This window comes from Kitasatospora sp. NPDC001539, assembly GCF_040298565.1.
Classification (GTDB): domain Bacteria; phylum Actinomycetota; class Actinomycetes; order Streptomycetales; family Streptomycetaceae; genus Kitasatospora.
The window spans coordinates 1-56,364 of record NZ_JBEPAK010000009.1 but is presented as its reverse complement, the minus strand read 5'-3'; the positions used below and the strand labels follow the sequence as shown (position 1 = coordinate 56,364).

Annotated in this window: 54 protein-coding genes and 1 pseudogene (1 of these 55 only partly in view); 16 read left to right on the top strand and 39 right to left on the bottom strand. The window is 72.7% G+C overall.

Features of this window, described 5'->3' with window-relative positions:
- The 4 genes from folB to ABT247_RS03800 form a co-directional block, all read right to left on the bottom strand.
- A protein-coding gene (gene folB, locus ABT247_RS03815) for a dihydroneopterin aldolase (RefSeq protein ID WP_350737429.1) crosses the window boundary here: on the bottom strand, positions 1 to 232 show its 5' portion. 128 nt of this gene lie to the left of the window's left edge; only the first 232 of its 360 coding nucleotides appear in the window; the start codon lies at positions 230 to 232; its stop codon lies beyond the left edge, outside the window.
- A gap of 245 nt (positions 233 to 477) precedes the next feature.
- On the bottom strand, positions 478 to 957 hold the full coding sequence (locus ABT247_RS03810; RefSeq protein ID WP_350737389.1) for a nuclear transport factor 2 family protein: 480 nt from the start codon (positions 955 to 957) through the stop codon (positions 478 to 480).
- 28 nt (positions 958 to 985) lie between these two features.
- Positions 986 to 1,867, bottom strand: a complete 882-nt coding sequence (folP, locus tag ABT247_RS03805; protein ID WP_392902686.1) for a dihydropteroate synthase — start codon at positions 1,865 to 1,867, stop codon at positions 986 to 988.
- Positions 1,868 to 1,927: 60 nt separating this feature from the next.
- A complete protein-coding gene (locus tag ABT247_RS03800; protein ID WP_350737383.1) occupies positions 1,928 to 3,769 on the bottom strand; it encodes a phosphatidylglycerol lysyltransferase domain-containing protein in 1,842 nt (613 codons plus the stop codon).
- 377 nt (positions 3,770 to 4,146) lie between these two features.
- On the opposite strand from ABT247_RS03800, the gene ABT247_RS03795 reads away from it, so the two are divergent.
- Positions 4,147 to 5,301, top strand: coding sequence for an alpha/beta hydrolase (locus ABT247_RS03795; RefSeq protein WP_350737380.1), 1,155 nt, complete (start codon positions 4,147 to 4,149; stop codon positions 5,299 to 5,301).
- A 116-nt stretch (positions 5,302 to 5,417) separates the two neighbouring features.
- On the top strand, positions 5,418 to 6,206 hold the full coding sequence (locus ABT247_RS03790) for a ferritin-like domain-containing protein (protein ID WP_350737377.1): 789 nt from the start codon (positions 5,418 to 5,420) through the stop codon (positions 6,204 to 6,206).
- 79 nt (positions 6,207 to 6,285) lie between these two features.
- Here ABT247_RS03790 and folE read toward each other — a convergent pair whose 3' ends face one another.
- The 6 genes from folE to dacB all read right to left on the bottom strand — a co-directional run bounded on the left by folE (position 6,286) and on the right by dacB (position 14,386).
- A complete protein-coding gene (gene folE / locus ABT247_RS03785) occupies positions 6,286 to 6,891 on the bottom strand; it encodes a GTP cyclohydrolase I FolE (protein WP_350737374.1) in 606 nt (201 codons plus the stop codon).
- Between the two features lie 121 nt (positions 6,892 to 7,012).
- Positions 7,013 to 9,067 (bottom strand): ATP-dependent zinc metalloprotease FtsH, encoded by a 2,055-nt coding sequence (ftsH, locus tag ABT247_RS03780; RefSeq protein WP_350737371.1) that lies wholly within the window; start codon positions 9,065 to 9,067, stop codon positions 7,013 to 7,015.
- Between the two features lie 225 nt (positions 9,068 to 9,292).
- Complete coding sequence (gene hpt, locus ABT247_RS03775) at positions 9,293 to 9,847, bottom strand: hypoxanthine phosphoribosyltransferase (RefSeq protein WP_030059589.1); 555 nt, start codon at positions 9,845 to 9,847, stop codon at positions 9,293 to 9,295.
- A 70-nt stretch (positions 9,848 to 9,917) separates the two neighbouring features.
- Complete coding sequence (gene tilS, locus ABT247_RS03770) at positions 9,918 to 11,045, bottom strand: tRNA lysidine(34) synthetase TilS (RefSeq protein WP_350737368.1); 1,128 nt, start codon at positions 11,043 to 11,045, stop codon at positions 9,918 to 9,920.
- A 266-nt stretch (positions 11,046 to 11,311) separates the two neighbouring features.
- The gene (locus ABT247_RS03765; protein ID WP_350737365.1) at positions 11,312 to 12,493 is read right to left on the bottom strand and encodes an Rv3626c family coenzyme F420 biosynthesis-associated protein; all 1,182 of its coding nucleotides are present in this window, start codon (positions 12,491 to 12,493) and stop codon (positions 11,312 to 11,314) included.
- Between the two features lie 261 nt (positions 12,494 to 12,754).
- A complete protein-coding gene (gene dacB / locus ABT247_RS03760) occupies positions 12,755 to 14,386 on the bottom strand; it encodes a D-alanyl-D-alanine carboxypeptidase/D-alanyl-D-alanine endopeptidase (RefSeq protein ID WP_350737362.1) in 1,632 nt (543 codons plus the stop codon).
- Between the two features lie 76 nt (positions 14,387 to 14,462).
- Here dacB and ABT247_RS03755 point away from each other — a divergent pair, with 76 nt between their 5' ends.
- A complete protein-coding gene (locus ABT247_RS03755; RefSeq protein ID WP_030059594.1) occupies positions 14,463 to 14,954 on the top strand; it encodes an inorganic diphosphatase in 492 nt (163 codons plus the stop codon).
- A 135-nt stretch (positions 14,955 to 15,089) separates the two neighbouring features.
- Here the strand turns inward: ABT247_RS03755 and ABT247_RS03750 are convergent, their stop codons facing one another.
- The 3 genes from ABT247_RS03750 to ABT247_RS03740 all read right to left on the bottom strand — a co-directional run bounded on the left by ABT247_RS03750 (position 15,090) and on the right by ABT247_RS03740 (position 17,047).
- Entirely contained in the window at positions 15,090 to 15,299 is a 210-nt protein-coding gene (locus ABT247_RS03750; RefSeq protein WP_224285507.1) for a dodecin, read from the bottom strand.
- A gap of 103 nt (positions 15,300 to 15,402) precedes the next feature.
- Positions 15,403 to 16,362, bottom strand: coding sequence for an asparaginase (locus ABT247_RS03745; RefSeq protein ID WP_350737359.1), 960 nt, complete (start codon positions 16,360 to 16,362; stop codon positions 15,403 to 15,405).
- Between the two features lie 70 nt (positions 16,363 to 16,432).
- A complete protein-coding gene (locus ABT247_RS03740) occupies positions 16,433 to 17,047 on the bottom strand; it encodes an RsiG family protein (protein ID WP_350737356.1) in 615 nt (204 codons plus the stop codon).
- 471 nt (positions 17,048 to 17,518) lie between these two features.
- On the opposite strand from ABT247_RS03740, the gene dtd reads away from it, so the two are divergent.
- Positions 17,519 to 17,959 carry a D-aminoacyl-tRNA deacylase gene (gene dtd / locus ABT247_RS03735; RefSeq protein ID WP_350737353.1) on the top strand — a complete coding sequence of 147 codons (441 nt, stop codon included), beginning with the start codon at positions 17,519 to 17,521 and terminating at the stop codon, positions 17,957 to 17,959.
- A gap of 80 nt (positions 17,960 to 18,039) precedes the next feature.
- On the opposite strand, the gene ygfZ is transcribed toward dtd, so the two are convergent.
- The 3 genes from ygfZ to ABT247_RS03720 form a co-directional block, all read right to left on the bottom strand.
- Complete coding sequence (ygfZ, locus tag ABT247_RS03730) at positions 18,040 to 19,002, bottom strand: CAF17-like 4Fe-4S cluster assembly/insertion protein YgfZ (protein ID WP_350737426.1); 963 nt, start codon at positions 19,000 to 19,002, stop codon at positions 18,040 to 18,042.
- Between the two features lie 19 nt (positions 19,003 to 19,021).
- Positions 19,022 to 19,504, bottom strand: a complete 483-nt coding sequence (locus ABT247_RS03725) for a Fur family transcriptional regulator (protein WP_350737351.1) — start codon at positions 19,502 to 19,504, stop codon at positions 19,022 to 19,024.
- Positions 19,505 to 19,586: 82 nt separating this feature from the next.
- The gene (locus ABT247_RS03720; RefSeq protein WP_350737348.1) at positions 19,587 to 20,171 is read right to left on the bottom strand and encodes a heme-binding beta-barrel domain-containing protein; all 585 of its coding nucleotides are present in this window, start codon (positions 20,169 to 20,171) and stop codon (positions 19,587 to 19,589) included.
- Positions 20,172 to 20,521: 350 nt separating this feature from the next.
- Here ABT247_RS03720 and ABT247_RS03715 point away from each other — a divergent pair, with 350 nt between their 5' ends.
- The gene (locus ABT247_RS03715; protein WP_350737346.1) at positions 20,522 to 20,884 is read left to right on the top strand and encodes a DsrE family protein; all 363 of its coding nucleotides are present in this window, start codon (positions 20,522 to 20,524) and stop codon (positions 20,882 to 20,884) included.
- 37 nt (positions 20,885 to 20,921) lie between these two features.
- Here ABT247_RS03715 and ABT247_RS03710 read toward each other — a convergent pair whose 3' ends face one another.
- From ABT247_RS03710 to ABT247_RS03680, 7 genes are all read right to left on the bottom strand, one after another.
- The gene (locus ABT247_RS03710; protein WP_350737343.1) at positions 20,922 to 21,212 is read right to left on the bottom strand and encodes a DUF3099 domain-containing protein; all 291 of its coding nucleotides are present in this window, start codon (positions 21,210 to 21,212) and stop codon (positions 20,922 to 20,924) included.
- Positions 21,213 to 21,299: 87 nt separating this feature from the next.
- A complete protein-coding gene (locus ABT247_RS03705) occupies positions 21,300 to 21,590 on the bottom strand; it encodes a DUF1416 domain-containing protein (protein ID WP_030059605.1) in 291 nt (96 codons plus the stop codon).
- 39 nt (positions 21,591 to 21,629) lie between these two features.
- Positions 21,630 to 22,466 carry a sulfurtransferase gene (locus tag ABT247_RS03700; protein WP_350737340.1) on the bottom strand — a complete coding sequence of 279 codons (837 nt, stop codon included), beginning with the start codon at positions 22,464 to 22,466 and terminating at the stop codon, positions 21,630 to 21,632.
- 230 nt (positions 22,467 to 22,696) lie between these two features.
- Positions 22,697 to 22,777, bottom strand: a complete 81-nt coding sequence (locus ABT247_RS03695; RefSeq protein WP_350517234.1) for an Ms5788A family Cys-rich leader peptide — start codon at positions 22,775 to 22,777, stop codon at positions 22,697 to 22,699.
- Between the two features lie 321 nt (positions 22,778 to 23,098).
- Entirely contained in the window at positions 23,099 to 23,821 is a 723-nt protein-coding gene (locus tag ABT247_RS03690) for an LmeA family phospholipid-binding protein (RefSeq protein WP_350737338.1), read from the bottom strand.
- Between the two features lie 99 nt (positions 23,822 to 23,920).
- Positions 23,921 to 25,366, bottom strand: a complete 1,446-nt coding sequence (locus ABT247_RS03685) for a hypothetical protein (protein ID WP_350737335.1) — start codon at positions 25,364 to 25,366, stop codon at positions 23,921 to 23,923.
- A 5-nt stretch (positions 25,367 to 25,371) separates the two neighbouring features.
- Positions 25,372 to 25,665 carry a MoaD/ThiS family protein gene (locus ABT247_RS03680; protein ID WP_350737333.1) on the bottom strand — a complete coding sequence of 98 codons (294 nt, stop codon included), beginning with the start codon at positions 25,663 to 25,665 and terminating at the stop codon, positions 25,372 to 25,374.
- 733 nt (positions 25,666 to 26,398) lie between these two features.
- Between ABT247_RS03680 and ABT247_RS03675 the strand changes: the two genes are divergently transcribed.
- From ABT247_RS03675 to ABT247_RS03655, 5 genes are all read left to right on the top strand, one after another.
- Positions 26,399 to 27,130 carry a response regulator transcription factor gene (locus ABT247_RS03675; RefSeq protein WP_350737330.1) on the top strand — a complete coding sequence of 244 codons (732 nt, stop codon included), beginning with the start codon at positions 26,399 to 26,401 and terminating at the stop codon, positions 27,128 to 27,130.
- 112 nt (positions 27,131 to 27,242) lie between these two features.
- Positions 27,243 to 28,301, top strand: coding sequence for a LacI family DNA-binding transcriptional regulator (locus tag ABT247_RS03670; protein WP_350737327.1), 1,059 nt, complete (start codon positions 27,243 to 27,245; stop codon positions 28,299 to 28,301).
- A gap of 137 nt (positions 28,302 to 28,438) precedes the next feature.
- Positions 28,439 to 29,635, top strand: a complete 1,197-nt coding sequence (locus ABT247_RS03665) for a S1C family serine protease (protein ID WP_350737324.1) — start codon at positions 28,439 to 28,441, stop codon at positions 29,633 to 29,635.
- 88 nt (positions 29,636 to 29,723) lie between these two features.
- The gene (locus ABT247_RS03660) at positions 29,724 to 30,494 is read left to right on the top strand and encodes a response regulator transcription factor (protein ID WP_350737321.1); all 771 of its coding nucleotides are present in this window, start codon (positions 29,724 to 29,726) and stop codon (positions 30,492 to 30,494) included.
- Positions 30,491 to 31,984 carry a HAMP domain-containing sensor histidine kinase gene (locus tag ABT247_RS03655; protein ID WP_350737318.1) on the top strand — a complete coding sequence of 498 codons (1,494 nt, stop codon included), beginning with the start codon at positions 30,491 to 30,493 and terminating at the stop codon, positions 31,982 to 31,984. The genes ABT247_RS03660 and ABT247_RS03655 overlap by 4 nt, the downstream gene beginning before the upstream one ends.
- A 104-nt stretch (positions 31,985 to 32,088) precedes the next feature.
- On the opposite strand, the gene ABT247_RS03650 is transcribed toward ABT247_RS03655, so the two are convergent.
- The 6 genes from ABT247_RS03650 to ABT247_RS03625 form a co-directional block, all read right to left on the bottom strand.
- A complete protein-coding gene (locus ABT247_RS03650) occupies positions 32,089 to 33,888 on the bottom strand; it encodes a bifunctional metallophosphatase/5'-nucleotidase (protein ID WP_350737315.1) in 1,800 nt (599 codons plus the stop codon).
- Positions 33,889 to 34,162: 274 nt separating this feature from the next.
- A complete protein-coding gene (locus ABT247_RS03645; protein ID WP_350737312.1) occupies positions 34,163 to 35,512 on the bottom strand; it encodes an ATP-binding protein in 1,350 nt (449 codons plus the stop codon).
- Positions 35,513 to 35,645: 133 nt separating this feature from the next.
- Entirely contained in the window at positions 35,646 to 37,232 is a 1,587-nt protein-coding gene (locus tag ABT247_RS03640; protein ID WP_350737309.1) for an SCO6880 family protein, read from the bottom strand.
- 7 nt (positions 37,233 to 37,239) lie between these two features.
- The gene (locus tag ABT247_RS03635; RefSeq protein WP_350737307.1) at positions 37,240 to 38,514 is read right to left on the bottom strand and encodes a hypothetical protein; all 1,275 of its coding nucleotides are present in this window, start codon (positions 38,512 to 38,514) and stop codon (positions 37,240 to 37,242) included.
- Positions 38,504 to 39,319 (bottom strand): DUF8175 domain-containg protein, encoded by an 816-nt coding sequence (locus ABT247_RS03630; protein ID WP_350737304.1) that lies wholly within the window; start codon positions 39,317 to 39,319, stop codon positions 38,504 to 38,506. The genes ABT247_RS03635 and ABT247_RS03630 overlap by 11 nt, the downstream gene beginning before the upstream one ends.
- Positions 39,320 to 39,485: 166 nt before the next feature.
- Positions 39,486 to 39,836, bottom strand: a complete 351-nt coding sequence (locus tag ABT247_RS03625) for a DUF8827 family protein (protein ID WP_392902644.1) — start codon at positions 39,834 to 39,836, stop codon at positions 39,486 to 39,488.
- Between the two features lie 248 nt (positions 39,837 to 40,084).
- Here ABT247_RS03625 and ABT247_RS03620 point away from each other — a divergent pair, with 248 nt between their 5' ends.
- Positions 40,085 to 41,260, top strand: coding sequence for a C40 family peptidase (locus ABT247_RS03620; protein WP_350737422.1), 1,176 nt, complete (start codon positions 40,085 to 40,087; stop codon positions 41,258 to 41,260).
- 177 nt (positions 41,261 to 41,437) lie between these two features.
- Positions 41,438 to 42,157 (top strand): phosphatase PAP2 family protein, encoded by a 720-nt coding sequence (locus ABT247_RS03615; RefSeq protein WP_350737297.1) that lies wholly within the window; start codon positions 41,438 to 41,440, stop codon positions 42,155 to 42,157.
- Between the two features lie 105 nt (positions 42,158 to 42,262).
- On the opposite strand, the gene ABT247_RS03610 is transcribed toward ABT247_RS03615, so the two are convergent.
- The gene (locus tag ABT247_RS03610; protein ID WP_350737295.1) at positions 42,263 to 42,457 is read right to left on the bottom strand and encodes a hypothetical protein; all 195 of its coding nucleotides are present in this window, start codon (positions 42,455 to 42,457) and stop codon (positions 42,263 to 42,265) included.
- 163 nt (positions 42,458 to 42,620) lie between these two features.
- Here ABT247_RS03610 and ABT247_RS03605 point away from each other — a divergent pair, with 163 nt between their 5' ends.
- Positions 42,621 to 43,520: an SCO4651 family lipoprotein gene (locus ABT247_RS03605; RefSeq protein WP_350737292.1), complete on the top strand. Its 900-nt coding sequence runs from the start codon at positions 42,621 to 42,623 to the stop codon at positions 43,518 to 43,520.
- Between the two features lie 182 nt (positions 43,521 to 43,702).
- A complete protein-coding gene (locus ABT247_RS03600) occupies positions 43,703 to 43,885 on the top strand; it encodes a hypothetical protein (protein ID WP_350737290.1) in 183 nt (60 codons plus the stop codon).
- A gap of 57 nt (positions 43,886 to 43,942) precedes the next feature.
- Here the strand turns inward: ABT247_RS03600 and ABT247_RS03595 are convergent, their stop codons facing one another.
- Positions 43,943 to 44,353, bottom strand: a complete 411-nt coding sequence (locus tag ABT247_RS03595) for a metal-sensitive transcriptional regulator (RefSeq protein WP_350737284.1) — start codon at positions 44,351 to 44,353, stop codon at positions 43,943 to 43,945.
- Between the two features lie 360 nt (positions 44,354 to 44,713).
- Between ABT247_RS03595 and ABT247_RS03590 the strand changes: the two genes are divergently transcribed.
- Together ABT247_RS03590 and ABT247_RS03585 are read left to right on the top strand one after the other, a co-directional pair.
- Positions 44,714 to 45,334 carry a DUF47 domain-containing protein gene (locus ABT247_RS03590; RefSeq protein WP_329489086.1) on the top strand — a complete coding sequence of 207 codons (621 nt, stop codon included), beginning with the start codon at positions 44,714 to 44,716 and terminating at the stop codon, positions 45,332 to 45,334.
- Positions 45,335 to 45,339: 5 nt separating this feature from the next.
- Positions 45,340 to 46,335 (top strand): inorganic phosphate transporter, encoded by a 996-nt coding sequence (locus ABT247_RS03585; RefSeq protein ID WP_350737281.1) that lies wholly within the window; start codon positions 45,340 to 45,342, stop codon positions 46,333 to 46,335.
- A gap of 120 nt (positions 46,336 to 46,455) precedes the next feature.
- Here the strand turns inward: ABT247_RS03585 and pstB are convergent, their stop codons facing one another.
- From pstB to mshD, 8 genes and pseudogenes are all read right to left on the bottom strand, one after another.
- Positions 46,456 to 47,232, bottom strand: coding sequence for a phosphate ABC transporter ATP-binding protein PstB (gene pstB, locus ABT247_RS03580; RefSeq protein WP_350737278.1), 777 nt, complete (start codon positions 47,230 to 47,232; stop codon positions 46,456 to 46,458).
- Between the two features lie 42 nt (positions 47,233 to 47,274).
- Entirely contained in the window at positions 47,275 to 48,348 is a 1,074-nt protein-coding gene (pstA, locus tag ABT247_RS03575) for a phosphate ABC transporter permease PstA (protein WP_350737275.1), read from the bottom strand.
- Complete coding sequence (gene pstC, locus ABT247_RS03570) at positions 48,345 to 49,322, bottom strand: phosphate ABC transporter permease subunit PstC (RefSeq protein WP_350737272.1); 978 nt, start codon at positions 49,320 to 49,322, stop codon at positions 48,345 to 48,347. The genes pstA and pstC overlap by 4 nt, the downstream gene beginning before the upstream one ends.
- Before the next feature lie 152 nt (positions 49,323 to 49,474).
- Positions 49,475 to 50,608 (bottom strand): phosphate ABC transporter substrate-binding protein PstS, encoded by a 1,134-nt coding sequence (pstS, locus tag ABT247_RS03565; protein WP_350737270.1) that lies wholly within the window; start codon positions 50,606 to 50,608, stop codon positions 49,475 to 49,477.
- Between the two features lie 203 nt (positions 50,609 to 50,811).
- The gene (locus tag ABT247_RS03560; RefSeq protein ID WP_502892375.1) at positions 50,812 to 51,462 is read right to left on the bottom strand and encodes an NUDIX hydrolase; all 651 of its coding nucleotides are present in this window, start codon (positions 51,460 to 51,462) and stop codon (positions 50,812 to 50,814) included.
- Between the two features lies 1 nt (position 51,463).
- Positions 51,464 to 52,585, bottom strand: coding sequence for a CHAD domain-containing protein (locus ABT247_RS03555; RefSeq protein ID WP_350737267.1), 1,122 nt, complete (start codon positions 52,583 to 52,585; stop codon positions 51,464 to 51,466).
- 122 nt (positions 52,586 to 52,707) lie between these two features.
- Positions 52,708 to 54,786: pseudogene (locus ABT247_RS03550) on the bottom strand (RNA degradosome polyphosphate kinase); the annotation flags it as partial.
- 483 nt (positions 54,787 to 55,269) lie between these two features.
- Complete coding sequence (mshD, locus tag ABT247_RS03545; protein WP_350737261.1) at positions 55,270 to 56,244, bottom strand: mycothiol synthase; 975 nt, start codon at positions 56,242 to 56,244, stop codon at positions 55,270 to 55,272.
- Between the last annotated feature and the right edge of the window lie 120 nt (positions 56,245 to 56,364).

Here is a 56,364-nt window from a genome sequence, read left to right as displayed (position 1 = left end):
GCTGGGCCAGGGTCTCGATCAGGTCGACCGGCTCCCCGGCGATGATCGCGGTGACCTCCTCGGCCACGATGCCGTAGTGCGCGGTGCGGGTGAGGTCGTCTCCGGACGCGGCGGGGCGGGTGTCCAGGTACAGCACGAGGTCGACCACGAAGGTCTGGCCCTCGACGCGCTCGCGCTCGAAGACGCCGTGGTGGCCCCGGGCTCGCAGCCCCCGCAGGGTGACGCGGTCCAGCAAACGAATCACTGCTCCCAGTCGGACGGGCCCCGCCCTGGAAGGCACGGACGGGCAGGGCGAAGGCGGGCAGCACGCCCGCCACTCCGTTTCGAATCTACCCGCGAGCGCGGACAACGCCTGACCGTCCTACCCGGCACGAACCGTCGCCACGCACGCCGATCCGGCGATTGACGTGAACGTCGGACGCCCACTCGGGAATTCCCCGGTGACGGTTCGGCGCCGCTATCGCGCGACCGCCGCCGTCATTCCTCGTCGTCCTCGTCGCCGCTGGTCAGAACGGGTGAACCGTGGTGCGACCAGAGCTTCCACCCGGCCGGGGTACGGCGGAACAGATTGCTGGAGACGACCTTTCCGCCGACCAGCGGACCGAGTTCCCCCTCCTCCTCCGCCTCACCGCCGGAGAGGATGTTCTCGGTGCACGTGACAAGGGCCACATCGCCGTGGACCTCGGCCTCGACATCGGTCAGGAAGAACTGGATGTACTCCGTGTTCATCATGATCAACATGTAGGAGCGGGTCACCTGCGCCCGCCCGCGCAGCACCGGCCAGCCGGGGTGCACGCACACCACGCCGCCCTTGTCGTCGGCGTGCTCGGGCCCCAGCCAGGCCTCCTCGACCGCCTCGACGTCCCCCCGCTCCAGCGCCTCGTAGAACGCCCGGTTCGCCGCGAGCACCGCCTCCAGGTCCACCTCGTGGGCCTTTCCGGCCGTACCGCCGCTCAACCTGCCGTCACCTGTCACAGACCCTCCCTCACCCCAGCCGCGCCGCGCGCTGCCAGGCCGCGACCACGCGGACGGCGTCCGCCGTACCCGACACGTCGTGCACCCGCACCGCCCAGGCTCCGGCCTGGGCGGACAGCACCGAGACCGCGGCGGTCGCGTCGTCCCGCTCACGGGCCGGGCGCAGCTCCCCGGTTTCCGGGTCGGCGAGCAGCGTACCCAGGAACCGCTTGCGCGAAGCGGCGACGAGCACGGGACGGCCGAGCGCGGTGAGCGCGTCCAGCCGGCCGAGCAGCGCCCAGTTGTGCTCGGGGGTCTTGGCGAAGCCGAGCCCCGGGTCGAGGATCAGCTGGTCCTCCTTGACCCCGGCGGCCAGCAGCGCGTCGATCCGGTCGGTCAGCTCGGCGACCACGTCCCGCACCACGTCGTCGTAGACGGCGAGCCGGTCCATGTCGGCGGACTGCCCGCGCCAGTGCATCACCACGAAGGGCACGCCGGTCCCGGCGACCACCCGGCCCATCGCCGGGTCGGCGAGGCCGCCGGAGACGTCGTTGACGATCGCCGCGCCGGCCTCGACGGCCCGCTCGGCGACCGAGGCCCGCATGGTGTCGACGGACACCACCACCCCGGCGGCGGAGAGCTCGCGCACCACGGGCAGCACCCGGCGCAGCTCCTCCTCCTCGGGCACCCGCTGCGAGCCGGGCCTAGTCGACTCGCCGCCGACGTCCACCAGGTCCGCGCCGCGGGCGCGCAGCGCGAGTCCGTGCGCGATCGCCTTCGCGGGGTCGAACCAGAGCCCGCCGTCCGAGAAGGAGTCGGGCGTGACGTTGACCACGCCCATCACGGCACAGCGGCCGAGCCGCGGCAGACCGGGCGGCAACGGGAAGGACGGCGCATCGCTCATGCTCCCCATTATCGAACGGGGCCCCCGCCGAGCGTTCTCGGCGGGGGCCCCGGGCGGTGCCGAGCGGCCTCAGGCGGCCTCGGTCACCTCGCGGCTCGACGGGACGGGCATCAGGCCCTCGCGCTGGCGCTTGCGGCCGAAGCGCGGCATGCCCAGGGTGATGAAGGCCTCCGCCTGCATCGCGGCGAAGCCGATCCGCGGCAGGTCCCGGGTGTTCGGGAAGACCAGGAAGCGCGGCTCCCACTCCGGCTGGAACTTGGCGTTGAACTTGTACAGCGACTCGATCTGGAACCAGCGGGACAGGAAGACCAGCAGTCCGCGCCAGGCGCGCAGCACCGGGCCGGCGCCGATCCGCTCACCGCGGGCCAGTGCCGAGCGGAACATCGCGAAGTTGAGCGACACCCGGCGCACGCCCATGTCGGGCACCGCCTGGAGGGCCGCGACGATCAGCAGCTCGTTCAGGCCCGGGTCGGCGGCGCGGTCGCGGCGCATCAGCTCCAGCGAGATGCCGTCCGGGCCCCAGGGCACGAAGTGCAGCACGGCCTTCAGGTCGTCGCCGCCCTCGCCCTCCTCCGGCGCCTTGTGCGCGGTGACCACCACGCAGTCGTCGTCCAGCGGGTCGCCGAAGCGGCCCAGGGCCATCGAGAAGCCGCGCTCGGTGTCGGTGCCGCGCCAGCGGGCGGCGGCGTCGGCGATCCGGTACTTCTCGTCCGGGGTGAGCTCGGAGACCCGGCGCACCTTGCAGGAGTAGCCGTTGCGCTCGATCCGCTTGACCATCTGGCGGACGTTGCGCATGGCGCGGCCGGACAGCGAGAAGGTCGAGGTGTCGACGATCGCCTCGTCGCCCAGCTCCAGTGCGTCCAGGCCCGCCTCGCGGGTCCACACCTCGCCGCCGACCTCGCTGCAGCCCATCACCGCCGGCACCCAGGCGTGCTCGCGGGCCTCGGCCATGAACACCTTGATCGCGCCCGGCCAGGCCTCGACGTCGCCCACCGGGTCCCCGGAGGCGAGCATCACGCCGGAGACCACCCGGTAGGAGATCGCGGCCTTGCCGGTGGGCGAGAACAGCACGCTCTTGTCGCGGCGCAGCGCGAAGTAGCCGAGCGAGTCGCGTTCGCCGTGGCGCTTGAGCAGCTCGCGGACCTTCTCCTCGTCCTCGGCGCTGAGCTCCGGCTTCGGCTTGCCGGGGCGCAGCGCCAGGTAGGCGGTGGTGAAGGCGGTCAGCAGCCCGAGGCCGCCGAGCAGGTAGGCGACCAGGTCGGACATCCGCACGTTGGTGTAGCGGATCGGGCCCTCGAAGCCGAACAGCCCGTACCCGACGTGCTCCAGGCGCTCGGTGAGGCCGGGGTGGCCGACCTCGTACTTGGTCCGGGTGCTCACGATCAGCAGGCCGAGCAGCACGCTGAGGGTGCCCATCACGACCAGGTTGACCAGCGCGCGCCAGCGGGTGCGCGGGTCGGCCTTGGCGTAGAACTCGCGCTGGTGCAGCAGCATCACGACCCAGACCGCCAGCGAGACGACCGCCGGGCCGACCTGGTGCCAGCGCACGATGTGCAGCGCCGCGCCGACCGGCAGCAGCACGCAGACCGCGCGCCAGGCCCGCCGCTTGCGGCGGCGCAGCGCGTGGGCCAGCGGCACCAGCAGGATGCCGACCATCAGGGTGCCGACCGCGGCCAGGCTGGTGGTGCCGCCCGGCAGCTGCCCGGCGAAGGTGTGCATCTTGGTGTGCCGGAGCTTGGGGAACACCGCGCTGGCGATGTCCACCAGCCCGATCAGCAGGCAGGCGTAGCCGACCGCGCCCGGGAGCCAGGCCCTCGGGACGGCGGCCGCCTGGTTGCGCAGCGTCTGCAGACCACGCCGACGGCGCGGCGGCTGCTCGGGGCTCGGCTCAACGGACACGGGAACGCTCATGGAAGCTCAGGGTAGAGGCTGCGGGGCGGTGTCCGGTCACTCCGGGGGAGCACGTGTGATGGACCTTCATGCCTATTCCTTCATCAGGCCATGCGCATACCAAGGATCCGGAAACGGTAGGTAAACCGGGTGCCCTGGATGCGCTGCGGTTGAGCCGGGGGTGGGAGCCGGGACCCGCCGCCGCGTGGCGGGTCGGGGCCCTCCGGTGCGCGTTACGTACGGTGGACGCCGCATTCTAGGGTGCCGGTTGCCCCCGGTCTCCGCCCGCCCTCCCGGCCCACCCGGGCGCCCGGTCGGCCTAGCAGCGGTGGCCCGGCCTGACGGGCCGCCAGACGATGAAGCCTGCTCCGACAGTGTCCCACCGGAAGGCCGACGGCATGGAACTGACCAGCGACGCGCTGGTGAACTCGCTGCTCGCACTCGGTGCCGCGGCTCTCGTCACCACCCTGTGGATCTGGCCCCGGCTGGCCAAGCAGCGCCCGCTGCCGGTGCTCGGCCGGATCGGCCTGCTGACCGTCGTTCAGGTGTCGATCCTCGCCGTGCTGGCGCTCTCGGTGAACAACTCCTTCGGGTTCTACACCTCCTGGGACGACCTGCTCAGTCCCGGCGGCGCCAAGCTCGCGCTGGCGAGCAACGAGAACCACAAGGGCGGCACCCCGGTCTCCGACGACCTGATCCAGCCGACCACCGAGGGCGGGCTGGAGACCGTCACCAACCTGCCGAAGGGCGCGCCGGAGGAGGTCGGCAAGGTCGAGTCGGTGCGGGTCAACGGCAAGGAGACCGGCTTCTCCGACCAGATGTTCGTCTACCTGCCGCCCGAGTACTTCGACCCGAAGTTCGCCCTGGTCCGCTTCCCCGTCCTGGTGGCACTGGCCGGCTACCCGGGCACCACCCTGAACCTGCTCAAGGAACTGCCGCTGGTGCAGACGGCGGCCGAGCTGCAGCGTTCCGGCAAGATGCCGCCGACCGTCCTGGTGATGGCCCGCCCGGCGGTGGTCCCGTCCCGGGACACCGAGTGCGTGGACGTCCCGGGCGGCCCGAAGACGGAGAGCTGGTTCGTCAAGGACCTGCCCCAGGCCCTGCACAGCACCTACCGGCTCGGCCGCTCGGCCGGATCCTGGGGCCTGTTCGGCTACTCCACCGGCGGCAGCTGCGCGATGCGGCTGGCGATGCGCTTCCCGAACGTCTACGGCAACGCCGCCGGCCTGCACGGCGACTTCGCGGTGCGCCAGGACAACTACACCGGCGGCGACCTCTTCAACGGCGACAAGGCGCTGACCCAGCAGCACGACCTCGGCTGGCGGCTGCAGAACCTCCCGGTGCCGCCGCTGAACCTGCTGGTGGTCTCCACCCGCAAGGAGGGCGACTACCCGCAGACCGTCCAGTTCGTCGACCAGGCCACCCAGGCGGCCGCCGCCAACCCGCAGTTCAAGGTCGAGTCGCTCTACCTGGACGACGGCGGCCACAACTTCGACAGCTGGACCCGGGAGCTGCCCGCCTCGCTCGAATGGCTGGGCACCCACCTCGGCTGAGGCGTGCGGGTGATTACCCGCCGGTCGGCCCGACCGTCCGGCGGTTCGGGGGAACGTATCGCGGCCGCCCGCCGGACACCCGGCGGGCGCCGCCCCGGATGCGCGCAGGAGGCGCCGTGCTGAGCACCCGCTCGCTCTTCGACGAGATCTACCGGAACGACCAGGCGTACCAGCTGTTCTGCAGCATCGCGGCCGGCGGCGAGGACCAGGGCGGGTGGGAGAACGAGCGGATCACCGCCCTCACCCAGGACCCGGTCCTCGCGCCGAAGGTCGCCCGGCACGGCGCGGACGAACGCAAGCACGGCCGGATCTTCGCCCAGCTGCTGAACAAGCGCGGCCTGCCCAAGGTGCCCGTCCCTGAGGAGGCCGACTACTGCATGCTGCTGGAGCGCCAGGGCGTCGGCCTCTCCCACGAGCGGCTGAAGAGCGACGTCCCGCTGAGCGACCGGGAGATCATCGTCTACCTCGCGCACAGCCGGGTCACCGAGCAGCGCGCCGCCGAGCAGATGCGCCAGCTGGTCAAGGTGTACGGGGACAACCCGGACCTCGGCCGGGCGATGCGGATGATCTCCGCCGACGAGGACAACCACCTCGCATACTGCCACGAGGAGCTGCTGCGGCTGAAGGACGCGGGCCACGGCCCGTACATCCGGCACACCCTGGAGGCCACCGCCCGGGGCGAGATCCGCACCCACCGGGACGTCGGTCTCGCGGTCACCGCCCGGATGGCGCGGATCCTGGGCTGGCCGCGCTGGCAGCTCGCCCTGGTCACCCTGGGGGTGCACGCGCTGTACCTGTACGACCGCGTCCTCGGCTGGCGCCGGATGGTCACCCTGCGGATGCCCGAGCGCCGCAACGCGCTGGGCACCCCGGCCCCGCCGCACGCGGAGCACGAGGTGCTCTGAGCCGCCGCACCGGCGGCCGCGCCCACGGGCCGCCCGGCTACCGGCTACCGGCTACCGGCTACCGGCTACCGGCTACCGGCTACCGGCCGATGATCAGGCTCATCGCCTCGGCCCGGCTCGCCGGGTCGCGCAGCTGGCCGCGCACGCAGGAGGTGATGGTCTTGGCGCCGGGCTTGCGGATGCCGCGCATCGACATGCACATGTGTTCGCACTCGACCACGACGATCGCCCCGCGCGGCTCCAGGATCCGCATCAGCGCGTCGGCGACCTGGCTGGTCAGCCGCTCCTGCACCTGCGGGCGGCGGGCGTAGACGTCGACCAGCCGGGCCAGCTTGGACAGGCCGGTGATCTTGCCGCTGGCGGACGGGATGTACCCGACGTGCGCCACCCCGCGGAACGGCACCAGGTGGTGCTCGCAGACCGAGGTCAGCTCGATGTCCTTGACCAGCACCATCTCGTCGTGGCCGAGGTCGAAGGTGGTGGTCAGGACGTCCTCGGGCTCCTGCCACAGGCCCGCGAATATCTCCTTGTAGGCCCGCGCCACCCGGGCCGGGGTCTCCAGCAGGCCCTCGCGGTCCGGGTCCTCCCCCACGGCGAGCAGCAGCTCGCGGATGGCGTTCTCGGCCCGCTTCTGGTCGAAGGTGCCGACGGCGACAGGGCCGTCGAGCGTCACCGGGTCGATCATGCGGGCCTCGCTTACGTGTGGGAAGACTCTGGCTGAACAGCACGGATGCCGCGCCTCCAGGGTACAAACCCTGGTGACGCGGCATCCATTCCCCCGGGGAACCGGGCCCGGCTCCGGGCGGTCAGCCCTCGGTCGGCGGCTCGGCGGCCGGCAGCGGCGGGAGCTTCACGACGTCCACCGGAGCGGTGTCGGTCGCGGCGGCGCCGTTGGTGAGCGCCAGCTCCTTCGGCGACTGGACCGGCGGCCGGGTGGACGGCGTGCGACGGGTGGAACCCGTCCAGGCCGGCCGGGCCGGGCGCTTGACCACGGGGGCGAAGATCTCGGCGATCTGCTCCTTGTTCAGGGTCTCCTTCTCCAGGAGTTCCAGAACCAGGTTGTCGAGCACGTCGCGGTTCTCGACCAGGATCTCCCAGGCCTCGTTGTGCGCGCTCTCGATGAGCTTCTTCACCTCTTCGTCGACCAGCGCGGCGACCTCTTCCGAGTAGTCGCGCTGGTGACCCATCTCGCGGCCCAGGAACGGCTCCGAGTTGTCGGTGCCGAACTTGATCGCACCCAGGCGCTCGGTCATGCCGTACTGGGTGACCATGGCCCGCGCGGTGGCGGTGGCCTTCTCGATGTCGTTCGAGGCGCCGGTGGTCGGGTCGTGGAAGACCAGCTCCTCCGCCGCGCGCCCGCCCAGCATGTACGCCAGCTGGTCGAGCATCTCGTTGCGGGTGGTGGAGTACTTGTCCTCGTCCGGCAGCACCATGGTGTAGCCGAGGGCCCGGCCGCGGGACAGGATGGTGATCTTGTGCACCGGGTCGCTGTACTGGCAGGCCGCCGCGACCAGGGCGTGACCGCCCTCGTGGTACGCGGTGATCTTCTTCTCCTTGTCGGACATGATCCGCGTGCGCTTCTGCGGACCGGCCACGACGCGGTCGATCGCCTCGTCCAGGATGCCGTTGTCGATCAGCTTCTTGTCCGAGCGGGCGGTCAGCAGCGCGGCCTCGTTGAGCACGTTCGAGAGGTCGGCGCCGGTGAAGCCGGGGGTGCGCTTGGCGACGGCCGACAGGTCGACGTCGGGCGCGATCGGCTTGCCCTTCTGGTGCACCTTGAGGATGTCCAGGCGGCCCTGGAGGTCCGGGCGCTCCACCGCGATCTGGCGGTCGAAGCGGCCCGGGCGCAGCAGCGCCGGGTCCAGGATGTCGGGCCGGTTGGTCGCCGCGATCAGGATCACGCCGCCCTTGACGTCGAAGCCGTCCATCTCGACCAGCAGCTGGTTGAGGGTCTGCTCGCGCTCGTCGTGGCCACCGCCGAGGCCCGCGCCGCGGTGCCGGCCGACGGCGTCGATCTCGTCGACGAAGACGATCGCCGGGGCGTTCGCCTTGGCCTGCTCGAACAGGTCGCGGACCCGGCTGGCACCGACACCGACGAACATCTCGACGAAGTCGGAGCCGGAGATCGAGTAGAACGGCACCCCGGCCTCGCCCGCGACGGCACGCGCCAGCAGGGTCTTGCCGGTCCCGGGCGGGCCGTAGAGCAGCACGCCCTTGGGGATCTTGGCGCCGACGGCCTGGAACTTGGCCGGCTCCTGCAGGAACTCCTTGATCTCGTGGAGCTCCTCGACCGCCTCGTCGGCGCCCGCGACGTCGGCGAAGGTGGTCTTCGGGGTGTCCTTGGTGAGCAGCTTGGCCTTGGACTTGCCGAACTGCATGACGCGCGAGCCGCCGCCCTGCATCTGGTTCATCAGGAACAGGAAGACCAGGACGATGATCACGATCGGCAGCATCGACAGCAGCAGGCTGACGAAGGTGCTCTGCTTCTCCGGGCTGACGGTGTAGCCCTCGGCGAGCGTGTTCGAGTCCTTGTCGTTGATCTGGGCCTGGAGCTTGTCGGCGATCGCGACACCCTGGTCGCCGATGTACGAGGCCTGGAACTTGGTGCCGGACGGGGCCTTGCCCGTACCGGCCGCGGACAGCGTGGCGCCGTCCTTCAGCTGGATCTTGATCGTGTTCGAGTCACCGGTGGTGATCTGCGCCGACTTGACGTTGTGCGCGTCGATCGCCGCGACCACCTGACCGGTGTCCACCGTCTTGTAGCCGTTCGAGTCCGAAACGACCTGCATCAGTACGATGACGGCGAGGACGGCCAGCACGATCCACATGATCGGCGCACGGAAGTATCGCTTGACGTCCATCCATGCGGGGCGTTGCCGCCCCGTCCCTCCTGCCACTCAACGGCGCCGGGAGGCGGGGGGCCTCGGCGCATCCGGGTCGGTGCTCATGTGAAGAGCGGTTTATTGGACCGTACCGCAGTCGGACCCGCCCATGGCGGGAGCGCGGCGACACGGCCGTCGTTCTTTGTCCCCCCGGTCCAACGGGCGGGAACCACCTACTGTTCCCGCCCGTAGCCCGAACGGGCCTCAGCCGCCGTAGACGTGCGGGGCGAGGGTCCCGATGAAGGGGAGGTTACGCAGCTTCTCCGCGTAGTCCAGCCCGTAGCCGACCACGAACTCGTTCGGGATGTCGAAGCCGACGTACTTCACGTCGATCTCGACCTTGGCGGCGTCCGGCTTGCGCAGCAGGGTGCAGACCTCGAGCGAGGCCGGGCCGCGCGACCCCAGGTTGCCCAGCAGCCAGGACAGCGTCAGACCGGAGTCGATGATGTCCTCGACGATCAGGACGTCGCGGCCCGCGATGTCGGTGTCCAGGTCCTTCAGGATGCGCACCACGCCCGAGGACTTGGTGCCCATGCCGTACGAGGAGACCGCCATCCAGTCCATGGTGACCTGCGAGTGCAGGGCGCGGGCGAGGTCGGCCATGACCATCACGGCCCCCTTGAGGACGCCGACGATCAGCAGGTCCTTGCCTGCGTAGTCCCGGTCGATCCGCTCGGCCAGCTCCAGGAGCTTGGCGTCGATCTCGTCCTTGCTGATGAGCACCTTTGCGAGGTCAGCGCCCATGTCGTTCTGGTCCACCGGGGATACGTCCTCAAACGTTCGGGGTCTGTGTGGCCGGCGGCCGGCTCCCCCGGGACGTGCCTCGCCCTCAGTCGCCCTGCCGCCGAAAGACCAGCGTGCCACACCGGCGGGTGGCCTCGACTCCCCCGGGTAGGTGCAGCGGCCCCTGACCCCGCCATCCGGTGACCAGCAGGTCCACCGTCTCCAGGTGCCGGGCGAACAGGTCCCCGGCCGGACAGCCCGCGCGCAGCGCGGCCCGGCGCAGCACCCGGCGCCGGACGGCCGACGGCAGTTCGGCCAGCTTCACGGCGTCCAGGGTGCCTTCGCCCGTCCGGAGGTCGCGTTCGGCCAGGGAGGCCCACTGGTCGAGGGCGTCGGCGTCGTCGCGGAACAGCCGGGCGGTGCGGGCCAGCGCCTCCACCACGCCGCCGCCCAGGTGCTTCTCCAGCACCGGCAGCACCTCGTGGCGCACCCTCGAGCGGGTGTAGGCGGGATCACAGTTGTGCGGGTCGTCCCAGACCGGGATCGCCTGGGCGGAGCAGGCCTGCCGGGTGGCCGCCCGGTCCAGCTCCAGCAGCGGCCGGCGGTAGCGGCCCTTCTGGGCCGGCATGCCGGCCAGCGAGCGGGCGCCCGACCCGCGGGCGAGGCCCAGCAGGACGGTCTCGGCCTGGTCGTCCCGGGTGTGGCCGAGCAGCACCGCGATCGCGCCGTGGCGCTCGGCCGCCTCGTCGAGGGCGGCGTAGCGGGCGTCCCGCGCGGCCGCCTCCGGCCCGCCGTCGCGGCCGACCTGCACCGGGATCGCCTCGACCGGGTCCAGGCCGAGCGACCGCAGCCGCTCGGCGACCTGGGCGGCGCGGTCGGCGGAGCCGGGCTGCAGGCCGTGGTCGACGGTGACGGCGCCGACCCGCAGGCCGATCTTGGGGGCTTCGAAGGCGGCGGCGATGGCCAGCGCCATCGAGTCGGCGCCGCCGCTGACCGCGACCAGCACCAGCGGCGAGCCGGGGGCGGCCGGGGTGCGGGGCAGACCGGAGGGGTGACGGGCGGCGTTGCCGATCAGGGTGGTGCCGACGGCGGCGCCCACCAGCGGCGCACCGGCCGGGCGTTCGCGGGGCTCGCGCACGGGCGCGGTGAAGGTGGTACCGGCCTCGGCGGCGAGGTCGGTGAGCGTACGGCGGACGGCCAGGCGTATCGCGGCTACGGCGGGGTGAGGGCCCACGGCGGACGACTCCTCGGCGGAGGGGACAGGACTGCGGCGGGCGCGGCCGGGGCCGCGCGCCGACATGAGCGCCGCGTTACCGGGCGCTCACAGATGGTGGCAGAAAGCGGCGACCCGCTACGCCACCCGCGCCATCGGTACGACCACCGTCCCACGTTCGGGTGAATGGAGAAACGTATCTTCACCCACCGCCTGCCCGATTGGACCACTCGTACGAGCGGGTTTGACCGCCACGGACCAGCGGCGGTCCCGCCTCGTCGGCTTCCTCAGCGGGCGACCCGGGCGACCCAGGCCGCCGGGTCGTGGATCTCGTCCTTGGTCGGCAGGGTGTTCGGGGAGGTCCACACCCGGTTGAACCCCTCCATGCCCACCTGCTCCACCACCGCGCGGACGAACACCGCGCCGTCCTGGTACTGCCGCAGCTTGGCGTCCATGCCCAGCAGCCGGCGCAGCATCAGGTCCAGCCGGTTCGCCCCCCGGTCGCGGCGCTGCTGGAACTTCTCCCGGATCTCCGCGACCGTCGGCACCACGGCCGGCCCGACCCCGTCCATCACGACGTCCGCGTGGCCCTCCAGCAGCGACATCACCGCCGTCAGGCGCCCCAGGATCTCCCGCTGCGCGGGCGACTGGACGATCTCCAGCAGGTTCGCCGAGGCGCCGTCCCGGCCCTCCCGGCCGCCCGCCCCGGGCAGGGCCCCGCCGAGCGAACCCGCCGCCTCGCGCAGCCGGTCCAGCAGGGCGCCCGGGTCGACGTCCGTCTCGGCCAGGAAGGCCTGCACCTCGGACTGGATGTGGTCGCGCAGCCAGGGCACCGCCGTGAACTGCGTCCGGTGCGTCTCCTCGTGCAGACACACCCAGAGCCGGAAGTCGGACGGGTCCACGTCCAGTTCGCGCTCGACGTGGACGATGTTCGGCGCCACCAGCAGCAGCCGGCCAGGACCGGGGCCCTCCGGGCCCAGCCGCGGCTTGTCGAACAGCGCCGCCGGGCTGTCCGGGGCCTCCAGCGAGGGCTCGGCCGGCGCGAAGGTCTCGTACTGGCCCAGCACCTTGGTCGCCAGGAACGCCAGCAGCGCCCCGACCTCGATCCCGGTGGCCTTCTCCCCCACCGCACCGAACACGCCCGCCGCCGCGCTGTTCGCCCGCCGCGCCTGCAGCTTCTCCACCAGCGGCTGGACGACCGTCCGGAAGCCCGCCACGTTCGCCCGCACCCACCCGGGGCGGTCCACCACCAGCACGGGGGTCGCGGCGGCCGCGGCCAGGCTGCTCGACCGCATCCCGGTGAACGCCCGCACGTGCTCCTCCGCCTCCAGGGCGTGCCGGCGCAGCTCGGCGACCACCGCCGCCGCCTCCGCCCGGCTCACCTCCGGCCCCGGCCGCACCAGCCTCGTCGCGGTAGCGACCGCGAGATTCCAGTCGACCATGTCAGCCCCGCCACTCGCGCTCGTCATGCCCTCACCGTACGTGCTCATCACCACCAACGGCAGCCACCTGCCGGCAACACCTCGGCCACCGGCCCCGGATCCGCGACCACCGCCCGGAAGCACCGGCCCACGGGTACGAACGACGGCCCGGACACCCGCCCTCCACCCCTCCTGCCCGCCCGCACGGCCCCCGAACCCGGCCGCCGAACCCGGGCCGCCGGCCCGGCGGGGGCGGGGCGCGGTCGGCGTCGCGCGGCCGGTCCGGACGGTCGCCCCGGCGCGGGCGGGTCAGTGGCAGCCGCAGGCGGCGAGGCGGGCGGCGATGCGGTCCATGGCGGCGCGGGCGGTGTCGGCGGAGGCGGAGGTGCGGGTCATCACGGCGAAGAGGAGGAGGCGGCCGTCGGCGTCCACGACAGTGCCGGCCAGGGTGTTGACGCCGCTGAGGGTTCCGGTCTTGGCGCGGATCAGCCCGGCCGCGTCGGCGGCGCCGGAGCCGGTGCCGTAGCGCCTGTCGAGGGTGCCGCTGAACCCGGCGACCGGGAGGCCGGTGAGGACCGGGCGCAACTCGGGGTGCTGGTCGGAGGCGGCCAGGGCGAGGAGTCGGACCAGGACGGCGGGCGGGATCCGGTCGTCCGGGTGCAGGCCGCTGCCGTCGTCGAGGACCACGCCGGTCATCGGGACGCCCAGTGCGGCGAGCTGCCGGGTGACGGCGGTCGCCGCGCCCTCGAAGCCGGCCGGCTGGTGGGCGGCCAGCGCGACCTGACGGGCGATCGCCTCGGCGAGCTGGTTGTCCGAGGTGGTCAGCAGCCGCTCCACCAGCCGGGCGAGGGTCGGCGACTCGACCTTGCCGAGGACGGGGGCGTCGGCGGCCGCCGGGGCGGTGGCGGGCCTGGCCTTGCCCTCGACGGTGACGCCCTGGGCGGCGAGCATCGCGGCGAAGGCGTCGGCGGCCGCGCCGGCCGGGTCGGCGACGCGGTTCGGGGCCTCCTCCCGGCTCCTCGGGTCGGCCTTGGCCTCGTCCACCATCAGCGGGACGACCAGCGCGATGTTCTGCGCGTCGTGGTTCCGGTGCTGCGGGCTGCCCGTGTACATCGACAGGTCGTAGTCCAGCTGGACCGTGGTGGTGCCGGCCGCCTTGAGGGCGGTGGCGGTCTGCCGGGCGAGCGCCTCCAGGGAGGCGGGGGCGGTGTCGGCGTCGACGGGCTGTCCGCCGATCTGCACCTGGTCGGCGGGCAGCGCGGTGAGCGTCGGGTCCCCGCCGCCGACCAGGGTGACGGTGCCCGGGGTCGAGCCGCGGACCACCCGGGTGGCGAGCCGGGTGTCCGCGGGCAGGAGGGACAGCGCGGCGACCGCGGTGGCGAGCTTGGTGGTGGAGGCCGGGGTGGCCGGGGTGTTCTCCCCCGAGCCGTAGAGGAGGCGGCCGTCGGCGGCGTCCGCGACGGCGATCGTCACGGTGCCGAGGCTCCGGTCCGCGAGGGCGGGACCGAGCGCCTGCTGCAGGCCCTGGGCGGTGGGGGCGGCGGCCTGCGGCCCGTCCTCCGCGGCGGCCAGGACGGCACCCGCCGGGGGCACCGGGCGGGCGACCGGCGCACTGCCGCCGTCGGCGGGCGCGGAGCCGGCGGGTGCGGAGCCGGCGGGTGCGGAGCCGGCGGGTGCGGAGCCGGCGGGCGGTTCGGCCCGCCGGGCCGGTCCGGCGCTCGGGCTCTCGCCGGTCCGGGGCCCGGCCTTCCCGTGGTCGCCCCTGCGACCCCCCTGGCCGTCGTCGTCCTCGCCCCGCCCCGCGCTGTGGCCGGGCGCCGGCGAGGGCTGCGCGTACGCACCGCCCGGGGTCAGCACGGCCCCGGCGACCAGCAGTGCCGCTCCGGCCAGTCCCGCGGCCGTCCCCCTGCGACGGCCTGCCGCCCCCACCCCAGCTCGCACCGACCGGCCCCTTTCCTGAGCACTCGCTCCCGTAGGAGACACTTGGATTCTGTCAGTCCCTACCTTGGAGGAAGCGTTGGAGTTCGACGTCCTTATCGAAATCCCGAAGGGCTCGCGTAACAAGTACGAGGTCGACCACGAGACCGGCCGTCTGCGGCTCGACCGGATGCTCTTCACCTCGACCCGCTACCCGGCCGACTACGGCTACGTCGAGGGCACGCTCGGCGAGGACGGCGACCCGCTGGACGCCCTGGTCATCCTGGACGAGCCGACCTTCCCGGGCTGCCTGATCAAGTGCCGTGCCATCGGCATGTTCCACATGACCGACGAGGCCGGCGGCGACGACAAGCTGCTCTGCGTCCCGGCGACGGACCCGCGCTGGGAGCACCTGCGCGACATCCACCACGTGTCGGAGTTCGACCGCCTGGAGATCCAGCACTTCTTCGAGGTCTACAAGGACCTGGAGCCCGGCAAGTCCGTCGAGGGCGCCAACTGGGTCGGCCGTGCCGAGGCCGAGGCTGAGGTCACCGCTTCGATCAAGCGCCTCGCGGAGCAGGGCGGCCACTGAGCCGTCGTTCCGGTCCGGCTCGACCAGGACGGTTCGGGGCGGGGTCGGGACAGCCAGGGGCCGGGGCGCGCGGAGGGAATCCGCGTGCCCCGGCCCCTGTCGTGTCCGAGGACGGCCGGTGGGCTTTCCGGGGGCTCAGTCCTCCAGCCGGAACCCGACCTTCATGCACACCTGGTAGTGCTTGATCCGGCCGTCCTCCAGGTGGCCCCGGACCTGCGACACCTCGAACCAGTCGAGGTTGCGCAACGTCCGGGAGGCCCGCTCCACCCCGTTGCGGATCGCGGCGTCGACGCTCTCGGTCGAGGACCCGACGATCTCGGTCACCCGGTACACGTGGTCGGTCATGGCGGACTCCCTCAGCTGTGCGACGGCCCCCGGTCCACCGTGCACCGGCCCGGGTCCGCCCGCACCCCGGCGGCGTCCGCCGGGGGCCGCCCGGAGGCACGCCTCAGAACGCCGCCCGCACCTCGCCGACCGGGACGCCGCCGCCGAGCAGCGGGGCCGCGCTTATCCGCTCGACGGTCTCCTGCGCGCCGGTCAGGCCCAGCCGGCGCAGCGCGGCCGCCAGGACCGGGCCGCGGGCCCGCTCGGCACCGTCGTCGATCTTGAAGGCGAGCGCCCGGCCGTCCGGCAGGGCGACGACCTGGACGGCCTCCGCGCCCATCTTGGAGAGCGCGCCGGGGACGGCCCGCATCAGCCAGGTGTCGGCCCGGCGGGTGCCGGCCACGTACTCGGGGTGGGCGCGCATCGCGTCGGCGACGCGGCGCTGGACGGTGCCCTCGGCGGCCAGCACCAGACCGCGGTAGCCGCGGGCCAGGCCGGTCAGCGTGACGGCCAGCAGCGGGGCGCCGCAGCCGTCCACCCCGGCGTGCGCGGGGGTCTCGCCGGTGGCCTCCTCCAGCGCCTCGCGGGCCAGCCGCTGGATCGGGTGGGCCGGGTCGAGGTAGCCCGCGGTGTCCCAGCCGTTGGCGACGCAGGCGGCCAGCCAGCCGGCGTGCTTGCCGGAGCAGTCCATCAGGATCGGGGCGCGCCCACCGCCCGCGCCGAGCAGCAGCTCCGCCTCGGTCTCGTCGAGCGGCAGGTCGGCCGGGGTGCGCAGGGCGGACTCGTCGAGTCCGGCCGCGCCCAGGATCGCCCGGACCCCTTCGAGGTGAAACGATTCTGCGGAGTGGCTGGAGGCCGCCAGCGCCAGCAGCTCGCCCTCGATCGCCAGCCCGGCCCGCAGGGTGGCCACCGCCTGGAACGGCTTGGCCGTCGAGCGGGGGAAGACCGGCGCGTCGGGGTCGCCCAGCGCGAACTCCACCGAACCGTCGGCGGCGAGCAGGACGAGGGAGCCGTGGTGGCGGCCCTCGGTGAAGCCCGAGCGGACGACCTCGGCGAGCACGGGCGGGTTGGCGGACTGCGACATCGGGAGCCTTCCGGGGGCGGGGGTGGACCGGGAGGAAGCCGGGCCCCCCCGCCCGCGACGACTCACCCGGTCAGAGCGGCCTCTCGGAGAGCAGGTCGTCGACCCGTGCTTCCCCATCACGGTACCTGCGGGTGATCTCGGCACTGCAACCGTCGGCCGTCCGCAGCAGGCGCCGGCGCCGTCCGGAGACCTCGCGCTCGTGCGCGCGCAGCCGTTCCAGCGCGGCCAGCAGCTCCTCGGCGGGGTGCGCGGCCAGGTCGGCGAGCTGGACGTCGCCCATCAGGGCGTCCGCCTCCAGCTGCGACTCCTGGGTGCGCGGCGGCCCCAGGGTGACGTGCCGGGCCGAGCGCCGCACGGTGGAGGGCGCGTCGGCCAGGATCGCGGGCAGCCGGTCCAGCAGCTCGCCGCCGCCGTCGCCCGCCGGCCGGGCGGCGCGGGCGGGGTTGCCGCCGGGGCGCCGGTCGAGCTCGGCGCGCAGGATGTCCATCCGGCCGTGCAGCAGCCGCCGCAGGTAGGACAGGTCGGCCTCCTGCGCCAGGGTCTCCCGGCGCAGCAGGCGCAGCTGGTCCAGGCCCAGCCGCTCCAGATCGGGCTCGCCGTCCGGGCCGGCCGCCCAGGAGGGAGCCCCGGGGGCCTGCGCCACCTGCCCGGGGCGGTTCCCCGCCGCGCTGCTCGCGTCCATCATGCAACCCACCTGCCGTCGTCGATCCCGCCCGCTCGCGGCACTCCGTCCCTGCCGCCGGCCCGGCCCGTCCCCCGACGGGCTCGCGCGTCCGTCCGTTGGCACGACCGGAGGATCCGAACGGTTCCGCCCCCCGGCCGGAACCACCCGCCGGGGCGACCCGGCCAGAACGCCTGACCTACCGGCTCGACCTCCCGGCCGAGCCCGGCCCGGTGCGGCGGACCTCCAGGCGCGCCGGGCCCTCGTACGGTCCCCAGCGTGCCACCCCACCCGGCGCGCGCGCACCGACCGTGCACCCGAACGGCCCCCTGGCGAACGGGGGTGGCTGATATGACCGGTCCTTTCCGCAGGAAGAGTGGCGCCCGACCCTGCGCAGGCGCGCGCTTCACGGCGCGCGCCACCGGTGTGCGCGCCCCCGATGTGCGCCCCCGGGCCACGACGGGACCGGTACGGCGGCTCCGGCACAATGGCGGCATGCGAGCAGTGGTGCAGCGAGTGACCGAGGCCAGGGTGACCGTGGCCGGAGAGACCGTCGGCGCGATCGAGGGGCCCGGGCTGTGCGTCCTGGTCGGCGTCACCCACGACGACACCCCCGCCAAGGCCGCCCAACTCGCCCGCAAGCTCTGGACGCTGCGACTGCTGCCCCCCGACGACGCGGGCGTCGAGCAGAGCTGCTCGGACCTCGGGGCCCCGCTGCTGGTGATCAGCCAGTTCACGCTCTACGGCGACGCCCGCAAGGGCCGCCGCCCCACCTGGAACGCCGCGGCCCCCGGCCCGGTCGCCGAACCCCTGGTGGACGAGGTGGTCGCCCGGCTGCGCGAGCTGGGCGCCAAGGTGGAGACGGGCCGGTTCGGCGCCGACATGCAGGTGGCGCTGGTCAACGACGGCCCCTTCACCGTCCTCGTCGAGGTCTGAGGCCGAGGCCCGGCGGCCCGGAGGCCCGGGTCCGGGACCAGCGGTCCGGGGCGGCGGCGCCCAGGGCCCGGGCCCGCGGCCTACTGCGGGACGATCACGTCCTGGGTGCCCGGGACCGTCCCGGCCAGCAGCACCGCGTCCACCGGGACGTTCCGCTTGACGATCGCCAGCGCGATCGGCCCCAGCTCGTGGTGCCGGGCCGAGGAGGTCACGAAGCCCAGCGCCCGCCCGTCCGGCTCGGCCGCCAGCCGCACCTCGGTGCCGTGCGGGGGCAGGGTCTCCTCGGTGCCGTCCAGGTGCAGGAAGACCAGCCGGCGCGGCGGGCGGCCCAGGTTGTGCACCCGGGCGACGGTCTCCTGGCCGCGGTAGCAGCCCTTCTGCAGGTGGACGGCGGTGCGCAGCCAGTCGACCTCGTGCGGGATGGTGCGGTGGTCGGTCTCGAAGCCCAGCCGGGGCCGGTGGTCCTCGATCCGCAGCGCCTCGTACGCCCACACCCCGGCCGCCGGGCCGTACCTCTCGGTGAGCCCGGCCAGTTCGGCGCGCGGCACGAACAGGTCGCGCCCGTACGGGAGTTCGCGCACCGCGGCGGCGCCCTCGACCGAGGCGGTGGAGCCGGCCGGCAGGTGGACCACGGCGTAGTCGGCGGTCGCGTCGGCGACCTCCACCCGGTAGAAGAACTTCATGCTCTCCAGGTAGGCGACCAGTGCGCCCTGGGTGCCGGGCTCGACGTGCGCCCAGGTGGTGGTGCCGTCGTCGACCAGGTAGAGGGCGTGCTCGACGTGCCCGTTCGGGGAGAGCACCAGGGCCTCGGTGGCGTGCTGCGGCTGCAGCCCGCTGACGTGCTGGGTGAGCAGCAGGTGCAGCCAGGAGAGGCGGTCGTCGCCGGTGACGGTGACCACCCCGCGGTGCGAGAGGTCCACGAAGCCGGTGCCCCGCGCGAGGTTGCGTTGCTCGCGGAAGATGTCGCCGTAGTGGGCGGCGACTCCCTCGTCGGCCCCCTCGGCGGGGACGGCTCCGGGCAGGGCAAGCAGCGGGCTCTTCACACCGGTCATACCGGCCAGCTTACGACCGGCCGTCCCGGTGCCCGGCGGCGCAGTCGGCGCAGCGGCCGAAGATGGCGAAGTGCTTGAGGTCGGTGTCGAAGCCGTGCTGCTCGCGCAGCCGGTCGATCAGCGGCTGCGCGATCTCGGTGCCGGTCTCCGTGACCTTCTCGCAGTCCCGGCAGACCAGGTGCAGGTGGTGGTGGCGGCCGGCCAGGTGGTAGGTCGGGGCGCCGTGGCCGAGGTGGGCGTGCGAGACCAGGCCCAGTTCCTCCAGCAGCTCCAGGGTCCGGTAGACGGTGGAGATGTTGACGCCGCTGGCGGTCTTGCGGACGTGGCTGAGGATGTCGTCGGGGGTGGCGTGGTCGAGGACGTCGACGGCCTCCAGCACGAGCTGGCGCTGCGGCGTCAGCCGGTAGCCGCGCTCGCGCAGGTCGGCCTTCCAGTCGTCGGAGAGGTGCCAGTCGCCGGAGAGCTGCCAGTCGGTGGTGCCGGTGTCCGCCACGGTGCTGTCCCTGCCAAGGTCGGGGGTCCTGATGCAAGTGTAGGGACCGGCCGCGGGCCGGTCCCTACCTCGTGCGCGGGCCTTACTTGAAGAAGGCGATGCCGTCGTCCGGCAGGTCGTTGATGTCCTTGATCAGCTGGGCCGGGCTGAGCACCTTCCTCAGCTGGGCGGACATGTACGGGCGCAGCGGCACGTTCGGGGCGGCCTTCTCGCCGACCCAGAGCAGCTCGCCGTTCACGAAGCCGTACAGCCGCTTGCCGCCGGAGTACTCCGGGGAGCCCTCGATCCGGGCCACCGCGTCGGTGGCCACGTCGACCTGCGGCTTGCCGTCGGCCAGTTCGCCGTACCAGATCTCGACGGTGCCGTCGTCGCGGAGGGAGGAGATCTCGATCCCCCGGACCCCGCTCGTGCCGTGGTGGTTGCTGGTCACGCGCCAGAAGGCGTGCTCGTTCTCCAGCGGACGGACCTTCTCGCCCTCCTCGTTCAGCACCCAGGTGCGGGAACGGAACTCCAGGAAGGGCCGGCCGTCGTGGCGGATGACGATCTCCTGGCCGAAGTTGCACTTCTCCGTGCCGGGGAAGTCATAGACGCCCGCGCCCTCCCAGGTGCCGAGGAGGAAGGCGAGCGGGACGACGTCCTTGTGGAGGTCAGAGGGGATCTCGATCATGTTCCTGGTCGCTGTCGTGGTCGGTGCGGTCTGTCTCAACCGTACGGCAGGCTCAGCGCTGGCCCTGGTACAGCTTCATCACCGAGAAGATGGCGAACCAGGTGATCAGCACGGCCATGAGGGCCAGCAGACCGTCGAAGAACATTTCCAGACCGGACACGGGGGGCTCCCAGGCGGCGACAGTGTGGTGGATTTTGCTGGCGCTCACTCTATCCGCCGGGCCCGGGCCGGTCGCGGTGAGCCCCACCACGTCGCCTTTCGCGCCCCCGCGCTCCGGCGCCGCCCAAGGTTTCCCCACGGGATTCCGGGATGACGGCGGGCCGCGGCGACGAGCCCTCTAAGGTGGCGCCATGTCGAAGAAGCTCGTCATCAAGGTCACCGCCGGGGCGGATGCGCCGGAGCGGTGCTCCCAGGCCTTCACGGTGGCGGCCGTGGCCGTCGCCAGCGGGATCGAGGTCTCGCTCTGGCTGACCGGGGAGTCCTCCTGGTTCGCCCTGCCGGGGAGGGCGAAGGAGTTCGAACTGCCGCACGCGGCGCCGCTGCCGGACCTGCTGGAGTCGATCCTGGCGGCCGGCTCGGTGACGCTGTGCACCCAGTGCGCCGCGCGGCGCGGGATCGAGCAGAAGGACACCGTCGAGGGCGTCCGGATCGCGGGCGCGCAGGTCTTCGTCAGCGAGATCATGTCGAACGACGTCCAGGCGCTGGTGTACTGAACCGCCGCCCGGGCGGGGTGCGGGGCCGTGGCAGGCGCTACCGCCCTCCGCCCCGGGAATCGTGCGGCTCTTCGTCGGGGCGGTCCCGGTCGTGACCGGGATCGTCCCACTTCGGGTCGTCCCAGCGCGGGTCGTTCCACCAGTCGTCGTCCGGGTCGCGCTTGTTGGCGAACACCGCCGCGGCCGGCGGGATGACCATCGCGACCACGCACATGCCCACCGCGGCGCCCACCGAGAAGAACCGCACCACGCCCCAGGCCAGCACGAACAGGCCCAGGCACACGCCCATCATGGCGTAGTAGAAGTGCCGCCGGCGCCGTGTCTGCACCTCTCCACGGTACGGCCGAGGGCCCTGCCGCGGCAGGGCCCTCGGGGTGATCGTCCGGTCCGGGACCGGGGTCCGGTCCGGGTCCGGTCAGACCGCGATCGCGACCTCGACGGCGGTGCCCTGGGAGGCCACCACCTGACGGTCCACGGTCTGGCCCGGGACCAGCGCGCGCAGGGTCCACTTGCCCGGGCGGGCGAAGAACCGGAACTGGCCGGTCGCCGAGGTGGGCACCTCGGCCGTGAACTCACCGCCCTCGTCCAGCAGCCGGACGTAGCCGTTGACCGGCTCACCGTCGCGGGTCACCGAACCCTGGATGATCGTCTCGTTCGCCACGTCAACTCCTGCCAGGTCCGGCCCGCCGGCCTTCGCACCGCACATGTCTGTCTTCCCTTCTGACTTACGGCTCGAGCCGGGGGCTCAGTTGCTGCCGAGCTCGATCGGCACGCCGACCAGGCTGCCGTACTCGGTCCACGAACCGTCGTAGTTCTTGACGTTCTGCTGGCCGAGCAGCTCGTGCAGCACGAACCAGGTGAGCGCGGAGCGCTCGCCGATGCGGCAGTAGGCGATGGTGTCCTTCGCGAGGTCGATGCCCTCGGCCTCGTACAGGGCCTTGAGCTCCTCGTCGCTCTTGAAGGTGCCGTCGTCGTTGGCGTTCTTGGCCCACGGGATGTTGCGGGCGCTCGGCACGTGGCCGGGCCGCTGCGACTGCTCCTGCGGGAGGTGGGCCGGGGCGAGCAGCTTGCCGGAGAACTCGTCGGGCGAGCGGACGTCGACCAGGTTGAGGTTGCCGATGGCGGCGATCACGTCGTCGCGGAAGGCGCGGATCGAGGAGTCGGCGGCCTGCGCCTTGTACTCGGTGGCCGGGCGGACCGGGACCTCGGCGACCAGGTCGCGGGAGTCCAGCTCCCACTTCTTGCGGCCGCCGTCCAGCAGGCGGACGTCGCCGTGGCCGTAGAGCTTGAAGTACCAGTAGGCGTAGGAGGCGAACCAGTTGTTGTTGCCGCCGTACAGCACGACGGTGTCGTCGTTGGCGATGCCCTTGGCGCTCAGCAGCGCCTCGAAGCCGGCCTGGTCGATGAAGTCGCGGCGGACCGGGTCCTGGAGGTCCTGCTTCCAGTCGATCCGGACGGCGTTGCGGATGTGGTTCTTGTCGTACGCGGAGGTGTCCTCGTCGACCTCGACGATGACGACCTTCGGGTCGTCCAGGTGGGCCTGGACCCAGTCGGCGTCGACCAGGACGTCGCTTCGGCTCATGGTGGTGTTCTCCATCCGAGGGCGGTTTGCGGAAGGTGCTGCTCAGGAGGTGCTGCAGGGCGCCCGGACGGGTTCGGTCCGAATTCCTGTCCGAATGACGGGACGGGGGAGGAGACCGGGCAACCGGGCGGGGAACTGCGGAGTACGGCGGCGACCCTCGGCCGCGACGGCCGGAGCAGGTCACCGTGGAGATCGGCGGCGGGCCTCAACTGCCCTGCCAGACTGCCGATTCAGCGCATTCGACACAGACAGGCGGCCACGCGGCACAGGTCGACCGCCCGCCGCTTCGTGAGATCCGTCTGTCGCTTCATGCCGACGATGCTAGGGACACCCGAGGCCTGCTGTCATCAGCGTATCGAATACCGAGATCGAAACGGTCGGATGATGGGATTCGCCGCGAGAGGGGCGGGACGGAGGCCGCGGGCAGCCCCCGGCGGCGGGGCACAACGTACGGAAACGACACCGCTCCGGGGCCGACGCTGGACAGCGCGTCTCGCAGAGCGGAACGGGAGCAGGGTGGAAGGGGGACGGCGGCGGGCCGGGGAGGGGCGGGCCGCTGTCCGGGGAAGGGCGCGGGCCGGCCCTCAGGGAGGGGCGCGGGCCGGTGCTCCGGGAGGGGGCGCGGGTCGGCGTCAGCCCAGCAGCTTGACGCCCTTGCCCTCGAAGGACAGCTGGAGGCCCTCCGGCAACGGCGTCGCGCCGTCCTTCGCGGCCAGCGCCAGCCCGGCGGGCATCGAGTCCAGGGTGAAAGCGGCCGGCTGGATCTTCCGGTTGGTGAGCCCGGCGACCATCTCCGCCAGCGAGCTCAGCTTCAGGCCGTCCACGGTGATGGTGTTGCCCTCGTTGTGCACGGTCGCCTCACCGACCGAGACCGGCCCCAGCGAGGCCTTGACCTTGCCCGGGCCGCCGTACGACAGGCTCAGCCGGGAACTGCCTCCGCCCGGCAGCGGGGCGCCGCCCAGCAGCTCGGAGGCCGGCGGCAGCAGCTGGGCGAGGTCCTGGTACGAGATCACGCCGCTTCCGGTGCCGTCGTCCACGGTCGCGGTGCTCAGGCTGTCGCTCACCGAGACGCCGGAGAGCCTGGCCTTGAAGGAGTGCAGCGCCACCTGGTGGCCGTTGTTCTGGACGGTCAGACCGTCCGAGGAGATCCGGACGTCGTCCAGCTTCTTGGTCACCACCTGGGTGAGGAACGGGAAGCCCTCGATCGTCACGTCCGGCCGCCGGCTCATCTGGCCGCTCTTCACCAGCCGGTCGGCGGCCTCGTCCTCGGCCACGCCGACGGCGATCCGGTCCGCGCCCACCAGCAGCCCGGAGAGCACCGCCAGGCCGATCGTCGCCTTCCACCATCCGCGCATCGTGTTCCCCGTCGTCGCCGGTCGCCGTCGTCCCGCACGACCGTACGACGTCCCGCCCCGGAAGGTGGTTCCGGGGCGGGCAGGTGTGACGTACCGGGCTCAGCCGGCCAGCAGGTCGGTGGCGATCCAGATCAGCGGCGCGGACACCGCCAGCGGCAGCGCCACGCCCGCCGTCATGTGGACGAAGCGGGACGGGAAGTCGTACGCCGCGACCCGCCGGCCGACCAGCGCACCCAGCCCGGCGAGCACCCCCAGCGCCGGCGGCGCGCCCACCAGCAGGCCCAGCACGACCGCCGCGACCAGACCCAGCACCGGGCCCAGCTGCTTCGGGCCGGGCAGCGGCGCCGCCGCCAGCAGGACGGCCAGCGCGACGGCGCCGACCCCGGCCGGCACCCAGTCGGCCAGCAGCAGCATCGTGCACAGCGCCGTCACCACGGTGGCCGACCCGAGCACGGTCAGCGCGTAGAACCGCTCCTTCGGATCCGACGGACGGAACGTCTGCAACACCAGGACCAGCAGGAAGAACCCGCCCAGGGTGCCCACCACGGCCGCCGCCCCGCCGTCCGAGTCCGCCAGCAGGACGGCCGCATCGGCGGTGAACCCGGCCAGCGCGGCGAGCAGGATGCCCTGCCGGGCCGGCCACATGCCGTTCAGCCGGAACCAGCCGGCCGCCGTCAGCAGCTGCAGCAGCGCGACCACCAGGGCCAGCGCCACCTGGCCCAGCGCGGCGCCGCCGGCCAGCAGCGCGGCCGCACCGGCGGTGATCAGGGCGGGCTGCAGGCCCGGGTCGATGATCGGCGAACCCGTCCGGCCGCCGGGGGCACCGGACTGCGGCGCCGCCGGCAGCGGCTGCGCGGGCAGGCCCTGGTACGGCTGGGCACCGGGCCCGCCGGGCGCCTCCGGCGCCTGGCCGGGCAGCGGGGCGGACGGGCGCTTGAGCGTCATGGTCGGCGAGTCGAGGGCGGGCCCGGCGGGAACCGCGGGCCCAGCGGGCACCGCCTGCTGCGGCGCGGACTGCGGCGGCGCGGACTGCGGCGTCGGGGCCCGGTGACGTGCCCGGGACGGCGGCTCCTGCCAGGCCTGCGGCTGCGGCTGCGCCTGGGGGTGGTGCTGGTGCTGGTGCTGCGGCTGCGCCTGCGGCGGGAACTGCGGCTGCGCTGCAGGCCGGCCGAGGTGCGGCGGCGGGGCGACCGGCATCGCGCCCGAGACCGTCACCGGGGGCAGCAGCGTGGTGGCCGCCGCGTCGTCCGGCGGGGGGACGGGCGGCAGCAGCGTGGTCGCGGCCGCGTCGTCCAGCGCCGGCACCGGAGGCAGCAGCGTGGTGGCCGCCGCGTCGTCCAGCGCGGGCACCGGCGGCAGCAGGGTGGTCGCGGCCGCGTCGTCGTCCACCGGATGGCCGTACGGGTGCTGCGGGGAGTGCTGCGCGTACTGCTGCTGATGCTGCTGCGGGTGGGGCTGGTACGGGTGCGGCTGCTGCGGGTGCGGCTGCTGCGGCCAGGTGCCGTAGCCGCCGTCCTGCCGGTTCGGGTCGTTCATGTCCGTCACGCCGCTCACCCTCCCGCGAACGGCGGGAGGACCTCGACCGTCCCGCCCTCGGTCAGGGCGACGGTCGCGTGGTCGCGGCCGCCCACCTGGGAGCCGTCGACCAGGTACGAGCAGTGCCCGAGCAACTGGACGAACTTCGGCCGGTCCGCGTGCCGCTCCTTGGCCGCCGCCAGCGCCTCCGCCAGGTTCGCCGCCTGGTACGGCTCCTCGGCCAGCCCGGCCTCGGACTTCGCCGCCGCCCAGTAGCGGATCGTCCCGCGCACCCGGGCGCCGCTCGCGGGCTCGGTGGTCGCGCCCATCGGGCCACCCCTTCCGTTCGTCCTCGCCCGGCCCCGGTGGCCCGGTCCGGTTCGCCACCGGGGCGGCCGCCCGACCACCCGAACGAATGGACCCGCGCGGCGCCGCCGATGTGCGTCCATGATGGCGTGTCCGCCGTCGCGAGCGGCAATCGCCCTGGCCGGACGGGTGCGCGACGGCGCCCGAAGTTGTGTCCGGTCTCACCCGGCGCGCGCCCGGATTGGGCGAACCGCCGGATTCGCGCACTCCCGGGGCGGGAGCGGGTCGGCTATCCTCGACGACCAAGAGGGATCCGGGCAGAGTCGCCCCCGGGTCCTTTTGTGCTTTCAGGACGCCAGTACGGACGTTCTTGCGATTCGTCGGCCCACCCCCGGCGCGCCGCAGGAGCCCCCGCTCGACCGGCACGAGGACGTGCCCGGCCGGTGGGGTGTCGACACCGGGCGCCGGGCCGCCACCCGGTACCGGACCAGACCGGAGGGTTCGCGGGATGAGCGGGACGAGCGGAGCGCAGACGGCGCGCCAGGGGTTGCGGGACCCCGGGCGCGAGCGCCGTCCCGCCCTGCGCTCCTCCCGTGCGCCCCAGGCGCCGGTCGTCCTTCCCCTCCTCACCCTCACGTCGCCCACCGCCGCCCCCGCCGGGACGCGCAGCGCGCGACACCTCCCCGTTCGTGCGCCATCCGGCTGTGGCGGCAGCCCCACCGCGACCACGACGACCCGGAAAGGGGACCACCGGGTATGAGCTCCCTCCTCCTCCTGACCAACGCGCTGCAACCCTCAGCGGAAGTGCTGCCGGCCCTCGGCCTGCTGCTCCACAACGTCCGGGTGGCCCCCGCCGAGGGGGCCGCACTGGTGGACACCCCCAGTGCGGACGTCATCCTGGTCGACGGGCGGCGTGACCTGCCCCAGATCCGCAGCCTGTGCCAGTTGCTGCGCTCCACCGGCATCGGCTGCCCGCTGATCCTGGTGGTCACCGAGGGCGGCCTGGCCGCCGTGACCGCCGAATGGGGCATCGACGACGTCCTGCTGGACACCGCGGGCCCCGCCGAGGTCGAGGCCCGGCTGCGGCTCGCGCTCGGCCGGCTCCAGGTCGCCGTCGACGACAGCCCGATGGAGATCCGCAACGGCGACCTCTCGGTCGACGAGGCCACCTACTCCGCCAAGCTCAAGGGCCGGGCGCTCGACCTCACCTTCAAGGAGTTCGAGCTGCTCAAGTACCTGGCCCAGCACCCGGGCCGGGTCTTCACCCGGGCGCAGCTGCTCCAGGAGGTCTGGGGCTACGACTACTTCGGCGGCACCCGGACGGTGGACGTCCACGTGCGGCGGCTGCGGGCCAAGCTCGGCGTCGAGCACGAGCAGCTGATCGGCACCGTGCGCAACGTCGGCTACCGCTTCGTCGTCCCGGAGAAGGCCGAGAAGGGCGAGCGTCCGGACCTCGCCCAGCGCCCCTCCGCTCCGCTGGAGGCGTGACCCGGAGCCGGGCGGACCGTCCCCGCCCGGCTCGTCCGGATTGCTCCGGTGCGCCCCGGGGCGGCCCCAGGTCGCACTGCCGCCCCCGGGACCACACGCGTAGACTCCCCCCGTGGCCAAGGTGACGCGCGACGATGTAGCCCGACTGGCTGGGACCTCGACCGCGGTCGTCAGCTACGTGATCAACAACGGGCCGCGCCCGGTCGCGCCCGCGACCAAGGAGAAGGTCCTCGCGGCGATCGAGCAGCTCGGCTACCGGCCGAACAGCGTCGCCCAGGCGATGGCCTCCCGCCGGACCAACCTGATCGGCATGGTCGTCCCCGACGCCCGCCAGCCCTTCTTCGCCGAGATGGCGCACGCCGTGGAACGGGCCGCCTCCGAGCGCGGCAAGCTCGTGCTGATCGGCAACTCCGACTACGTGGACGACCGCGAGGTCCACTACGTCCGCGCCTTCCTCGGCATGCGGGTCTCCGGCCTGATCCTGGTCAGCCAGGGCCCCTCGCAGCGCGCCGCCGAGGAGTTCGCCGCGATGGAGGGGGCGAAGGTGGTGCTGCTGCACCGCCGCCCCGAGGCGATCGACGACGTCGCCGTGGTCACCGACGACGTGGGCGGCGCCGAGGCCGTCGTCCGCCACCTGCTGGAGGAGCACGGCCACCCGTACGTGGCCTGCTTCGGCGGCCCGGTCGACTCCCCCGCCCCCGGCGACCCGGTCATCGACCACGTCGAGGGCTGGCAGCGCGCCATGGACGCGCACGGCGTCCCCACCGAGCCGCACCTGATCGACGCGCCCTTCCACCGCTACGGCGCCTACGAGGTCGCGCTCGGCGTGCTCAGCTCCCCCGACCGGCCCAGGGCGATCTTCTGCTCCACCGACGACCAGGCCATCGGCGTGCTGCGGGCCGCCCGCGAGGTCGGCCTGCGCGTCCCCGAGGACCTCGCGGTGGCCGGCTTCGACGACGTGCCCGAGGCGGCGCTCGCCGACCCGCCGCTGACCACCGTCGCCTCCGACCGCGACGCGATGGCCCGGGCCGCCGTGGACCTGGTGCTGGACGACTCGCTGATGGTCCCCGGCTCGGACACCGAGCGGGTCCGCAAGTTCCCGTCCCGCCTGGTCGTCCGCCGTTCCTGCGGCTGCGACGGAGCGGCGCCCGGCCGCACCCCGACGGAATAGCCGGTTCCGCTCCGCCCGGCCGCCCGGCCGTCCGCCACGGCGGCCTGACCAGGCTTTATGAGAAGTCAACGGGCTTCTCGGACCCTTCTGAGCCGCTTCTCATCCGCTCCTCATGCGCCGGGCGGAGCTTGGGCGGCATGAACGAACAGCAGCAGCACCCGGACGAGCACCACGACCCGTACCGCCCCCGCGTCATCGAGGGCACCGTCCTCGGCGGCGGCGCCGCGGGCACCGGCGGCACGGCGGGCACCAGCGGCACCGCGGGCACCGGCGGCACCGACCCCTACGCCGGGTACGCCTACCGCGAGGACCACTCCGGCGGCGGCTTCGACGGACCGCCCCCTCCGCCGCCCGTCCCGCCCGAGCCGCCCACCCTCCTCGGGCACCCCGCGGGCCCCGACGGCCCCGGCCGCGGCAGCCGGGCCCGGCGCGGCGTGCTGCGCGGCCGGCTCGTCCTGGTCACCGCCGTCGCCGCGATCGCCGCCGTCATCGGCGGGCTCACCGGCGGGGTCGTGGCCGCCGACCGGCAGTCCTCCGGCAACCGCGTCGGCACCGTCGCCAGCCCGGTCTCGGCCCGCTCCGACGGCAGCGCCGACGTGCCGGCCGTGGCCGCCGCCGTCTCGCCCAGCGTCGTCCAGATCACCGTGAAGACCGGCAACGGCACCGCCACCGGCACCGGCGTCGTCCTCGACACCAGCGGCCGGATCCTCACCAACTACCACGTCATCGACACCGCGATCGCGAACGGCGGCCGGATCACCGTGACCTTCAAGGACGGCCCCACCGCGCCCGCCACCGTCACCGGCACCGACAAGGGCCTCGACGTCGCCGTGATCACCGCGACCGGCGCCAAGAACCTCACCCCCGCCGTCCTCGGCGACTCCTCCACCGTGGCCGTCGGCGACCCCGTCGTGGCCATCGGCAACCCCGACGGCCTCACCGGCACCGTCACCTCCGGCATCATCAGCGCCGAGAACCGCGACGTCACCGTGCAACTCGACGAAGGCAGCACCGGCAGCAACGGCGGCTTCGGCTTCCCCGACCTGCCCGGCCTGCGCGGCAGCATCCCCCAGCAGCAGAGCACCGGCGACACCACCACCTACAAGGCCTTCCAGACCGACGCCGCCCTCAACCCCGGCAACTCCGGCGGCCCGCTGATCAACGCCAACGGCCAGGTCATCGCCATCAACTCGGCCATGTACTCCCCCAACGGCGCCAACTCCACCGCCGGCGGCTCCAGCAGCACGGCCGGCAGCGTCGGCCTCGGCTTCGCCATCCCGATCAACGACATCAAGCAGGTCCTGCCGAAGCTCGAAGCCGGCCAGAACGTGTGAGCCGGAACCCGTAGCAGCCGGCAGGCGTCCGCCAGGCGGACAATTGCTCCCAGCAGGCACCCCATCCGACGAGAAAGGGCACCAGCCCATGACCCCGTCCGCCGACGACCGCACCCCCGCCGAGGCCGGCCACCCCTCCGCCCGGCTCCTCGTGGTCGACGACGAACCCGCCCTCCGGGACGCCCTGGAGAGCAGCCTCGCCTTCGAGGGGTACGAGGTCGACACCGCCACCGACGGCTACGAGGCACTGGAGTCCGTCGAACGCGACAAGCCCGACCTCGTCCTGCTGGACATCATGATGCCCCGGATGGACGGCCTCACCGCCGTCCGCCGGATGCGCTCCCGCGGCGACACCGTCCCGGTGCTGATGCTCACCGCCCGCGACGCCGTCGGCGACCGCGTCACCGGCCTCGACGTCGGCGCCGACGACTACCTCGCCAAGCCCTTCGAGCTCGACGAACTCCTCGCCCGCGTCCGCGCCCTGCTGCGCCGCAACGCCCTCGCCGCCGAGGCCGCCGCCCGCGCCGCCGCCGAGGACGAGAGCGAGGTGCTCGCCTTCGCCGACCTGCGGATGAACACCGCCACCCGCGAGGTCACCCGCGCCGGCAAGCCGGTCGAGCTCACCCGCACCGAGTTCATGCTGCTGGAGATGTTCCTCTCCCACCCCCGGCAGGTCCTCACCCGCGAACAGATCCTCAAGGCGGTCTGGGGCTTCGACTTCGAACCCTCCTCCAACTCCCTGGACGTGTACGTGATGTACCTGCGCCGCAAGACCGAGCAGGGCGGCATGCCGCGCCTCATCCAGACCGTACGGGGCGTCGGCTACGCCCTGCGCCCGGCCGCCGGCACCGGCGCGTGAGCGCCCTACCGCCCCCGCCCCCACTGGCACCGCCACGCCCACCCGGCCCCCGGCGGCGCCTGGTCCACTGGCTGCGCTCCCGGTCCCTGCGCAGCCGCCTCACCTTCCTGAGCGCGGCGGCGGTGGCGGTGGCGATCGCGCTGTCCGCGCTGGCGTGCTGGTTCATCGTGGAGAAGCAGCTCTACGGCCAGGTGGAGACGGAGTTGCGCAACGCTCCGCTACCGCAGCGCGCCATCCTCCACGTCCCGTGCCCCAGCACGCCCGAGGCCAGCCTCCAGCTGGTGCAGACGAGCCCGCCGGAGGTCACCGGCGGCCCCGTCCCCCGGGACACCCAGTACGTCCTGACGGACCCGACCCAGGTGTGCCTGCCGCCGACCGCCTCCCGGGCGATCATGCTCCAGAAGGACGACACCAAGGCCCTCCGGCTCAAGGCGAACCAGTCCATCATCCGCGACGGCCAGTACACCAACGGCGACCCCGCGATGGTCCGGATCTCCGCGGTCCGGACCCCGGGGACCCCACCGGTGATCGTGATGGTGGCGACCCCGACCAGTTCCGTCGAGGACTCCCTCCAGGGCCTCGCCGTCCTCCTCGGCTCCGTCTCCGTCGGCGGCATCCTCCTCGCCGCCGTCGCCGGCCGCCTGGTCGCCCGCTCCGCCCTCAAGCCCGTGGACCAGCTCACCGACGCCGTCGAGCACATCGCCAGGACCGAAGAGGTCGGCACCACCATCCCGGTCCACGGCCACGACGAGATCGCCCGGCTGTCGACCTCCTTCAACTCCATGAGCACCGCCCTCGCCAACTCCCGCGAACGCCAGACCCGGCTGATCGCCGACGCGGGCCACGAGCTGCGGACCCCGCTGACCTCGCTGCGCACCAACGTCGACCTGCTGATCCGCAGCAACGACACCGGCCGCCCGCTCCCCCCGGCGACCAGGACCAAGCTGCTCGGCAACCTCAAGGCGCAGATGCAGGAGCTCACCGTCCTGATCGGCGACCTGCTCCAGCTCTCCCGCCCCGACTCCCCCAAGGCCGGCCCGAACCTCGCCGTCGTGGCCCTCCACGAGATCGCCGCACGGGCCGTCGAACGGGCCGAGCTGCGCGGCCCCGGGTTGGTCTTCGAGACGAGCACCGAGCCCTGGTACGTGCACGGCGACGCGGCCGGCCTGGAGCGGGCGGTGATCAACCTGCTGGACAACGCGGTGAAGTACAGCCCGCCCGGCGGCACGATCGAAGTCCGGCTGCGGCAGGGCGTGTTGACCGTGCGCGACCACGGCCCCGGCATTCCGCCGGACGAGCTCCAGTACGTGTTCGACCGGTTCTGGCGCTCCCCCTCCTCGCGCCAGCTGCCCGGCTCCGGCCTCGGCCTGTCGATCGTCGCGCAGAGCGTCCGGGAGGCGGGCGGCGAGGTCACCCTCGGTCCGGCCGAGGACGGCGGTCCGGGTGCGCTGGCCACCGTCCGGCTGCCCGGCGGTCCCGCGCCGGAGTGACGCTCCCGGCCCGGCCACCACCGGGCGGGGAACAGGACAGGCAGGGAACAGGACGGGCGGGGCGCCCCGACAGCGCCCCGCCCGTCCTCATGTCCGGCACACGGTCAGTCGATGTCGCTGCCCGGGCCGAGGACCTTGATCCGGTCCTGCGCCGGCGGCTGCAGCGGCGCGGCCGCCGAGCTGTGGGCCGCCAGGTAGGCCGTGAAGACGTCCAGGTCGGAGGCGCCGACGAGCTTGTCGGTGCCGGCCGCGAAGGCCGGGAAGCCGTCGCCGCCGCCGGCCAGGAACTCGTTCGCCGCGACCCGGTACCTGGCGGCCGGGTCGACCGGCGCGCCGTTCAGCCGGATCGAGTCCACGACGACCCGGTCCGCCCCGGTCTTGCGCATGTCCAGGGTGTAGTGCAGGTTCGAGGACACCTGGAGGACCTTCGGCGCCGCCTCGTTGGCGCCGCTGACCTGCTGCTGGAGCAGCTGCACCAGCTGGGCCCCGGTCAGCGTCTTGACCTGCATCATGTTGGTGAACGGCTGGACGGTGAACGCCTCGCCGTAGGTCACCACGCCGTCGCCCTCGCCGCCCGAGGCCTTGTAGACCAGATCGGAGCGGATTCCGCCGGGGTTCATGAAGGCGACCTGCGCCCCGCCCTTGTCGGCCGGGGAGAGCCCGGCCAGCTGCGCGTCGGCGATCACGTCACCGAGCGGCTTCTCCAGGTCGCTGCTGCCACGGCCGTTGATGTCCGAGCCGATCCAGCCGACGGGCCGGTTGGCGATCGGGGCGGCCAGCTTCTGGTAGTGGTCGACCAGCGCCGTCATGTCGGGCGCCTTCTCGACCGTGCGGCGCACCACGTGGTTCTCGGCCTTGACCGAGGGGCGCACGATCTCGCCGGTGGTCTTGTCCAGCTTCATGTCGATCTCGGTGAAGAGCCGGCCGAAGGAGGCGGCACTGGTCACCGAGCGCGGCACGCCGTTGGGGTCGGGGATGGTGCAGGCGTACGCGTTGTGGGTGTGGCCGGTGACGATGGCGCCGACCGCCGGGTCGATCTTCCTCGCGATGTCGACGATCGGGCCGGAGACGCCCTGGCCGGCCGGGCCGCAGTCGTAGTTGTAGACGCTGCTGGCCGGGTAGCCGCCCTCGTGGACCAGCGCGACGATCGAGTTGACGCCCTTGGACTTCAGCTCCGCGGCGTACTTGTTGATCGTCGAGACCTCGTTGGCGAACTTCAGGCCCTTGACGCCCTCGGCGGTCACGATGTTCGGCGTGCCCTCCAGGGTGACGCCGATGAAGCCGATCTTGACGCCCTGCGACTTGGTCACCCAGTACGGGGGCAGCAGCGTGCGGCCGGTCTTCTCGTCGGTGACGTTCGCCGACAGGTAGTTGAAGTTGGCGCCCTTGAAGGTCCGGCCGGGCTCGTAGCAGCCGTCGGTGGGGTGGCAGCCGCCCTCCTGCATGCGCAGCAGTTCCTGCGCGCCCTCGTCGAACTCGTGGTTGCCCACGGAGGTGACGTCCAGGCCGAGCTTGTCCATCGCCTCGATGGTCGGCTCGTCGTGGAAGAGCGCGGAGGTGAGCGGGCTGGCCCCGATGATGTCGCCGGCCGCGACGGTGATCGAGTCGTCGGCCGGGATCCGGGCCTTGCGCAGCTCGGTGGCCAGGTACTCGATGCCGCCGGCAGGAGTGGAGACCTCCTTGCCCGTGGCCGGGTCGATCTCCTTGACCGTGCCCGAGGACCCGGCCGGGGGCTCCAGGTTGCCGTGGAAGTCGTTGATCGCCAGCAGCTGGAGGTTGACGGTCTTGTGACGCTTGGCGTTGGCGTCGGCGGCCTGGGCGGCCGTCGGCACGGCCACCGTGCCGAGCAGACCAGCGGCGGCGACGACGGCGAGCGCCGTCCGTCGGGATCTGACGGTGAGCATGAAGGGGTTCCCCTGCGCGTCGGAGGGAGGACCGGTGGCGGGACAGCACCGGTGTTCGGGCGTGAGTCGTGCGTGTGCAGCCTAGGGTCAACGCGCGTAGCTGTCAGGACGTGGAACGTAACAAGACGATTACCTGCTGACGAACCGTCGCCGTCCGAGCGGTGCGCGGACCACGCAGGGGCGGTGCACGGGCCGTGCAGGGGCCGTGCAGAGGCCGCTCCCATCGCGTCGGGTCCCCCCGGCCCGGCCGGGTCAGACGCCCGGCCCGGCTGCGTCAGACGCCCGGCTCGGCCGCCAACTGCCGCTCCGCCCGCACCCGTTCGGCCACGGCGTCCTCGGTCATCGCACGGTCGGTGTACACCAGCGGCCGCTCGGTCTCGGTGATGATGTGCTTGACCACCTGGACGTTGCCGTTGACGTCCCAGACCGCGATGCCGGGCGACAGGGTCGGGATGATCTCCACCGCCCAGCGCGGCAGGCCCAGCACCCGGCCGGTGGCCCGCGCCTCCTCGGCCTTCTGCATGTAGATCGTCCGGGTGGAGGCCATCTTCAGGATCGCCGAGGCCTCCTTGGCCGCCGCGCCGTCCACCACGTCGGACAGGTGGTGCACCACCGCGACGAAGGACAGGCCCAGCCGGCGCCCGAACTTCAGCAGCCGCTGGAACAGCTGCGCCACGAAAGGGCTGTTGATGATGTGCCAGGCCTCCTCGACCAGGAAGATGCGCTTCTTCCGGTCCGGCCGGATCCAGGTGTGCTCCAACCACACCCCGACGATCGCCATCAGGATCGGCATCGCGATCGAGTTGCGGTCGATGTGCGAGAGGTCGAACACGATCAGCGGGGCGTCCAGGTCGATGCCGTCGGTGGTCGGACCGTCGAACATGCCGCGCAGGTCACCGTCGACCAGCCGGTCCAGCACCAGCGCCACGTCCAGGCCCCAGGACTGCACCTCGTCCACCGCCACGCCCAGCGACTCCACGGAGGACAGCTCGGGGCTGCGCAGGGTCTCGATGATGTCGTCCAGCACCGGCTGGCGGTCCGTCACCGAGGCCACCACATGAGCGTGCGCAGCCTTCAGCGCGAAGCCGGCCCGCTCCTCCAGACCGCGCCCCATCGCCACCTCGACGATGGTGCGCAGCAGCGACAGCTGGCCTGTCTGGGTGATCGCCGGGTCCAGCGGATTGAGCTTCACCCCGCCGTCCCGGGCCGCCATCGGATCCAGCCGGATCGACTTTATGCCCAGCGCGTCGGCGATCAGGTTCCACTCGCCCACACCGTCCTCGCCCTGCGCGTCGAGCACCACCACCTGGCGGTCACGGAACCTCAACTGGCGCAGCACGTACGTCTTCTCCAGCGCCGACTTGCCGTTCCCGGACTCCCCCAGCACCAGCCAGTGCGGCGCCGGCAGCTGCTGCCCGTACAGCTGGAAAGGGTCGTACACGTACCCCTTGCCGCTGTACACCTCCCGCCCGATGATCACGCCGGAGTCGCCCAACCCCGGGGCGGCGGTGGGGAGGTACACGGCCTGCGCCTGGCCGGTGGAGGTGCGCACCGGGAGCCGGGTGGTCTCCACCTTGCCGAACATCAGGCTGGTGAACGCGTCGGTGAGGTTGCCGAGCCCCATGAGCGGCCTCCTGGTGTCAGCGGTGGGGGGTGGACGGATGCGGCGGGTGGACTTGGTACGGCGGGTGGACGGGGGCGGCGGGTGGACGGGTGCGGCGGGCGAGCGCGACAGCCGGGCCGACGGCACCCGCCCGCTAGCGGCGGATGCCGGTGGCGAACGGCAGGGTGTTGACGAACGCGCGGTGGTGCTCGCGGTCGCACCACTCCAGCTTGAGGTAGCTCTTGCCGGCCGAGGCCCGGATGGTCCGCTTGTCGCGGGCCAGCGCCTCCGGATTGCGCGAGGAGACCGTGATGTAGCCGACCAGGTTCACCCCGGCCGCACCGGAGGCCAGGTCGTCACCGCGCTGATCCACCCGGCCGGTGTGGGCCAGGTCGCGCGGGTCGACCGTGCGGTTCATCTTGGCCGCGCGACTGGCCTCCGCCTCGTCGTTGGTCTTCTCGGTCAGCATCCGCTCGATCGCGACGTCGGTGGGCTCCAGGTCCATCGTCACCGCCACCGTCCGGATCACGTCCGGGGTGTGCACCAGCAGCGGCGCCAGGAAGTTGACGCCCACCGGGGTGAGCGGCCACTCCTTGATCCACGCCGTCGCGTGGCACCACGGCTCCCGGGTCGCCGACTCGCGGGTCTTCGCCTGCAGGTACTGCGGGTGGGTCGCGTCCAGCTCCGCCGGCCAGGCGTTGCGCCGGGACATCGCCTGGATGTGGTCGATCGGGTGGTCCGGGTCGTACATCGAGTGCAGCAGCGAGGACAGCCGGGCCTGGCCCAGCGGCTGGCGCACCCGGATGTCCGCCTCGGCCAGCCGGGCGCAGATGTCGGTCAGCTCGCGCGCCATCACGGCCGCCAGCCCGTCGTCGTCCCGGGACCGTCCGCCACCGCGCTTCTCGTAGGCGCTGCGCCCCATCGCGTGCGCCTCGGCGGCCAGGTCGCGGGTGTAGTGCATGCAGGCCACCAGGTACGCCCGGTGCTGCTCCGAGGAGGTCGACACCATCGACTGCAGCTGGTCGTACGACTCCTGCAGCCAGCGCGGGGCGTCGTGGTCACCGCGCCGCTCGACGTCCTTGGCGTGCGCGTCCGGGTCGGCCGGCAGCGTCCTGGCCAGGATCTGGAGCCGGGTGACGAAGCCGTCCCCGTTGGCCACGTGCTTCAACAGCGTGCCGAACCGGTCGACCAGGGCCTCCTGGTCCTCCGAGTCCCGCAGGCCCACGCCCGGGCCCTCGATCTCGATCGCGGCCGTCACCGTCCGCCGCTCCAGGTGCATCAGCACCCCGACCTCGTCCGGCCCGAACGGCGCGGTCAGCCAGCGCAGCCGCCCCACCCCGGGCGGCGGTCCGATCTCCACCTCACGGCCGTCCAACCGGGTGCCGGCGTCCATCGCGTCCGACCGCCACACCGCGCGCCCGCTGCGGACCGTCCGCCGGTAGGTGCGGTTGATCTCCGCCCACTTGTAGAACGTCCGCTTGCGGTACGGCACGTAGACCGCCGCGATGGCCAGCAGGGGCAGGCCGACCAGGCCGCCGATCCGCAGCGGCAGGACGGGCATCAGCAGACCCCAGAGCATGCCGAGGAACGCCCCGAAGATGATCAGTAGGATCTCCCCGGACTCCCGGTTCCGGCCGATCGGCGCGTTCGGGCGGGCCTTGCCGATCAGGTAGGTGCGGCGCTGGTGCACGTACGGCTGGGCGTACTGGGCACCGTACTGGCCGAGCGGTTCGCTGCTCACTTACCCGTCACCCTCCCTTCGCTGGGTTGCTGTCGCGGATCGGAACCGGGGCCTGCGGCGGCCCGGCCTGCTGCGGTGGGGCCGGAGTCCGGCCGGCGTGCGCGGCGATGCCGGGCGCGACCGAGCCGCCGCCCGCACCCCCGCCGCCCGCACCCGCCACCTGGCCCCGGTCGCCGTGAGTGGTGATGCCCTGCTTCATCAGGTTCGCGGTGCCGTTGATCATCGCCGAGCCGGCCTGGACGGCGCTGGCCCGGGCCCGGCGCATGTTCAGCATCTCGTCGCCGAAGGTCGGGACGAAGCGGTACACCGCGGCGCTCGCGAAGATCGACAGGAACAGGATCGCCAGCCCGGACAGCACCCGGGCGAAGTCGTCGTTGGCCCCGGCCCCCGTCGCCACCGCGCCCGCCAGCCCCAGGATGATCACGATGATCGGCTTCGCCAGGTCCACCGCCAGCATCATCCCGGCCCACCGGCGCACGTGCTTCCACAGCTGCCGGTCCACCAGCCCCGCGTACACCGCCGTCCCCAGCAGCGCGCCCACGTACAGCATCGCCGCCCTGATCACCAGTTCGATCCAGAGCACCGCCGCCGCCAGCACCGCGACCAGCGACACGATCACCAGGATCAGCGGGCCGCCGCCGACGTTCCCCTTCTCCAGGGTGTCGGCGAACGCGCCCAGGTACGTCCCGGTGTCCGACTTCGTCCCGACCGCGATCGCCTTCGTCAGCCCGTCCGTCACGCTCACCACGGTGAACAGGATCAGCGGCGTGAACGCGGAGGCCACCACGGTCAGCCACAGGAAGCCGATCGCCTCCGAGATCGCCGTCGTCAACGGCGCCCCGCGCACCGCGCGCTTGGTCACCGCCAGCAGCCACAGCACCAGCGTGATCACCGTGGACACCGCGAACACCACGGCGTACTGCTGCAGGAACGACGCGTTGGTGAAGTCCACCTGCGTCGTCCCGTCGATCGCCCCCGACAGGTTCCGCACCACCCACGCCGCCGCCTGGGCACAGCCCTTGGCGAGCGACCCGAGCGGGTCGGTCACGCTGTTGACGGTGCCGCTCCCGGGAATGACGACCGCGCCGTTGGGAGCACATCCGGCGTCGCTGCCCGGAATCGGGAGGTCGACCTTCTGACAGGTGGGCGTCGCAGTCGGCGACGGGTCCGCGAACACCCGCTGGGCCGCGAGCACCGCCGCGACCTGCAGCGTGGCCAGCGCACCCGCCACCGTGCCCGCACGGCGTGCGGTGGAGCCTCGTGAGGTCTGGTCAACGGGCATAGCGGAACCCCCCGAACTGCTGGACGGCGCCGGTGATCTCATCGGCGGTGGCGGCCTGCTGGTCCCCGGGCATCGGTGCGGGGCCCTGCCTGCTGGCGAAGTCGGCGAGCTTCCAGTCGCTGCCCGTCCAGTGGAGCGAGAGCGTGAGGGTGAACCAGTTCGCGGTCACCGGCTGGACGGAGCTCTGGCCGGCGAGGCCGGTGAGGCCGGTGCACCACACCTCGACCTTGGCGTCCCCGTCGGTGTAGCCGGTCGACTTGGCGCCGACCGGGACGGTCCGGCTGACGAAGGTGAGGCCCTTGGGGGCGCGGCCCTGGGTGTCGAGGCCGTAGCGGGCGGCGGTGTCGCCGCCGAAGCCCTGGTCCAGCCGGCTCTGCAGCGCCCCCACCGCGCCCGGGTCGGCGATGGTGGCGACGATGGTGTGGCGGCTGTCGGTGCGGAACATGTCCGCGGAGCCGATCGCCACCGCGTAGTTGGTGGCGGCGGACTGGGCGCCCTGTTCGGTGTGCGGGAAGCCGGTGGCGATCCCGTTGGCGGTGGTGCCGACGGGCTGGTCGCCGCTGGGGGCCGGGCCGGCGCCCGAGGGGGCGCTGGGGGCGGCGCGGTCGGCGGAGCTGCCGCCGGCGCCCGGGTCGGGCTTGCCGCGGTTGGCGATGGCGACGGCCACCACGAGCAGGGTGACGACCACCAGGACGGCCAGCAGGGCGCGCACCGGACGGGACTGACCGAGGGTCGGCGGGGTCGCGGGCTGGTCGCCGACCGGCAGCCGCGTACGGGTGTGCGGCTGGTCGTCGGACAACGGCACGGCGGCCCTCCTGGTGCGGGGAGCCTGGGCGGCTCCGGGGGCCCTCCGTCCGGGGGCGGGCGCGGACGGGGGGTGGGGACGGGGTGGACTCCCGGGCGGCTCGGCCGCCGGTGGGGTGGGGGCGGAGACCTGTCCTCAGGCGAGCCGGGTCACTGCTGTCCGATGGTCAGATCGCCATGCCGTAGACAATGGTGAACAGAGTTCCGAGTGATCCGATGATGAACACGCCGGTCAGCCCGGCGATGATCAGTCCCTTGCCCTGTTCGGCGCCGAAGCTGTCGCGCATCGCGGTGGCGCCGATCCGCTGTTTGGCGGCACCCCAGACGGCGAGGCCGAGGCAGACGAGGATGGCGATGGCCATGATGACCTCGACCATCACGCGGGCCTCCGAGCCGAGGCTCGCGAACGGGCCCCAGTCCGGCGCGATTCCGCCGATGATGGTGTCGATGCTCGGCTTCTTGGGTGGGTCCTCGGCCAGGTGGCCGACCGCATAGGTGTGCACGCTGCTCAGGTTCATTTCCATCTCACCGCCCGATCAGGCAAATTCAAGGGCCCGGACCCGGCCCGCGCGAAGGGTCGGTACCTATTCTTGGCCAGATCTGATGTCGACTTGGCTACTTCTCGCGGATTGGTCGTGAGGCGTCGGACACGTACGCGAGGATGTCCACCGTACGAAGGATAGCGCTCACTCTTTGTATCTCTGATGATTGCGGTGAGCAACGCCTTCCGGGACACTTCGACTGACGATTCGTCGGGATGGTGCTGATGGTACTCCGGAAGGCCGGTACGGCCGCCGCCGCTGCGGGAGTTGTCGCGTTCGGGCTCATCGGCCTGGTGACCATGGGGACGCTTGCGGCGAGTGGGACGCCGCAGCAGCAGGTGAATCGTTCCGCCCTCTCCCCGGGAACCGTTCCGGCCGCCTACCAGGACGCGATCCAGAAGTGGGGATCCCTCTGCCCGGAGATCTCCCCGCCGATGCTCGCGGCACAGCTGTACCAGGAAAGCGGTTTCGACCCGCGGGCCCAATCCGGCGTCGGGGCACAGGGAATGGCGCAGTTCATGCCGGGCACCTGGCCGATGTACGCGACGGACGGCGACGGGGACGGCAGGAAGGACGTCTGGGACCCGTACGACGCGATCGCCTCGGCGGCGGCCTACGACTGCGCGCTCGCGAAGGACGTCGCCGGGGTCCCGGGCGACCCGCAGGCCAACATGCTGGCCGCCTACAACGCCGGGCCGTACGCGGTGACGAGCAACAGGGGCGTCCCGCCGTACCGGGAGACCCAGGGGTACGTGCGGAACATCCAGGCGATGGCCCGCAGCTTCACCGCGCCGACCGCACCGGTGGAGGTGTCGGCGCAGTCGGCGGGCGCGATCTACTTCGCCCAGACCAAGCTCGGCACGCCGTACCTGTGGGGCGGCGAGGGCCTGCCCTCGCAGAACGGGCGGTTCGACTGCTCGGGGCTGACCCAGGCCGCCTACGCCAGCGTGGGCATCATCCTGCCCCGGGTGGCCAACGACCAGTGGTACGCCGGCCCGCACCCGTCGCGCGACCAGCTGCGGCCGGGTGACCTGGTGTTCTGGGCGACGGACCTGAGCGATCCGCGGAGCATCCACCACGTGGGCATCTACGTCGGCGGCGGCTACATGATCAACGCTCCGCACACCGGGGCGGTGATCCGGTACGACAAGATCGACACCAGGGAGTACATCGGGGCGACCCGGGTCACCTCGGACGGCGCCCAGGCGCTGCCGACCCGCAACGACAGCGGGGCGGTCAACGCCCCGAGCCGCCCGGGCACGACGGCCCCGTCGGCGCCCGCCGCCGCCCGGGCCGCCGTCGTCGAGCCGGCCCCGCCGGCACGCCCCGCGGTCGCCGCCGCACCCGCCCCCACCGCACCCGCCCCCACCGCGCCCGGCCGCCCCGTCCCGGGCGGCTGATCCGGGCGGTTCTGTGTGTGCCCTGTGGACGCTGAGTCAAGTTTCCATAACCGCGCGTTTCCGTGGAACGCTGTGCCCCGGAGATGACGTTCTATCCGGTGGCCCCTCGTCAGCTCATCGCGCCGGGCGGGCCCCGGCCGGAACGACCAGCTGCTGCGGACCAGAAGGAGGTACGGCGTGTCGACGCCGCTTGCCGACACGACCAATCCCGACCTCGGCCTGCTCTACGCCGTCAACGGCCTGGCCAAGGACTCCCCGCGGTGGCTGGACCACCTGGTCTCCTGGGTGGGCGAGTACGGCATCCTGATCGGCCTCGCCCTGCTCGGGCTGGTGGCCTGGCTGCAGGCCCGGCGCCGGCCGGACGCGCCGGTGGCGATCGCGGGCCTGCTCTGGGTGCCGCTGTCGGTGGCCGTCGCCGAGTTGGCCAACCTGCCGATCGCCGCGATCGTGGACCGTCCGCGGCCCTTCGTCGACCACCCAGGGCTGCTGGTGCTGGTAGACGGCAAGGCGGGCACCCACTCCTTCGTGAGCGACCACTCGACCATGACGATGGCCGTCGCGGTGGCGCTGTTCCTGGTGAACCGGAAGCTCGGCTGGATCGCCGGCGGACTGGCCCTGCTGCAGGGCTTCTGCCGGATGTTCATGGGCGTCCACTACCCGACGGACGTGATCGGGGGCTTCGCTCTCGCGGTGGCGGTGGTACTGCTGCTGGCACCGATCGCGATGGCGGTGCTGGTCCCGTTCTGCCACGCGCTGAGCCGCACCGCCGTCGCCCCGCTCATCCGGGCGCCGGAGCGCGGCGGCCCGGCTCGCGGCGGCGCCCCGCGGGGCCGTCGGCGCGGACGCGGGGCGGTGCGCTCGGAGGAGCAGCCGCCGGAGTCGGACCTCGCGGCCTGAGCACCCGGCCGGCCCGCGGCGGTCCACGGCTACCGGGGCCACCGGGGCTACCGGGGCTACCGGGGCCACCGGGGCCACCGGGGCGGACCCCCTCGGAGTCCTGGTCTAGAGCACCTCGCCGCCGCCGTGTTCGGCGAGGTGGCCGTGGCCCTCGCGGCGGGCCAGGTCGCGTGACCGGCGGGCGGCGGAGTACCAGCCGCAGCTGCAGGTCGCGAAGGCGAAGGAACCGCGTTCGCTGACCGCGACGCGGTGCTCGGGCATCCGGGCGTTGCCGGGTTGGGCCGGCAGCTCACTGTGCACGTGGTTCACGGTAACGCGCCAGGCGGCCGGCTCGCCAACCGCCCGGTTCCGGTCCGTCCCGTAACCGACGGCGCCCCAACTCGTTTGCCCGGAAAGAGCTCTGCCCACCCGGTGGTGTCCCGGCAGGGCAGTCGGGCCCGAGGGGGTTGTCGCGAGGATGAAGATGACCGACCAACAGCGAACCGGGCGGCCAGCGCGCCGCCCGGGGCCGCAGCTGCGCTCGGCGGCCGGGGCCGCCCTGCTCGCCGCCGTCCTGGCCGCGGGAGCCGCCGGGTGCTCGGCCGCCTCCGGCGGCGGCTCCTCGGACCAGGGGTCGGCCGTTCCGGACCAGTTGGCCGCCGACCCGCTGACGGCGGTGCGCAACGCCGCCGACATCACCGGGCGCACCGGCTCCGCGCACGCCGCCACCGAGCTGGTCACCGAGTCCGCGGAGAAGAAGGCGTCCTTCAGCGGGACGGGCGGCTACGACTACGTGAAGCGGATCGGCCGGCTGGAGGTCCAGGTGCCGCCGGGCGCGGCGACCACCGGGAAGATCGTCGAGGTGGTCCTGCCGGGCACCGTCTACCTGCAGAACAGCGGCGCCAAGGTGCCCGAGGGCAAGTGGGTGAAGCTGGACGTCCGTCAGCTGCCGGACGGCAACCTGGTCAGCAGCGGCGCCACCGACCCGGCGTCGGCGGCCGGTGCGCTGCGCGGCGTGCAGAAGGCCGACCTGGTCGGCACCGAGACCGTCGACGGTGCCCCGCTGCACCACTACCGGGGCACCCTGGACCTGGCGAAGGCGGCCGACGCGACGGGCGGCCGGGGCGGCGACGGCCTGCGGATGGGCGGGCAGACCTTCACCGTCAAGGAGGTCCCGTACGACGCCTGGCTGGACGACCAGGGGCGGCTGCACAAGGTGGTCGAGGTGTTCACCTTCGCCGGGGTGGCCGGGTCGAAGGAGGCCAAGGACCAGGTGAAGGTGACGTCGACGACGTCGCTGTCGGACTTCGGCAAGCCGGTCGAGGCGGCCGAGCCGCCGGCCTCGGACATCTACCAGATGAAGCCCACGGAGAGCCCGAAGTAGCACGCGGTACGGGGGCGAGACGGGGCGCCACCGGTGCGGGTGGCCGTCCGGGGAGCGACGGCCACCCGTTTCGGCGGCGCCGAGATGGCCCGTCCGTGCCATGTGGACGGGCCCCGGAGTGCCTAGGCTGGACGTCGGGTGGCTGCCGCCCGGGCTGGCGAGGCACTGAAGGGGTGGTGCGAGTGGTGTCGTCCACGGGCGGCCGCAGCGGCGGCCACGATGACGCGGCCCTCGACGAGATCGAGCTGGCCGGCGAGCTGATGATCGCCGCAACGGCCAGCAGCGGCGACCGGCTGCCGACCGAGCGGATCGACGAGGTGCTGCTGGACCGGGTGGAGCCGGGCCGGGGCGAGCGGGAGGGCTGACGGCGGGCCACCGGGCCGGGCGCTTCGGCCGCGCCCCTCCCGGACGTCAGCCGCAGCTCAACTGCGCAGCAGCCGGCCGATCGCGGCGGTGGCCTCCGCCACCTTGGCGTCCAGTTCGACGCCGCCCTGCTCGGCGGCCGCGGCGACGCAGTGCCGCAGGTGCTCCTCCAGCAGCGAGAGCGCGAAGGACTGCAGCGCCTTGGTGCTGGCCGAGACCTGGGTGAGCACGTCGATGCAGTAGACGTCCTCGTCGACCATCCGCTGGAGGCCGCGGATCTGGCCCTCGATCCGGCGCAGCCGCTTGAGGTGGGCGTCCTTCTGCGCGCTGTAGCCGTGCGGGCCGTGCCCGCCCTGGTGCCCGTCGACGGCCTCGGCTGCGGCGGCGGTGTCGGCCCCCGGTGCGGTGTCGGCCTCGGGCCCGGCCCCGTGCGCGTGGTCCGGCTCGGTGCGCGCTTGCGTCGTGGTCATCGGCCCGCCTTCGTCTGAGTGCCTGGTGGCTGCGTCGGCCTCCAGTGTCCAACACCCGGGCCTCCCGTGGTGTTCCGACGGCCCACCCGGCATGTGCCGGACGGCCCGGCGCGGGCCCCGGCGCGGTTCACCCGTCTGAGCGGCGCCCCCGTCCCGGACGCGCACGACGGGGGCGATCCGGGCGGGGTTCCGTCAGACTGGGGGCTCCCGTCCGCACCCCCGTCGTGCGGTGCGGGTCAGCCGGTCCGGTAGCCGAACGGAAGGGGAGGTTCCTCCTCCCCCGGTACCACCCCGTTTGCGTGATTGCGCTCGGTTGCACCTAGCATCGTTCAGTCCCTACCCCGCACATCGGAGATTTCCGTGCGTTTTAGCCTGACCCCGAAGGAGACGAGCTTCTACGACATGTTCGCCGCCGCGGCGGAGAACCTGGTCGTCGGCTCGAAGCTCCTGCTGGAACTGCTGGGATCAGACGTCTCGGCCCGCGCGGAGATCGTCGAGCGCATGCGCGCCGCCGAGCACGCCGGGGACGACACCACCCATGCCGTCTTCCACCAGCTGAACTCCTCCTTCATCACGCCGTTCGACCGCGAGGACATCTACAGCCTGGCCTCGTCGCTGGACGACATCATGGACTTCATGGAGGAGGCCGTCGACCTGGTCGTCCTCTACGACATCCAGACCCTGCCGAAGGGCATCGAGCAGCAGATCGAGGTGCTGGCCCGGGCCGCCGAGCTGACCGCCGAGGCGATGCCGAACCTGCGCACCATGTCGAACCTCACCGAGTACTGGATCGAGGTCAACCGGCTGGAGAACCAGGCCGACCAGATCCACCGCAAGCTGCTCGCCCACCTGTTCTCCGGCCAGTACGACGCCATCGAGGTGCTCAAGCTCAAGCAGGTCGTGGACGTCCTTGAGGAGGCGGCGGACGCGTTCGAGCACGTCGCCAACACCGTGGAGACCATCGCGGTCAAGGAGTCCTGACCCACGTGGACATGGCAGCACTCATCGCCGTCATCGGCGTTGCGTTCTTCTTCACCTACACCAACGGCTTCCACGACTCGGCCAACGCGATCGCCACCTCGGTCTCCACCCGGGCGCTCACCCCGAAGGCCGCGCTCGCGATGGCCGCGGTGATGAACCTGGCCGGTGCCTTCCTGGGCAGCGGCGTGGCGCACACCGTCTCCAAGGGGATCATCGAGACCCCGAGCGGCAACCAGGGGATGGCGATCCTGTTCGCCGCCCTGGTCGGTGCGATCGCCTGGAACCTCGTCACCTGGTACTTCGGCCTGCCGTCCTCCTCCTCGCACGCGCTGTTCGGCGGCATGGTGGGCGCGGCGCTGGCCGGCGGCATCGACGTGATCTGGAACGGGGTCGTCGACAAGATCGTCATTCCGATGATCGTGTCCCCGGTGGTCGGCCTGGTCGGCGGCTTCGTGGTGATGCTGGCGATCCTGTGGATCTTCCGGCGGGCCAACCCGCACCGGGCCAAGCGCAACTTCCGGGTCGCCCAGACCGCCTCGGCCGCCGCGATGGCGCTGGCGCACGGCCTCCAGGACGCCCAGAAGACCATGGGCATCGTGGTGATGGCGCTCACCATCTCCGGCCACCAGACCACCGGTGACATCCCGGTCTGGGTGAAGATCTCCTGCGCGACCATGCTGTCGCTCGGCACCTACGCGGGCGGCTGGCGGATCATGCGCACCCTCGGCCGGAAGATCATCGAGCTGGACCCGCCGCAGGGCTTCGCGGCCGAGGCCACCTCCTCGGCGGTCATGTACATCACGTCGTTCGTCTTCAAGGCGCCGATCTCCACCACCCACGTCATCACCGCGGCGATCATGGGCGTCGGGGCGACCAAGCGGATCCGCGCGGTGCGCTGGGGCGTCGCGAAGAACATCGTGCTCGGCTGGTTCATCACGATGCCGGCGGCCGCCCTCGTCGCCGCCCTGGTGTACTGGTTCGTGCACCTGTTCTGGGGCTGAGCGCGCAACGGTCCCGGAAACGGCGACAGGGCCCGCCCCCACATCTCGGGGGCGGGCCCTTCTCATGCCCCGCGGCGGCACCGCCATGCAGCACCGCGGGACAGCCGGGGGTCCGGCGGCTCAGCCGAAGCGGCCGGAGATGTAGTCCTCGGTCGCCTGGACCGACGGGTTGGAGAAGATCCGCTGGGTGTCGTCCAGCTCGATCAGCTTGCCCGGCTGGCCCACGCCCGCCAGGTTGAAGAAGGCGGTGCGGTCGCTGACGCGGGCCGCCTGCTGCATGTTGTGGGTCACGATGACGATGGTGAACTGCGACTTCAGCTCGCCGATCAGGTCCTCGATGGCGAGGGTGGAGATCGGGTCGAGCGCGGAGCACGGCTCGTCCATCAGCAGGACCTGCGGCTCGACCGCGATCGCCCGGGCGATGCACAGCCGCTGCTGCTGGCCGCCGGACAGGCCCGCGCCCGGCTTGTTCAGCCGGTTGTGGACCTCGTTCCAGAGGTTGGCGCCCTTCAGCGAGCGCTCCACCACCTCGTCCAGGACGGCCTTCTTCTTCACGCCCGCGAGCTTGAGCCCGGCGACCACGTTGTCGTAGATCGACATGGTCGGGAAGGGGTTCGGCCGCTGGAAGACCATGCCGACCGAGCGGCGCACGGCGACCGGGTCGACGTTGGCGCCGTAGAGGTTCTCGTCGTCCAGCAGGACCTTGCCCTCGACCCGGGCGCCGGGGATCACCTCGTGCATCCGGTTGAGGGTGCGCAGGAAGGTGGACTTGCCGCAGCCGGAGGGGCCGATGAAGGCCGTCACCGAACGGGGTTCGATGCTCATCGAGATGTCCTCGATGGCCTTGGTGGTGCCGTAGTAGGCCGACAGTCCGCTGACGTCGATGCGCTTGGCCATGATCGTTGCTTCTCTCGTCTGTCTTCGTACGTCAGTGGTCGGTCAGTGTCCGCCCTTGGGCGAGCGCCAGCGTGCGATGCCCCGGGCGATGAGGTTGAGCCCCATCACGAAGGCGATCAGCACCAGCGCGGCACCCCAGGCACGGGCGTAGCCGAAGTCGTTGTTGACCATCGAGTACTGCTGCCAGATGTACATCGGCAGGGACTGCTGCGGCCCCTCGAACGGGTTGGTGTTGATCGCGTCGGCGCCGAACACCAGCATCATCACCGGGGCGGTCTCGCCCGTGATGCGGGCGACCGCGAGCATCACGCCGGTGGTGATCCCGCCGATGGCGGTGGGGAGGACGACCCGCAGGATGGTCTTCCACTTCGGCACGCCGAGGGCGTACGAGGCCTCGCGCAGCTCGTTCGGGACGAGCTTGAGCATCTCCTCGGTGGAGCGGACCACGACCGGGATCATCAGGATCGCCAGCGCGAGGCTGCCCGAGAAGCCGGAGTAGGCGAAGCCCAGGGCGAGGTTCCAGAGCGAGAGGATGAACAGACCGGCGACGATGGACGGGATGCCCGTCATGACGTCGACGAAGAAGGTGACGGCCTTGGCGAGCCGGCCGCGGCCGTACTCGACCAGGTAGACGGCGGTCAGCAGACCCAGCGGGGCCGCCATCGCGGTGGCCAGGCCGACCTGCTGCAGGGTGCCGATCAGTGCGTGGTAGATGCCGCCGCCGGGGCCGGACTGGATCACGCCCTTCATCGAGTGGCTCAGGAAGTTCCCGTTCACCACCTCGATGCCCTGCTGCACCGTGTAGACGGTCAGCGAGACGAGCGGGACGACGGCCAGGATGAAGGCGACCCACACCACCGAGGTGGCGAGCCGGTCCTTGGCCTGGCGGCGGCCCTCGACCTGGGCCGAGACCAGGTAGCTGGCCAGCAGGAAGAGCACGGCCGAGATCAGGCCCCACTGGAGGTGGCTGCGCAGGCCGCCGACGGCGCCGATCGCACAGCCGACGGCGATCGAGCCGGCGACGGTGACGGGCGGGGCCCACTTGGGCAGCCGGTTGGCGGTCAGCGTCCGGCCGAGCGGCCGGGCGTCCGAGGGGACGGTCGTGACGGCGGTCATGCGTTGGCCCCCGAGTACTCCTTGCGGCGGGCGATGATCAGTCGCGCGGCGCCGTTCACCAGCAGGGTGATCACGAACAGGACGAGACCGGAGGCCATCAGCGCGTTGCGCCCGTTGTCGCCGGCCTCGGCGAACTTCAGCGCGATGTTCTGCGCGAAGGTGCCGCCGCCCGCGTCGAGGATGTGCAGCGACAGGACGTTGTTGGCGGAGAGCACCACCGCGACCGCGATGGTCTCGCCGAGCGCGCGGCCGAGGCCGAGCATCGAGGCCGAGATGATGCCGGGGCGGCCGAACGGCAGCACCGCGGTGCGGATCATCTCCCAGCGGGTCGCGCCGAGCGCGAGCGCCGCCTCCTCGTGCATCCGCGGCACCTGGCGGAACACCTCGCGGGAGACCGCGGTGATGATCGGCAGGACCATGATCGCCAGCAGGATGCCGACGGTGAACAGGTTGCGCGGGGTGCCGGTCCTGGTCTGGTCGAAGACGTACGTCCAGCCCAGGTAGTCGTTGAGCCAGCTGGTCAGGCCGTTCATGTGCGGGACCAGGAAGAGCGCGCCCCAGAGGCCGTAGACGATGCTGGGGACGGCGGCGAGCAGGTCGACCAGGTAGGCGAACGGCTGGGCGATCCGGCGCGGCGCGTAGTGCGAGATGAACAGCGCGATCCCGATCGCCACCGGAACGGCGATCACCATCGCGATGACGGCGCTCACGATGGTGCCGACCGCCAGGACCGCGATGCCGAAGACCGGCTTCGGGGCGTCCGGCGTCCACTCGAACGTGGTGAGGAAGTTGCCCTGGTCGGTGCTGAGCGCGAGGGCGGAGCGCCAGGCCAGGAACGCGGCGATGGCACCCATGATGACCAGCAGCAGGATGCCCGAGCCGCGGGCGAGGTTCATGAAGATCTTGTCGCCGACGCGGCTGTCACGCTGTCGGCGTTCCCTGCCTCGCGGGGCGGCAGGGGAGGATGAAGTCATCTTGGTCTACTCCGGTCTGGTGGCGCCGCCCCGGAAGGGGGACGGCACCATGGCGGCGGTGCCCCGGACGTTGGTGCTGGGTCGGTCGGTCCCGGTGGGACGGCCCCGGCCCCCCTCGCTCAGGGGGCCGTCCCACCGGTCGGCCTGACGGGTCAGGCCAGGGTGGTGATGACGCCGTTGACCTTGTCGGTGAGGGTCTTCGGCAGCGGGACGTAGCCCTTCTCGCCGACGGCCTTCTGGCCGGCGTCGCTGGCCGTGTAGGTCAGGAAGGACTTCAGGGTGTCGAGGGTGTCGGCCTTGTTGCCCTTGTCGCAGACGATCTCGTAGGTGACCAGGACCAGCGGGTAGGAGCCCTCTTCCTTGGTCGCGTAGTCGAGCTTCAGCGCGAGGTCGCTGCCGGTGCCGGCGACCTGCGCCTTGGCGAAGGTGTTGGCGGCGTTCTCGGCGGTGGCCGCGACCGGCTTGGCGGCGCCGGTGTTGATCGCGGCGCTCTTCAGGCTGTTGGTCTGGGCGTAGGCGAGCTCGACGTAGCTGATCGAGTTCTTGACCTGCTTCACCTGGGCCGAGACACCGGCGCTGCCGTTGGCCGACTGGCCGCCCTTGCCCGCCCAGGCCTTGCCGGCCGGGTAGGACCAGGCGCCGTTGCCGGCGGCGGCGAAGTACTTGGTCAGGTTCTCGGTGGTGCCGGAGTCGTCCGAGCGGTGGAAGGTCTGGATCTCCGCGTCCGGCAGCTTGGCGCCCGGGTTCAGGGCGGCGATCGCCGGGTCGTTCCACTTGGTGATCTGCGAGTCGAAGATCTTGGCGGCGGTCGGGCCGTCCAGCACCAGGTTGTCCAGGCCGTCGACGTTGTAGACCAGCGCGATCAGGCCGCCGACCATCGGCAGGTCGATGCCCTGGCCGCCGGAGCAGACCGCCTTGGAGGAGTCGACCTCGGCCGGCTTGAGGGCCGAGTCGGAGCCGGCGAACTGGATCTTGCCCTGGTTGAACTGCTGGATGCCGGCACCGGAACCGCCACCCTGGTAGTTGATGGTGGTGCCGGAGCAGGCGGCGCTGTAGGTGGTCTTCCACACGTCCATCGCCGCGCCCTGGGCGGTCGAACCGGCGGCGATCAGCGAACCGGCCTTGCCACAGTTGATCGACGAGGCCGCAGTGGTGCCGCCGGAGCCACCGGACGCCTTGGTGGTGCCGTTGTCGTCCGAACCGCAGGCGGCGAGCGACAGCGAGCTGACGAGCGCCATGGCACCGATGGCGAGGGCCTTGGAGCGGCCGTTCCGCTGGAGCTTCACAGGGGTGTCCCTTTCTGTGGCATTGCCCGTCGCGGGCCGTCCGCAGACGACCGGGCGCGGGTTTTGCTGAGGTCCGGGGCCCGTTCGGCCCTCCGGTGATCCCGAAGTTAGGCCGGGCAGGTGACACGACAGCCGGTCGCAAGTGAACGCGGAGTGAACCTCGAACGGATGTCAGGAAACTACGTCACGTAGTAACGGTTGCGTCACGGCGAGGCCGCGGGGAGATCACTTCCACCCTCCCCCGCCGGCGGCCCACCGCCCGTCCGTACGGGCTTCGAACCCAGTACCAGCAGCAGGGCGTCGATCAGCAACCGGTCCCGGTCGTGCGTCAGCCGCGCCCTGGCCTTCCGGGCCGGAAGCCACTCCAGCCGGTCCACCTCCCGGTTCGGGCGGAAGGCCCCGCTGGTCGGCACCGCCGCCCAGTACCGCACCTCCTTCGGACGGCCCTGCGCCAGGTAGTGCTGGGTCGGCAGCTCCGGGCCGAGCAGGCAGTGGAAGCCGGTCTCCTCCCACACCTCGCGCAGCGCCGCCCCGACCACCCCCTCGCCCGGGTCGAGCTTCCCCTTCGGCAGGCTCCAGTCGTCGTACTTCGGGCGGTGGATCACCGCGACCCGCGGCCGGCCCAGCCGGCCGCTCGGCTTCGGCCGGCCCGGCAGCCACAGCACCGCCCCCGCGGCCAGGATCACCGGGGCCCGGGCCGCTCCGGGGGCCGCTCCGGGCACGGCGCCGGCGGCCGGTCCGGGGCCGGGCAGCCGGCTGTCGCCCGGGCGGTGTCCCGGATCCGGGTGCCCGCCCTCACCGGTGCGCCCGGCGTCGGCACCCGGGGTACGGCCGTTGCCCAGGCGGTCGCCCACCTCAGGCCGTCCGCGGTGCGGGAGGGTGCCCCCAGCCGTCGGCCGGGGGGATCTCCAGCCAGCCGTCGAGGCCGGGCGGCAGGTCCGGCCACCGGCGGCCGAAGGCGTACCGCGCCGCCTCCACCTCCAGGCGCTGGTCGGCGTGCACCACGCCCAGCACGTAGGCGGTCGCCGGGGTGATCCGCGGGGTGCGCGCCGCGGTCGCGGCGGTCACCGCGGCGTCCGCCGCGTCCTGGTGCCGGCCCAGCACCGCGTCCAGCTCGTCCAGTTCGGGCGACGGCCGACCGCACACCTCCAGCGCGTACCGGGCCCGCTTCACCAGGATCCGCAGCCGGGACCAGGGCGCGTCGTCGGCCGCCAGCGCACTGTCCGCGTCCGCCGCACCCCGTGCGCCGGGCCTCTCCTGCCCCGGGGCGGCCGCCGACGGCGACACCGCGCCCAGCCGGCGCAGCCCGTCACCGCCGTACGGCGTCGCGGCCCGTTGCAGCGGCAGCTGGTTGGCGGTCGCGGCCAGCGCGGTGAACGCGGCGGCCGCCTGCGGCAGCAGCACCACCGGAGCCCGGCCGCCGGCCGCCTCCAGCAGCGGCGCCTCCCCCACCAGCAGGGTCATCCGGTCCGCCAGCGCGTGCAGCCGGGCCGAGCGGAGCTCCTGGAGCACCGTGGAGTGCGCCCTCGTCCGGGCCAGGGTCAGCTGCCGGTCCAGCAGCGCCCGCGCCTTGGGCGCGCCCGCGTGCCCCGCCAGCATGCCGGTGCCCTCCGGGGCGGTGCCGCTCAGCGAGTCCAGCGCGCCCAGCAGCCGGGCCGAGCGGCGGGCGTAACCGGGCTCCAGCGCCAACAGGTTGAGCAGCCACCGCAGTTCGGTGCGCGACTCCTGGGCCCACGTCTGCTCGAACAGGGCGCCGAAGGTGTGCAGCAGCCCGCCGATCCGCCGGACCGTCCGCAGCAGGTCGGCGGTACCGGCCGCCGGGACGACCGCGGCCGTGCCCGGTCTCGCGCCGACCTCGCCCACCGCGAGCGGCAGGGCGCGCAGGAACGCGCCGGCCTGGGCGGTGAGATGGCGGGAAAGGATGTCCCCGGCGGTCGCTGTGGAGGCCGCCTGGGCCGTCATCGGCGCATCGGTCATGGCGTGGTAGATCCCCGTTCCCCCGGAGCCGTCCCCCGGAGCTGGTGGCCGACCGCCGGAGCGCGTTCCCGTCGGGCGCGGAGGGCCCGGAACCGCTCCGGCGGCTCGCATCAGTGGACGCGTCAGCGCGAGGTGGCGGCCCGGCGGCGTTGACGCGAGTCGATGAGCAGGTCCTGGACGTGTCGCAGCGGCCGGCCCTCGGCGTCCAGCGAGTGGCGGGTCCAGGCGCCGTCCGACCCCAGGTGCCAGGACTCCGTCTCGTCCGACATCCCGAGGTCGATCAGCCCGGACAGCTCGGCGCGGTGCGCCGGGTCGGTGATCCGCAGCAGCGCCTCGATCCGGCGGTCCAGGTTGCGGTGCATCATGTCGGCGCTGCCGATCCAGACCTCCGGATCGCCGTTGTTGCCGAACACGAAGACCCGGGAGTGCTCCAGGAAGCGGCCCAGGATGCTGCGCACCCGGATGTTCTCGCTCAGCCCGGGCACGCCGGGCCGGATCGCGCAGATGCCGCGCACCCAGACGTCCACCGGCACCCCGGCCTGCGAGGCCCGGTACAGCGCGTCGATCACGGCCTCGTCGACGATCGAGTTGACCTTGATCTTCACGTACGCCGGCCGGCCCGCCTTGTGGTGGGCGATCTCGTTGTGGATCCGCGCGACCAGACCGTCCCGCAGGCCCCGCGGCGCGGTCAGCAGCCGGCGGTAGGACTCGCGGCGCGAGTAGCCGGAGAGCCGGTTGAACAGGTCCGAGAGGTCCGCGCCGACCTGCGGGTCGGAGGTGAGCAGACCGAGGTCCTCGTACAGCCGGGCGGTCTTCGGGTGGTAGTTGCCGGTGCCGACGTGCGAGTAGCGGCGCAGGATGTCGCCCTCCTGGCGGACCACCAGCGACAGCTTGCAGTGGGTCTTCAGCCCGACCAGGCCGTAGACCACGTGGCAGCCGGCCTCCTCCAGCTTGCGGGCCCACTTGATGTTCGCCTGCTCGTCGAAGCGCGCCTTGATCTCGACCAGGACCAGCACCTGCTTGCCGGACTCCGCCGCGTCGATCAGCGCGTCCACGATCGGCGAGTCGCCCGAGGTGCGGTACAGGGTCTGCTTGATCGCCAGCACGTCCGGATCGGCGGCGGCCTGCTCCAGGAAGGCCTGCACGGAGGTGGAGAAGCTGTCGTACGGGTGGTGCAGCAGCACGTCGCGCTCGCGCATCGCGGCGAAGATGTCCGGCTGCGAGGCCGACTCGACGTCGGTCAGCCCACGGGCCGTACCGGCCACGAACTTCGGGTACCGCAGCTCCGGGCGGTCCAGCTCGGCGATCCCGAACAGCCCGGTCAGGTCCAGCGGCCCGGGCAGCGGGAACACCTCCGCCTCGGTGATGTTCAGCTCCCGCACCAGCAGGTCCAGGATGTAGGGGTCGATCGACTCCTCGACCTCCAGCCGGACCGGCGGGCCGAAGCGCCGCCGCATCAGCTCCTTCTCCAGGGCCTTGAGGATGTTCTCGGTGTCGTCCTCCTCCACCTCGAGGTCCTCGTTGCGGGTGACCCGGAAGGCGTGGTGGGCCAGCACCTCCATCCCCGGGAAGAGCTCCTCGAGGTGGGCGCCCATGACGTCCTCCAGCGGCACGTACCGCTGGGGCGAGGCCTCCAGGAAACGGGCCAGCGACTGCGGCACCTTCACCCGGGCGAAGTGCTTGTGGCCGGATACCGGGTTGCGCACCACGACGGCCAGGTTGAGGGAGAGCCCCGATATGTACGGGAAGGGGTGCGCCGGGTCGACGGCCAGCGGGGTCAGCACCGGGAAGATCTTCTGCCGGAACAGCGTGTGCAGCCGGGCCTGCTCCTTCTCGGCCAGCTCCGACCAGCGGACCACCTCGATGCCCTCGGCGGCGAGGTCCGGCAGGACCTCCTGCTGGAAGGCGGCGGCGTGCCGCGCCATCAGCTCGCGCGAGCGGGTCCAGATCAGGTCCAGCACCTCGCGCGGCTGGAGGCCCGATGCGCTGCGCTGGGCGACGCCGGTGGCGATGCGGCGCTTCAGCCCGGCCACCCGGACCATGAAGAACTCGTCCAGGTTGCTCGCGAAGATGGCCAGGAACTTCGTGCGTTCCAGGAGCGGTATCCCCGGGTCCTCCGCCAGTTCCAGGACGCGCTCGTTGAACGCGAGCCAGCTGCGCTCGCGGTCCAGGAAGCGGCCCTGCGGCAGTGCTTCGAGGTCCTGCTCGTCCGCGGCCGGCAGCTCCGGCGGGATGCCCAGCGAACCGGACATCCGGGCCGTCGGCGACAGCGGGGCAGAGACGGGGCGGGGGATGCTCATGGGCTCCAGCTCCTCCAGCGACAGGACGCCGTCCGGACACGAATGGCTCTGCGGGCCGTCGCCCTCACTCCGGGCCGCTCCCGGGAACAGCGCCCACCCACCGGGCGCGGTCCGTACAGGACCGGCCGGGGAATGGCGGTCGACTCTGCACGAGCGAGACACTACGGACTTCATCCTGTGATCTTCGCGGCAGCAATTGAATCCACGGTAAACACCGCATGGCCAGGAGGAAAGCTGAGTCGGTCGGGGCTAGGGGCGGTGCCGTCTTCCGTCCCGCGCCGTCGACCGCCCGGGTGCGGCCCGGGCGGTCGCGCGCATCGGCGGGGCCGCCGGGCCGCCCGATCGACCCGGCCGTACTGCGGCGGTCGCCCGACCGCAGCGTGGCTAGGCGGATCGGTCCGCCTGGTACTGGACTCGGTACATCAGGTCCACCTCGCGAACGGTGAATCCCAGTCGTTCATATACCCGCACAGCGGCCGGATTGTCGGCGTCGACGTAGAGGAGGACGGTTTCCAGTCCACGCTCGCCGGCTCCGGACCCCGTCAGATGGCGCAGGCCGGCCGCGGTCAGCGCGCGGCCCAGTCCACTGCCCTGCTCGGCCGGGTCCACCCCGACCACGTAGACCTCGCCGAGCTGCGGCTCGGTGGCAGTGGCGGGGTGCACCTTGGTCCAGTGGAAGCCCACCACCCTGCCGTTCCGGGTGGCGAGGAAGAAGCCGGCCGGATCGAACCAGGGCTCGGCGAGGCGCTCGGCCAGGTCATCGGCGGTCCAGGCACCCTGCTCCGGGTGGTGGGCGAAGGCCAGGGCGTTGAGTCGCAGCCACTCGGCGTCGTCCTCCCCCGGGCGGAAGGTGCGGAGCTCGACGCCCTCGGGAACGGGCACCGCCTCGGTCTGCGGACCGCTGCGACGCATCTGCCGCAGCTCGCGCACCAGCTCGGCCCCGTAGGCCTCGGCCAGGTGCCGGGCCGCCGGGTGCCCGCCGTGCACCCAGAAGTCCACCGCGTCACGGCCCGCCCGGTGGGCCTCCGCGAGGACGGCGTCCACCAGCGGACGGCCCAGGCCGCGCCCGCGGGCGGCCGGATCGACCACCAGCTCGGCAGCGGGACGGGCGTCCCGGCCCTCGGGGACCTCGAGCTGGCCGTAGCCGAGAACGGCGTTGGCCCCCGGCCCGGCCTCCGCCTCGACGACGTGGGTGACGCCAGGGCGAGCCGCCTCGGCGTTCCGCAGCCGGAGCCGGCCCTGCTCGGACACGGCGGCCCGGCCGTCCACCGCCTGGGCCTCCGCCAGGACACGCAGGGCGCCGTCGCGCTGCCAGGGGCTGAGCACGCTGATCGCAGTGACCGCTGTCTGATCATCCATGCACCGACGATACGTCAACGGAAATGCGAAGAACCCCCGATCCTGGTGGATCGGGGGTTCTTCAGAAGAATTGTTCGGCGGCGTCCTACTCTCCCACAGGGTCCCCCCTGCAGTACCATC

Bases quoted from the DNA above. Each gene is read 5' to 3' on its own strand.
- folP (WP_392902686.1), bottom strand. From the start codon at position 1,867: ATGGGGAGCATGAGCGATGCGCCGTCCTTCCCGTTGCCGCCCGGTCTG.
- ABT247_RS03800 (WP_350737383.1), bottom strand. From the start codon at position 3,769: ATGAGCGTTCCCGTGTCCGTTGAGCCGAGCCCCGAGCAGCCGCCGCGC.
- ABT247_RS03795 (WP_350737380.1), top strand. From the start codon at position 4,147: ATGGAACTGACCAGCGACGCGCTGGTGAACTCGCTGCTCGCACTCGGT.
- folE (WP_350737374.1), bottom strand. From the start codon at position 6,891: ATGATCGACCCGGTGACGCTCGACGGCCCTGTCGCCGTCGGCACCTTC.
- ftsH (WP_350737371.1), bottom strand. From the start codon at position 9,067: ATGGACGTCAAGCGATACTTCCGTGCGCCGATCATGTGGATCGTGCTG.
- ABT247_RS03765 (WP_350737365.1), bottom strand. From the start codon at position 12,493: ATGACGAGCGCGAGTGGCGGGGCTGACATGGTCGACTGGAATCTCGCG.
- ABT247_RS03750 (WP_224285507.1), bottom strand. From the start codon at position 15,299: ATGACCGACCACGTGTACCGGGTGACCGAGATCGTCGGGTCCTCGACC.
- ABT247_RS03745 (WP_350737359.1), bottom strand. From the start codon at position 16,362: ATGTCGCAGTCCGCCAACCCGCCCGTGCTCGCCGAGGTCGTCCGCTCG.
- ABT247_RS03740 (WP_350737356.1), bottom strand. From the start codon at position 17,047: ATGATGGACGCGAGCAGCGCGGCGGGGAACCGCCCCGGGCAGGTGGCG.
- dtd (WP_350737353.1), top strand. From the start codon at position 17,519: ATGCGAGCAGTGGTGCAGCGAGTGACCGAGGCCAGGGTGACCGTGGCC.
- ABT247_RS03720 (WP_350737348.1), bottom strand. From the start codon at position 20,171: ATGATCGAGATCCCCTCTGACCTCCACAAGGACGTCGTCCCGCTCGCC.
- ABT247_RS03715 (WP_350737346.1), top strand. From the start codon at position 20,522: ATGTCGAAGAAGCTCGTCATCAAGGTCACCGCCGGGGCGGATGCGCCG.
- ABT247_RS03705 (WP_030059605.1), bottom strand. From the start codon at position 21,590: ATGTGCGGTGCGAAGGCCGGCGGGCCGGACCTGGCAGGAGTTGACGTG.
- ABT247_RS03700 (WP_350737340.1), bottom strand. From the start codon at position 22,466: ATGAGCCGAAGCGACGTCCTGGTCGACGCCGACTGGGTCCAGGCCCAC.
- ABT247_RS03695 (WP_350517234.1), bottom strand. From the start codon at position 22,777: ATGAAGCGACAGACGGATCTCACGAAGCGGCGGGCGGTCGACCTGTGC.
- ABT247_RS03690 (WP_350737338.1), bottom strand. From the start codon at position 23,821: ATGCGCGGATGGTGGAAGGCGACGATCGGCCTGGCGGTGCTCTCCGGG.
- ABT247_RS03680 (WP_350737333.1), bottom strand. From the start codon at position 25,665: ATGGGCGCGACCACCGAGCCCGCGAGCGGCGCCCGGGTGCGCGGGACG.
- ABT247_RS03675 (WP_350737330.1), top strand. From the start codon at position 26,399: ATGAGCTCCCTCCTCCTCCTGACCAACGCGCTGCAACCCTCAGCGGAA.
- ABT247_RS03665 (WP_350737324.1), top strand. From the start codon at position 28,439: ATGAACGAACAGCAGCAGCACCCGGACGAGCACCACGACCCGTACCGC.
- ABT247_RS03660 (WP_350737321.1), top strand. From the start codon at position 29,724: ATGACCCCGTCCGCCGACGACCGCACCCCCGCCGAGGCCGGCCACCCC.
- ABT247_RS03650 (WP_350737315.1), bottom strand. From the start codon at position 33,888: ATGCTCACCGTCAGATCCCGACGGACGGCGCTCGCCGTCGTCGCCGCC.
- ABT247_RS03645 (WP_350737312.1), bottom strand. From the start codon at position 35,512: ATGGGGCTCGGCAACCTCACCGACGCGTTCACCAGCCTGATGTTCGGC.
- ABT247_RS03635 (WP_350737307.1), bottom strand. From the start codon at position 38,514: ATGCCCGTTGACCAGACCTCACGAGGCTCCACCGCACGCCGTGCGGGC.
- ABT247_RS03625 (WP_392902644.1), bottom strand. From the start codon at position 39,836: ATGAACCTGAGCAGCGTGCACACCTATGCGGTCGGCCACCTGGCCGAG.
- ABT247_RS03620 (WP_350737422.1), top strand. From the start codon at position 40,085: ATGGTACTCCGGAAGGCCGGTACGGCCGCCGCCGCTGCGGGAGTTGTC.
- ABT247_RS03605 (WP_350737292.1), top strand. From the start codon at position 42,621: ATGACCGACCAACAGCGAACCGGGCGGCCAGCGCGCCGCCCGGGGCCG.
- ABT247_RS03595 (WP_350737284.1), bottom strand. From the start codon at position 44,353: ATGACCACGACGCAAGCGCGCACCGAGCCGGACCACGCGCACGGGGCC.
- pstB (WP_350737278.1), bottom strand. From the start codon at position 47,232: ATGGCCAAGCGCATCGACGTCAGCGGACTGTCGGCCTACTACGGCACC.
- pstA (WP_350737275.1), bottom strand. From the start codon at position 48,348: ATGACCGCCGTCACGACCGTCCCCTCGGACGCCCGGCCGCTCGGCCGG.
- pstC (WP_350737272.1), bottom strand. From the start codon at position 49,322: ATGACTTCATCCTCCCCTGCCGCCCCGCGAGGCAGGGAACGCCGACAG.
- ABT247_RS03555 (WP_350737267.1), bottom strand. From the start codon at position 52,585: ATGACCGATGCGCCGATGACGGCCCAGGCGGCCTCCACAGCGACCGCC.
- mshD (WP_350737261.1), bottom strand. From the start codon at position 56,244: ATGGATGATCAGACAGCGGTCACTGCGATCAGCGTGCTCAGCCCCTGG.